This window comes from Bradyrhizobium sp. AUGA SZCCT0158 (assembly GCF_018130065.1).
Classification (GTDB): Bacteria; Pseudomonadota; Alphaproteobacteria; order Rhizobiales; family Xanthobacteraceae; genus Bradyrhizobium.
Map to the genome: position 1 here is coordinate 1 of NZ_JAFCME010000004.1, position 56175 is coordinate 56175.

The following is a 56175-nucleotide window of genomic DNA, read 5'->3' on the forward strand; positions in this document are numbered from 1 at the left end:
CTCCGCCTTGGTTCGGCGAAGCTTGAAGAACAGTTTCTTCTGAGCCGTACCGGTCCCCATCTTCACAAGCGACCAGGCGCGCAGGATGTATTCCTGAATGGAGGCCCTGATCCACCACATCGCATACAACAAGGCGAAAGCCGCGCTCCGGATCGAAGCGCTTCACCGCCTGCATCAGGCCTACGTTTCCTTCCGAAATGATATCCGCTATTGGAAGTCCGTAGCCTCGGTATCGCATGGCGATTTTAGCAACGAGGCGCAAATGGCTGGTGACGAGATGGTAGGCGGCCTCGCGGTCCCCTTGCTGACGCCACCGATTGGCATAGTTGAGTTCCTGCTCCGGCTGCAGGATCGGAAACTTGCGAATCTCCGAAAGATAATGGGAAAGTCCGCGGTCAACGGATGGCAACGAAATTGCTGAAGTCCTTTCCATTTTTACACCTCCGCCTTGGAACAAGTCCTCGATGGCCATGGCGCACATCAAAATGCGAAAACCCGTCTTAGGTTTCAGCTCAATGCAAAAATTTGCCGTCTCGCCAAAAGTTTTCGTGGTAGTGGTCGGTTCGGGCGGAGATCCCGAGGGTCCGGGCGGGTCGACACAGTCCGCCTATCACAAGCATGAGCGCAGTTAGCGCTATGCCAGCATGGCTAGGTCATCATCGGGAGGGTGCAAGTTGGATTCGTGCGAGTCGCACGAAATGTAGCCATCGCCTTTGGCTATCCGCGCGAGCGCTCTTGAAGGAATAACAGCGGGTCCGGAGACCTTTGGCTATCCGCGACAGGCGCCGTTTTGAACGGCGGGCGATGGCTTCGCGCACTCAACCGCACCCAATTCTTTTTGTTCCAGTGGAGTGCCCGATGCGAAGGCGTCCAGGTGGAAATCTCGCCCTCGGTCTGAAAATCTTCCCAAAACGGCGGGAACGAGCGGTTGAAAAAGTGCACTCACCGGAAACGGGTGAGTTGTCAGCGCGTACCGACGCGGGCAGAAACCGGAAAAATGCTCCGCGTCCAACATCCCCGTTTGCGTCCGATTGTCGCTCGGCGGTAGTGGTCTAACGCTGCTCCATGCCGCTGGTTGCAACTCATCGCCTAAAGATGCGGTGCAAGGGCGCATTAGAAAGCGGCCTGAGCTGAAGACCACACTTGGAGGGGCCAGCCTTAAAGACGCGTACAGGAACGTTCGACGTCGTCGAGTATTTAGACACCTTAACGGAGGATTTGCAGATGGGGATTTTGCCTCGCGTAGCGATCGTCGGTCGACCCCCGACAACGCCCCAAAGATTTGGATCGGTGATGTTAAGCAATCCTTCGAACTAACTTCGATGCAACGCATAGGCGACCTGACCGGGCTGATTCCTAAGTTCGATTTTTCGGTCATGGGACGAAGGTCTTCATCCAGGCAAGCGGCAATTCGAGGACAACTTGGACAGATTACTCTTAATCGAATGGGCGGAACTGATAATTCCGACGCATTCCATTGCGGAGATGATATTGCGGGGCACAGTAATGTACCTGTCGCTTTTCATTATCTTACGCTTTGTGATGGTGCGTCAGACCTCAACCATTGGAATTGCCGACATACTTGTTATCGTCGTGATAGCCGACGCCGCACAGAACGGATTTGCCAGAGAATATAAGTCCATTACTGAGGGTATAGTTCTGGTCCTCACTATCGTATTCTGGAACCTGTTTCTCAATTGGATCAGCTACCGCTTTAAAGTGTTTGAGCGGCTTTTATCTCCTCCGCCGCTTCCGCTTATAAAAGGTGGCAAGATGAATCGTCGTAATATGCGCCAGGAGTTTATTACCGAGGAAGAGCTAAGGGGTCAGTTGCGACAACAAGGAGTCTCCCAACTCGCCGAGGTTCGAGAGGCCTGTTTGGAGGCAAACGGAGAATTGAGTGTGATCAAATCGGATTCAAAGGAAAGCTCGAAACCGAAATCACGAGCTAAACCCGGTTGAGATAACGCGAGCGAATATGCGCCGGGAGAGCAGGGCCTATCGATCCTCTCTCCAGCGACGCTCTCTAGGGGGCGATTTGCTTGAGACGTCGCTCTCGGTCCTGCCGCGCCCAGTAATGCAAGTCTAGTGGTACATGCTGGGAATCGGGGCCAAAACAGGCCAGTAGCGTCGCTCAGGCGGGGTTTCACTGAATGCTTCTCACAAGGATCTTTTCGGTTGGCCAATCGGAGGCTGGCGGCGAATAAGCCGTACCGTCTCAACTGCCCGGCAAATGCCGCACCGGTAATGAATGAGGTCGTTGCCTTCGTCGTCCGGGTCGGCCTTCTCGATCTTCATCGTCTGCATGCAAACAATGCACGTGATCAAATCCAGCAGTGGGCTACGATCGTCGTTCAGGGGAGGACGATGATCACTCATTTGCGTGCTGTCACAGCTTGCACTTGTTCGCTTCCTCGAACTCGCGTTCCACGCACGAAAGGCGGCCGGCGCGCTTGCAACGGTGCACCGGCCGGTAGCCCTTATTCGACTTCGATACGCTCGACTGCCGCCGGCATCTGGGCAACCGACATCAGGCTGCGTGCCACCTGATTGAGCAGTTGATCGGAGTTTTCCTCCTCCGCCAGAGATTTTGACAGCAATTCCACCACGGCGCTGTGGCGCAGTTGCTGGGCAAGGTTCTTAGCGGTCGTGTACGCGGAAATCTCGTAGTGCTCGACCCGCTGCGCCGCCCCGATTAGGGCGAGATCGGCAAGCGCGTCCTCCTTGTCCGCGCCTTGCTCCATGACTTCCTGGCCTTCCTCCACCAGACCCATCATGCCCTTGCACGGCTTGGCGCGGGCGGTCTCGCCGAGCAGCGAGAAACATTCGTTGAGCCGCTCGATCTGCTCCTCGGTTTCGATCAGGTGCTGTTCGAAAAGCTCTCGCAGGCGATCGAACCGCGCCGCCTTGGCCATTTTGGGCAGCGCCTTGGTCAGTTGCTTCTCTGCGTGCAGGATGTCCCGCAATTCGTCGACCAGAAGCTCGGCCATGCCCTCTGGCGCGAGGGGAGGCGAACTTTCGGTCTTGATCGGATGCGCGCCGCCATTGATGCCGGCCTCAGACTGCGAGAAGGCGGGCGCTTCCACGAATTCCCAGTCGCCGCCCTGGTTCCAGGGACCACGCGTGTCGATCTCGCCTTCGTCGCCGGCTCCGGTGGAATCGTTGAAGAACTGATTTACCAGCCCCGGCGTCGGGGCGAGCTTGCCGATGCTGAACGCCGGCTTTTTCATGCTTTCCAGGGCTGCGGCAAAAGCCTTCATGTGGGTGATTTCCCGGGTCATGAGGAACTGAAGCGCATCCTTGGTGCCGGCGTCGTCGCAGAAATTGATGAGCCGCTCGTAGACGATCTTTGCCCGAGCTTCCGCCGCGATGTTGCTGCGCAGGTCGACGTCGAGTTCGCCGGTGATCTTAAGGTAGTCCGCGGTCCACGGATTGCCTTGCGAGTTGAACAGATTGACGCCGCCGCCGCCGGCGATCGCAATCAGCGGGTCGGTTTCGGCTGCCTGGCGGTCGAACTTCGAGGGTTTGAGGTGCATGCGCGCCAGACATCCGACGATTTCGAGATGGCTGAGCTCTTCGGTCCCGATATCCATCAGGAGGTCCTTGCGGTCAGGGTCTTCGCAATTCAATCCCTGGATCGAGTACTGCATCGCTGCAGCCAGTTCGCCGTTGGCGCCGCCGAACTGCTCCAGCAGCATGTTGCCAAATCGAACGTCCGGCTCGTCGACGCGCACGGTGAACATCAGTTTCTTGACGTGATGATACATGATTATGCCGCCTTCTGTTCGATCGCGAGATACTGTTGAGTCACCTTTGCAACGTTGGCATCAATCCAGGCTGCCATGCGCTCCTCTTCCTTGAGGTTCTGCTCCAGCAGGGAGCGAGAGCCGCCTTGACCGGCGCTGTCGCATAGCGTCAGGAGCGATTTATATGCGGCGATCTCGAAATGCTCAAAAGCGTTATTGGCAAAGGTGTTCTTGAGAATTTCGTCTCCAGCCATGGCATGGGTCATTGCCATCATGTTGGCCATCACGGATTGCGCAGTGTCCTTGAGGGTGGAGTTGCTTTCTCCGCACGCTTGCAGGCATTGCTCAAGACGACTGAGCTGGTTGTTGGTTTCTGCCAGATGTTCTTTCACCCGCGCCCTTACCTCAGGATAGTCGGTCAGTCGTTCCGATTGACGCTCCATCAGTTCTCTCGCCTGTACTTCCATCGCGTGCGCATTGCGCAGGCCGACGACGTATACGTCCTTTGCTGTGGTGGTCATTGCCGTCTCCATTGTTCGTAGGAGACCGTCCAACGAGACGCGCCGCTCATCGTTCCTATTGTATCCGCGCGCTTCTTTAGGACGAAGATGATCCTTGTATCCGCCCATCCCGCACGCGGTACATGCCGCCGCGGCATTAGATAAGCCGCGTCGCATTAGCTGCCACTTGCTTGCGATAGAAGTCGATGACCTCGCCCGTGGTCTTGCCGCCCATCAAGCATCGCGCTAGCTTCCACTGCGGCATCGATCTTTTCGGAAACCATCAGTTGCGTCTCTTTCGCAGCATGAACGCCGCCGGTAGCGATCTTCCATAGGCGCATGTCGATGACGTTCTGAGCTTCGACCGCTAACATGAGGGCCGGATAGAAGGGGTAAAATAGCATCTCGCTGTCTCCTCACAGCGGGAGCGCTGCAACTGCTCAACAGTCTGGCAACTCAATGGTTGCTAAGTGCGGGTCGGAGGCCGACTAGCGCCGTTGGTGGTCCATTGGCGGGCTATGTACACTTTTGTACTGACTTGCCTTACTCGCGCCAGCAATGCGCGCTGCTCTTTGGGTTCGAAGGTCGCAATCCGACGCGCCTCTTGCCATCAACCAATAGCTCAGTTCGCAGTTGGGCTTCCTCATCATTGTCGCATGGAATCTCGATGCGGTTGCGGATATGGCCGGCGTCGCCCACGACTTAGGCGCAATACCTCCGAGTCATGGCAACTAGGTGGGTCGCTGTAGTCCGGGCGACTTTAGCCAATCACTCATGTGAGAAGCCGCTTCAGCCTGCCGAGCCCGCTTGAGAAGAAGTTCCCGGGCCAAACCCGGCGGGGCGTTCTCCGCGGCCTCCCTGAAGCGCTGAGCTTCCTCGGCTAGTCGTTCTTCAAAAGTCTGAGTGTGCTTAAAACGGCGGCGTTGCTGCGGCATCGCGCTGGTCTTCTTCCGTTGGAGTAAGGCGGGAGCGCAGTTGGCGTCCTCACCACCGAAAGATGCTTAAGCCCTTACGGCGGTGATGAGCTTAGGCTCTATGGTTCGAAACTCTATAACAACGGTTAACTTTCGGGAGATTGTTGCCATAGGAACAACGCGTCCCCGCGTCTGTTCGGATTGGATGACGCGCTATTCCTTTCAGATTACGAACGGCCAGAACTTTCTACACTCGGAAGAACTCGCGAGCGACGCGGCGGCATGGCATGAAGCCATTCTCACTGTCAGGGACATTGAATCGACGCTCTCGTCAGAAGGCGGAGACTGGTCGCTTGAGGTCAAGCGGGAAGAAAAACCGATTTTCAGAATCGACGTTACCGCCCGAAGGATTGAACCTTAGTTCCCCGGATACAGATGCAAATAAGATGGATCGAATTCAGCCAACTTCTCCAGTTCCGGAGGGTCGACCAGGCGGAAATTCGTTCTTTGAACCTCAATCAGACCCTCTCTTCGAAGCTGCTGCAGTACTCTGTTGACATGCACAGTCGAAAGACCCAGGCAGTCGCCTAGATCGGCTTGGGTAACGGGCAACTCGAATTCCAACTCCCGCGCACGACCAATAGCGTTAAGCCTTCGATGGAGTTCGAGCAGCAGGTGCGCCATTCGAGCATCCGCAGATCTACGACCCAGACTCAGGAGCCATTCTCTGAATATCGCAGCATCGATCAGTGTTTCTCTCCAGAGGGCGGCAGCAACGTTAGGGCGCTCCCTGTTCAGCCCCATCACCGCGGCATGGGGTATAAATCCCAGCGTGCAGGGGGTTAGTGTCGTAAGATCGTGATCCATGACCTTCAGATGAAGGCTTTGGAGATCCGGAACCTCGCCGGGAATGTGAATGGAAAGAACCTGGCGCTGGCCTTCGACGGTCGTTTTCGAGCGAAAGGCAAAACCTTCCCCGATCAAACAACACTCGTGGGGACGCTGACCATCGGACACGATGGCTTCCCTCGCCTTGAACTCGCGTTGGTGTATGGGCAGCCGTCGGAGCGCCTCGATGTCTTCCTCATCGAGAAAGTTGGAGACGGTGAGTTTTGTTATCAACGCAGCCGCTAGATGTGCCGTCATCGACCGTCCTTGCTCGGGACCCGAACCGGAGTCCTAGGACGTCCAATGTCGGTAGATGATAACAGCGGCGAGCGAGCTGGGTTCCGGAACCCCCGGCCAGGCAGAGCGGCGACCGTGGTGCTGACGATGTCAGCCGAACAGGCCCGCGTCGGCCGACGCGAACGGCGACAATGCGCGCAACGGCGCGATAAGAAGCGCACCCAGCTAAGACGAAGCTCGGCAGCGCCACCGCCAAGCGCAACAAGGCGCAATCCGCAGTCCTTTAAAGATCGGGTGTCGCACCTTGCGCTCGGCGGACTTCGCCCTGTACTCGATCTCGACGAGTAGGTGGGGCTCGACCCAAATTCCCATATGGGCGATGCGCTTGGCATAGGGCTGGGTCTTGCGGATCAGCGGCGTCAGGCGGCGTCGCAGTTCGGCAGCAGACGTTTTGTCGAATCCGTGGTCGACTTTGCCGGCGTAGATCAGGTCGTTGCCCTTGCGCCGGCCGACATAGATGCCGTCCCAGTCGTTGCCGTCGAGGGCGAAGCCGGCGATCGTCAATGTCTCCCGCTGGGCGCAGGTTTTCTTGGTCCAGTTGTTACCGCGGCCATGAATCCAGGGAAGGGCGCCTTGACGCCGATCGCCGCCGGTTTCCTGCGCTGAAAGGCCATGGGTCACACCAGATGTGTCGGCAGCGGCGGCTGCACGTCGTGGTAGCGTTCGAAGCGGTCGGTGAAGTCTTGCAGGAAAAACGGGATGTCGCGCCCCTGCAGATCGCAGCGCCGGCGCAGCTCATGGGCGACGTCCTCGGAAACGTCTTCCGACCAGCGCTCGGCGGTGTTGAAGGCGATAACGCGGATCGGGTTGCTATATTGCCCCGTGAGCAGGTCCTGGATGACCGTCTCGAGGTCGGTCGTCTCATAGTCGGTCTCGCACCAGGCGCGGCCGAGCTTGCCGAAATTATCGGCCACCAGGTAGACCGTCTGTCGTGGCCGTTGGGCACGATCGACGGCGTCCAACTGGACTTACGCATCAAAGCAACTCCACGCAACAGACCCCGGATTCAAGCGGACCCGCGCCGATTCGTTCCGGCGGCCGTGTCGGTCCCGGGGCTCTTAATTCCCTGAACGCAAACCTCCCCAAAGGCCAAGAAGGAAGTAGGCTAAGAGAACCAAAAAAGGCCATCGCAGCCCCCAGATATTTCGCCTAATGCGAACTGGGATGGCGGGTTCGACACGCAACGGGGCTCGCGGGTGCTCAGATGACGGATGATCCACGGGGCTGCACGCTTTCCGGCGTGGCGGCCCGACCATCGCTTTGACCCTGTCACTGCCGCTGCAGCGAACACCCGAAGGTCGTTCTACACGGCAGTGGGGGGAGGCAACCATATTTAAAAGAATGGGTCCCGCGCAGACCCTTTGACGAACGGGTGGTTTGATAGCCGGCGGCTGACCATCCGGTCAGCTAGGTGCATCACCCCGACCATTGCGGCGAGGGTTACCAGGCCGCAGAGCGTTGCGACAATCGCGAGCATGGCCGCCTCCTTTAGTTCGGCGAATGCAGTTCCTCAGACGCGAGCCATTCGTCAACCTGGGGCAGGATTTCCAGGCCTTCGGCTCGCTTCAACTCAGCAAGCCGGAACAGGCCAAGCACGACGATTGTCGGGATCGATACGGCGGCGGTCGCCAACGCCATTAGTTCTAACATGATGGCCACCCGATCTTGATTGCCCCTACAACGCCCGCACGCGTTCTCTGTTCCTCCATTGGAACCTTTTGCCCGGTTGCGTGCTTTTCCCGCAGCGGTCAAGGAGACGACAGAATGGCAGTCAACAAGCCGAAAGGCGACAATGCCCGCAAGGGTGCAGTGAAGAAGCGATCGCAGTGAAAACCACGCTCGGCGGCGCCGCCGCATGGACCAAGCGCAGCAAGAAGGGCGGCGAGTTCATGGCAGCGAAGAAGCCGGCAAAAAAGGCTAAGGCGGCGCAAAAATTCAAGGGAGTGCGGGTCGAGAAAAAGCGGGCGCGAGCGGCCCGATAGCCCGCGATATTGCGAGGTGTGTGATGACACGCAATCGGACAAGGCCATCGACTTCATTGGAAATGCGCCTTCTGAAGTTTGCGGAAGACGCGCGAGCTGCGGCCGGCCGCATCAAGCCTGGTCGAGAACAGGACGTTTTGATTCAGAAGGCGCGGAAGGCGGAGGCGATGGCCGATGCCGAGAACCGGCTCAAGACGCTGGCATATGAGACGGCCCCAGCGCGGGAGGCAAGCTGAGGCCGTCGGCTTCGAGAGGTCGTGCCGGAGGAGCTGTCCGGCACAGGTTTACAATTTCGAAGGCCGGCGCTCGTTCCAACCACGACGGATTGGCAAGATGCCCGCCTCATGTGACTTCAGGCGCGCTGGGCGGTGGCAAGCCAAAATCCTTAGCCTGCTTAGCTGCTAGCTTCCGGTAGGCCGACGCTTGCTCCAGCAACTGCGTTCTGAAGATCGAATCTTGCTCACCCGCCGCCAGGCGTTCTAATGCCACGGCCCGATCCAGATATTCCGTAAGGAGCTTCATCGGAAAAGATTAGTCTTTAGGTTCGGACCAGCTGCGTTCGACATTCAAACATTCGTACTGTGAGCCACGCGTTGAGTCCATTATCTTGCGGACCACTTTGGGCTGTGCTCCACACCGGCATCTGCGCTCCTCGGGCGTCTCCGGTCCTGATAGTTTTTCGCTGCTAAAGTAGTTCATTGCTCACCCCGCCAAAGGTGAGTCAGTAAGTGCTAAAGTGAAATTTGGTTCCCCACTCACTCGGCGGACAAGGCGTCTCACCCAAATGGGTTAGCGGTATGACGCCAAGGGGAGGCCGCACCGTTGCAACGTTTCCCCGGTCTCCCCCGCGGAGCTTTATGAATCCAACCGATAGTGCGAAGTGTCCCCTCGATGCGGGCTCTCGAGACGTCTTGAGGCGTCCGTTGGGGCTTCAACTCAAATGAAGTCCGAACAGATGTCGGCACTCTCATGCACATCAAATCAAGTTCTCGTTCGAAAGAATGAACTGAATTGGCGGCCGAAATGGGCCGTCCAAGCACAACGCCACCAAGCTGAATGATGCTTGGCGGCGCTGCACCAGATCTGGGAATTGCGATGCCCCAGTCGGAGAATACGTCCGTGAGAGGACAAGGTTGCTTGGAATCGGGAACAAGTGGCAATGACCGAGTTTCGCGTTATTTCGCGGCAAGGCGGCACACGGAACCCCATGCTGGGCCTTCCCATTTTTGGTGGCTGGTAAGGAACGCGCTGGCGATCCCGTCGCGGTGACGGCGATCTGGCGGGCCGAATGGAATTAGATGCGCCCGCGGACGCCATCAAGACAGCAAACGACCTCCGTGACGAGGTTCGAAGCCGCCGGCCATATCCATACGGCAGGAGAATTCCACCATGTCGACCGCAAGAATTAGCGGCCACTGGCAGACGTTACCGCTTAAGATCAGCGAAGAAATGCGCCACAGATGATGACCAGAATGACGAGTGCAAACGCCATCAAAAGCCAGGGCATGTCTTTTCGTTCGCGGGGTGTCATTACTGATCACCGAGATCACATTAGTGGTGTTCATCTCGGGAACAAGTGGCGATGGCAGCGTTTTTGAAGGTTCGGTCTGGGTGGACTGCCGCTTTGAACCTGTTAGGCTCTAGCTGCCCGCTCGCGCGGGTTTTTGGATGCTTATCTCGACTTAGCCCCGCCTAACCGGCGGGGCTTTCTTCCTGACGCTAGGAACGATCCGGCCCGGCAGGAATCGACTCCGCGCTCCCGGAAGACTCCTCAGCCTCCGACCGGGAGAAAACCCCCATTGGGTTGGCGGCCTTGGTGCAGCGTTGCGTATCAGCGCTGGGGCCGTTTGCGCGTGGGTGAAGCTCATCACGGCCCCGCGGCCGGTCAGTATTCGCATTTGGAAATGCCAGTCGTCATCATCGCCGGCGAGGAAGACAGTCGATCGACATCGAAAGTCAGTCGACCCGACTTCACTCCGACCTTGCTCAGAGCAAGTTCCACAGGCTCGCGGGGAACGGCCACATGATCCAACAGACCGCGACGGATCAAGTAATGTCAGCCATACGGGAAGTAGCCGGCGCATCAACGCATCTTGCAGCCGCCGAATAACCATGTAGCCGCGCGTGCAGCTTGTCCGCTAGCGGTGGCCCTTCCGCATCGATCGGCGCCGCCCCCTTGGGGAACAATGATGCGTCACCGGCATTACGTATCGATGGTGCGTCCCCTATTTGAATGTCGAAATAATATAGACCCACGCAAGGCAAGACCCCGACCCAGGAATTCGTTCCGGCGCTTGCCTCCCGTTTGGAACGGAGCCCTGCGCCTTGAATTAACGCCACGTCGTATCGCCCTGACGTCGTGAAACTTGCGATGGTTGGAAGTAGGAACAGGCCTTGGACGGAGGAGGATGATCGCCGGCTGCTTGAATTACGAGACAGCGGCAGATCTTATCTTTCGATAGCGGTGGCCATGAGACGCTCGGCCTCTGCGATTAGAGGTCGTCTGTGTATTGTCCGGGCCCGGGCGAGATCCACCCCAAGCTCGCTGAAGACCGATGCGTAGCGCCTTACCGCTCCGGCCGCTCACCCATTTGGACGAAAAACCCGTGGCTCCCGCGATGCTACAGGCCAAGGGTGCGTTTTCATGAGCCGTCCGTGATCGGGAACAAGTGGCAATGCCCTGCGTTGATGGTTTGTCTGAAAGGACATTAGGACACGGACAACTTAACCGGCCCCAGCGCGCTTCCCCCTTAGCGCTGGGGCCGTTTCTTTTGCATCAAGCTTGAGACCTTCCGCACTGCCCGGCCTTTGGATCCAGAATTGCAATGGCTCATCTGCGTTCGCCGCTTCTTGGACTTCAATCCTGCTCTTCGATCATTCTGACGGTGTTTAATCGGACGGCAATTCATCTCCAACGATAAGGGACGACCGCACGTTTCGCTTCTCAAATCATTGGTCTGTTTTTTCCATTAAATGAGCGCCGGCCCTACACCATGATTTGTCGGGAAGCGAACACATCTGTCCGAACCATTTGATGTCGGCGGAGTTGGTTCCAATGCTACGATTTCCCAGATCATCAACTCGGCCTGTTTAGCTGGATCGCTGTTGCTACCGGCCTAATCGTCCGCGCCCGGTAAAGTTCAGATCGCTTAGGAAAAAACATGGAAGCGCAAGGTGACAGCCTGTTTGAGGCGGCTCCTGTTCCGAAGATTTCCGCAAGGCCCCTGGGGAAGTCGGGCATGCCAGTCTGGGATGCGGAACAGTTACGTTTGGCGATTGCTGCTGCGGGAGTCGCACTGTGGTCGTGGAACGTAGACACCAATCGCTTCACGATGGACGAAAGAGCCTTCCATCTTTGGGGCGTGCCGCTCAGCGGATCCGTGACGTTCGATGACCTTTCTTCGCATATTCATCCCGCGGACCGCGACCGCGTGAAAGCCGCTTTTGCGGCCACACGCGCTATCATCGGCGCCTATGAAATCGACTTCCGAATCATGGTCGGCGAGGAGGTGAGGTGGGTGTCGGCTCGAGGCCAGGGCAACGATGCGGATATCGTCGGTCGTATCATGTACGGGATTTTCCTCGACGTCACTGGACGTAAGCAGGCTGAGGAAGGTCACGAGCTACTGGCGGGTGAAATGAGCCATCGGGTGAAAAATCTGCTAGCCATTGCATCCGGTCTCACGGCCATTACTTCGCGGTCCGCAAAGACAACGGCCGAAATGGCGAAAGAACTAACACATCGGCTCACCGCGTTGGGTCGCGCCCATGATCTTGTCCGTCCGCTTCCAGGTCAGGGAGGAAAAGCTGCCCTTCTCGGCGATCTGTTGACGGTACTGCTTGCACCATATGACGACATGGGGGCGTTTAGCGGTCGCGTCCGAGTGTCAGTCCCTCGCATGGGCGTGGGCGAGCAAGCAGCCACAACGCTCGCGCTCGTTATTCATGAACTAGCCACCAATTCTCTAAAGTATGGCGCGCTATCTTCACCGACTGGCACATTGGATATATCCTGCGCTGCTCATGACACTGAGGTGGTGGTAGTATGGACTGAGCGCGGTGGCCCGCCGGTTGCGTCTCCGATTGGGAAGGCGGTTATGGAAGCAAGCTGCTCAATCGCGGCATGACGGTCCACCTTGGCGGATCAATTTCATGCGATTGGAGCGCGGAGGGTGTTATTGTGACGCTTCATATGACCAAAGATCAGCTCGCCAAGTAGAGACGGGACGATGCTGCCGGTCCCAAACCGAGCCAGTTCTTATTTGCACTTTCGATGCCGGCTATAGGGGTAGCAGCGCAGCTCGGAATAGTCCTTGCATCGCATGTAACGCTCCGGAAAGCCGGTTTCACCGGCCCTGCCGAGGGCGCGAAGGCGAGCTACGAAGTCGTTGCGAACCGGGGCAAGGAATCCGCGGAAAATTTAAAAGTACGATGAGTAGCCGGGAACGCTTCTGCTTGTTCCGCAGTTATTTGCCGGTGACAGAATCCTTGCGAGGAGCGGGACAGTCCCTGCTAAAGGCCATGCGGTGTAACGCCCGTGTGGCCTTAGTCCTGAGATGAGGCGGCCCGACGGTGAGCTAAGGAGATGCCGCCTAGCCTAACCGCGGGGCAGGATACGCGCCCAACAACGAGACTACAAATCCAACGCGCCGGTTCCATCATTGTGCCTTGGCCTCGGTCGGTTCGATGTATTCGCGGTGGAGAGAGGTTAAATTCCGATTACCATCGAAACGAACAATTACGATGCTGCTGTCGGGCCGTCGGTTGATGACCGTACCGACCTTGCCTGCGAGCCCCGGGGCAACGTTCAGCACCAAGCGTGCTTTAACGAAAGCGATCGCCAACCTGGGGTGTCTCTTCGGTGTCGGCCAAAGGATCGCTTTCTGCAATCGATTGATTAGGTTGATTCATTCCGGCCTTATCGGTTCCAATCGTCTGTAGGTTCGAACGACGAGTTCGCATCATTTCTCAGTATGGCTGGAGGTGGATTTTGTCCGGGCTGCCCGGGGCTCGGACGTTTCTAATTGCAGAGATCGAACGTCTCATGGCCACTGCTATCGAAAGATAAGATCTACCGCTGTTTCGTAATTCAAGCAGCCGGTGATCGTCTTCTGCTGTCCAAGGCCTGTTATTATCTCCCACCATCGGCAAAGTCTTTACGCACCAAACAACAATCGGAACAGAGAAAAGCGAGCAGAGAAATCGAAGTCAGTTTGATTTCTCATTCGCCAACCGCCCGCGATCCAGGGCGACTCGTGCTGCGGTATGAGCTTCAAACAAAAATCGTCCGGCCTCTGTTGTGGCCGATGGGTTTCGGTCGATATGAGACCCGTTCAGCGTGACTGTGCCGTTTGATAGAATTGGAAATTTGAAGACGTGGCCGTGCCTCACATGAACAACCACGACCTCTTTTTCGGAAACTGATGTGGTAAATTCAGGATCGGGCATGATCCGCTGGCCCTGCGAGCTCGGCCGAGAACAGCGGCGTCGCGAACCTGGGCTGCCTTCTTGAGAGCGTCAAGTTGCTGAGGACCGGAAGGCAAGCACCGGGCGTCCATTAGGGCCTTGATTGCCTTTGCGCTCAATTCCTTGTCGGGAAACGTCCTCTTGGCCATAGTCCTTCTCCTCAAAGACAATTCACGCTGGACGCGCCGAAAATGGCGCCAAGACTCCCCGATCGAAGATACTGATTCTTGGAGCCACCGGCGGTACCGGCCGTCTCATCGTCGACCAGACGCTGGAGCGCGGGCAGGAGGTCACCGCGCTGGTGCGGTCACCGGAGAGGGCGAGCTGGTTGAAAGGTGCCAGACTTATAGTCGGTGACGTCCGCGATGAAAAAGTGCTGCGGGAAGCCCTCAAAGGTCAGGACGCGGTCGTCAGCGCGCTGGGTACACCGGCGAGCCTCTTCCGTGAAGTAACGCTTCTCTCGACCGCCACGCGAGCGCTTGTCAGAGCGATGAAGGCCGAGCACGTCTCTCGCCTGGTGTGCATCACGGGGATTGGCGCCGGGGATAGTGCCGGACACGGTGGCTTCCTATTCGACAACGTGATCTTTCCGCTTCTGCTGAAGAAGGTCTACGCAGACAAGAATCGGCAGGAAACGATCGTCAGAGACAGCGGACTTGACTGTATCCTCGTTCGTCCCTCCGTCCTGAACGATAAGCCCGGGCACGGGTCGGTCCGGGTCCTGGCGGATCTTTCAGGCTTCCATGGCGGAAGCATATCGCGAGCAGACGTTGCGACGTTCGTCTTGGATCAACTGCATGCCGATGCTTGGCTGCATCGTTCCCCGTTGATCACATGGTGACAACGGTTGTCGCATCTAGGGGTGGTTCGAAATGGATCCTGCGTACCAGTTCGAAAAGCAGTCTCCATCACAGCTTGGTCGATGGTGCCGATTGATCGATCGATTGCCTTGCCGAGGTAGTCCGCGCTCGCTGCGGCAGGGACCGACACCGTCGCCGCTCGGAACGCAGCGTAAATTTAATTGCCACTCCTATATCAGAGCACTCGTGACCGACCGCTGTTGGCGCAAAGCAGCCGCTGAGATGTGTGAAGCTTGATCTAGCTAACTCTCGATGGCTGGCCCCAACTCAAACTCCCCCATGAATGGATTGGATAGATTGTTCAATCTCTTCAATCAGTTGGAAGGCGGCGTGAGCACGACGTGTGCACCGACCGATCAAGGAAAATCTGCCGGCGACGAGGTGCGATGCCGGCGCAGGTTGCGCTCGCTTGGCTGTTGAAGAAGTCCCCGGCAATCGTTCTTATTCCAGGCACATCGTCGCTCCAACATCTAGAGCAAAATATAGCCGCCTGTGATATCGAGCTGTCCGAGCGGAATATGCAAGTGCTCGACGGCCTGGGTGTGACAGCAGGTAGATGAAACAGAGATCTGCATCAGCAAAAGAGTGCTAGACCTGTTTGTCGTGATCGATTTCGATGTGCGTTGGGTTGCTCGAAATCTTCTCGTTGCGCGGCCTGCCGATCTTCTCGACGACGAAGTCGATGAATGCGCGGACCTTCGCGGCTGGATGTGGGCCTCCCGGGTACAATGCGAAAAGTGAAAATGATTGTCCTGGCCAGTCGGGCAGGACGTCGATCAAGCGGCCGCTGGCAAGCAAGTCTTGCAGACCGACGGCCTTAACCCGTGCAATGCCAGCTCCGGCAAGGCAAGCTCCAATTACTGGCCCAAATTCGGTGACGACAATGCGGCCCGTTGTCCGAACAGAAACGACCTTGCGTCCTTGCCGATATTCCCAGTCCTGGAGGGGGTCGCCGCTTAAGGCATTCCTCACCTGAATGCAATTGTGCGTGGTCAGTTCCGAGGGATGCTTGGGCTGTCCAAACCTTTGGATGTAGGATGGGGAAGCAACCGTCACGGTACGAGTTTCGAGGAGTTTGCGGGAAACGAGCGAGGAGGAAGGCGGATTTCCGAAATGAATGGCGATGTCGAACCCTTCAGCGACAAGATCTCCAAGCTGATCACGCGCGATAAGTTCCAGCGAAAGCTCCGGATATCGCTCCAGAAACTCGCCAGCATGCGGAGCGAACATCGTGGTCGCAAAAAAAGCGCTGACGTTAAGCCGAAGGCGGCCCCGAACCGCGGCCGAGCAACTCGCAGTCTGAGTGAAAGCATCTTCGATGCCAGAAAGCAGCGGCCCAATCTCACCGTAAAGGCGCCGGCCCTCATCGGTTAAGGACACCGAGCGCGTTGTTCGATCGAGCAGCCGAACTCCCACGCTTGCTTCGAGGCGCGCAACGGCTCGGCTCACGCCAGACCTCGTCAAGCCCAATGCGTCGGCCGCCCGCGCGAAGCTGCCTCCCTGCACGATCGCTGCCAGGACACCTACGTTCGCTACCAAGCGGCCATCGAACTTCATGCCCGCCTCCCACCGTTCGATTAATGAACTAATGTTTCAGAAATGTTGCGAGCCTGTCAACAATTGGCTTCGACTACGATAACCAACCGCAATTACGCTCTCGACGGCGGGCTGGCAGCTCACGCCGGACATCCGATAGGTGCCGAAGCCAAGTCTTGGGATTGAGACGCCTTGGTGACGAAGCTATGCTTTGAGGATCTCATCACGTCTGTCCGTCGAAAGAAGACCGGCGATGACTGCGTCCGCGTCAATGCGTCCCTTGATCGCCTCCGCGCCCCGTTCTTTGAACTCGATCCAGCCCTCGTTGAAGCCGTCAAGCATGCTGATGCGTGGCTGGGGGTTCTTCATTCCTTGCGAGCGGAAGAGCGTTTCCCAAGTGTCGCGAGGCACGGATTGGACGCGTACGACCTTTGCCAAGGCGCGTCCGAATGACATTGCGAGATCATTCGGCGAAATGCGGCGTGGACCTTCAAGCTCGACGATCCGCTTTCCGCTCCAGCCTTCCTGAATCAGTTCAGCCGCTACACGTCCGACATCCCTGGTGGCAACCATCGGAAACGGCCTGTCCGCCGGTTGCAGAAAGCTCTGAATGATGCCGGCGTCGCGTGCAGACGTGACGTCCAACAGTGCGTTCTCGATGAACCAGCCTGGCCGCAAGATGGTCAGCGGCAAGCCGACTTTCGTAATCGCGTCCTCCATCATGGTCCGTTGCGACAGGAGGTTATCCTTGATCGCGTCGGCGCCAATTGTCGACAGGCAGACGACTCTACCGGGCTCGGCAGACTTGAGCGCGCTTACAACGTTGCTAATCACACGTTGAGCCTCGGGGTATCCAGGTTCGGGATCAAATTCCGAGGGGGGAAGAATAAAAGCAGCTGTTGCTCCGGTGAAGGCGCGGGTCAAAGCGGCCGCGCTTTCCATTTCGGCAATTGCAACCTGACACCCCAGTTCGGCCCAGGCGTCGCCCTTGCTCTCGTCTCGCACGACGGCCCGAACCGGTTGGCCCTGGGCTAGAAGTGTGCGGGCGAGTTCTCCTCCGACTTTCCCCGTGATACCCGTTATGGCGTACATCATAGTTCTCCATTCGCGTGCTTATCTTTGTTGGAGTGATCTGGGGGAGGGGCTTAGGCGCGGCTGAGCTCGCGATACAACGCTCGCTCGAAGTCGCCATAGAGCGCCACGACCCGATCATCGAAAAACGGCAGCATCTGCGTGAACAAGGCACCTGCTACCTTCTTGTGCGAATCGAGCCAGAAATAACAGTTGAGCAGACCTGCCCAGGAAATGCTGCCTGCGCTTCGTCCGCTGACTACCGCCTGCTGATTGATGTCGAACGAAAGGCCCCACTTGTGAGCTTGGCCCGGGAATTGATTGAAGCTGTTCGAGAAGCTTGGTTGAACCGACTTCATCTCGATGACGTCGAGCGGACCAATCTGGTTCTGCATCATAGATGCAACGGTCTCAGGGCGGAGAATCTGTGCGCCGTTCAAGGTGCCGCCATTCAGCAACATGCGAAGAAATGTCATGTAATCCTTGGGCGTACTGAAGGCGCCGCCTCCACCCATGAAGAACTCCGGGCGCTGAGGCATCTCGAATGCAGCCGGAACCAGCGTGCCGTCAGACTGTCGATTGTGAAGTGTGGCCACTCGCCGCTTTTGCGCGCTGCCGATCAGAAAGCCGGAATCCCTCATTCCGAGAGGAGAAAAGATGTTCTCCCGAAAATAGACTTCCAGCGATTGGTCGCTCACGGCCTCAATCAACTTGCCGATCCAGTCCATGCCGATGCCGTATTGCCAACGTTCGCCGGGGTCAAACTCCAGTGGAGCGGCGAAGGCGGCATTCTGGCACGTCGCGATGTCCGGCATGCCCGTGACCTTCTCATACAGGGTCAGTTGCTCGCTCCAGATCGAGTAAGTGTAACCGGACGTATGCGTAAGGAGATGCCTGACGGTGATCGGCCGCTTGGCGGGGCGAAACCGTGGTTGGCCGTTGCCGTCAAAGCCTTCGAGCACTTTGGGTTCTGCGAGCTGAGGCAGTATCGTCGAAGCTTCCTGATCGAGGTGAACACGACCCTGCTGCACGAGTTGCATGCAGGCGGCCGCCGTGAACGCCTTTGTCAACGATAACAGCCAGAATACGGTGTCCATGGACATCGGCGTGCCATCCGCCGTGTTAGCCTTCCCAAAACCACCTTGATAGGCGATCCCGTTCGCCGATGCGCCAACCGCAACCACGCCGGCAACTGTGCCGCTGTCGACGGCTTTTTGCATCAAGGCATCCAACGCCACGGAATTTGATGGCTGTCGCGTCGCCCCTTCGCCGGCGGCGATAGCCCGCCAGGAACCAGCGGAGGCCATCGAGGCCGCGGCGATAAGACTCGCGGACTGCAGAACGTTTCGACGATCGATCAGCATTTCGATCCCTTCAAACAACCTGAGTGCCGGCTCTGCGGCGATCGTCTGGTATTAGCTGCGTGCAAAGCCGGCCGTGAGTGCGATTAACTTGTTGACGTTGAATGCCCAAGCCGATCCGTCGGTGCGGACGCGGCGGTCGGCATCGAGATCGTTGGCCAGGCTGACGAGACCGTAGTGGTGAGGAACGGGGGCCGCGACGAGGCTGTTCACGATCTCGGAGACGATCGTTAGGGGGGACGAAACGCTGGTGTATCTTGCGTCCTCAAGTACGGTTTCCCCCGGAAACAGCCAAGACATCGGGCTGACGTCGGTGCCGCCGATGCGAACGGGAGCCTGCACGATATCGAGATGCCTGCCCATGATGCGGCAGAGGTGATTGAAGACCAGTCGATCCCAGATATAGAATTGTATCGTGACGTCTCGCTTGTTGGGATCGAACAGCCGATAGCCTGCGAGCGTATCGGCCCGTGCGCGGGCGATATCCTGCATCATGAACTCGAGCCACTGACGCAGGATCTCTCCCTCGGCGTCAACTGAGCGCTCCAAGACTAACAAGGCGCGGTCGCGATTGGTAAACGCTCTGCCATAGCCAGCATTTGTGCGTTCGGCACGCCGTAGGAGATATTGTATCCGAACGCGAAGGTCAGGCCCGATCCAACGTCAAAGTCCGCGGAAATGTTGACGCGGATGTCGGAGAAGCTCGGCAAGACGGCCGATGTGCCGGCCCGATCCGGTATGGCTGCGGGGAGGGTGTTCACCAAAGTTAGACCGCGGGCGACGAGCACTGTTCGCTTTGCGCGGAGGGTTTGATGCGATTCGAAGACGATGTTGCCTGCCGACGCTGCTGAAAGGCTTTGAACATTCGTGATCCCGCCTTCGAGAAGCTTGCCGCGCGCACCCTCGATCAGGCCGGCTACGCGGCTGGGATGGTCCAGGTCCTTCGCCATGGTCCAACAGTAGGCCGACTGTGCCTGTTGGGCGCGCGCCGGCGGGGTCGGGATAGCCGCGGCGGCGTCCTCCTCGGTCGACCATTTGTAGCCGAGATAATCGCAACCGGAGCATCTGTGATCGACATGCCAAGGCAGGTCGCGCCAATCCGGTTCGCTCAGGATCTTGCGGAGGTCGTGCCGCAAGAATCTGGCGACGCGCCCCAGAACGACCTCCGGCGGCATCGTTTCCAGATCAGCGGCCAGGGCAGCCAGGTATTTCTCCTGATGCCGGTCCATCACATGATCCTTCACGTCCTGGCGCAACTGGACCTCGATACTGGACGCGTCGTGGCGGCCTGGCCAGATTGCGGCTTCTTGCGGCAAGACCGTCGCAGCTCCTAGAAACCGCCTGCGACGCGTGCGGCGGCCTATTCGTGGCCCGGATAAGGTTGGCGAGATCGGGCGAGATTCGCGGTTGCCGTCATAGAGGTCTGCTCGAGGCAGATCTGGTCGGTCAGCCCAGAAAGCTTCTCCTCGGAATAGCCGCTAACGCGGCAATCCGTGCTCAACGCCGACATCGCAAAGGCTCGGTTCACCGCTTGCGCAACGGTTCGTCCAAATGCGCAGACGTCCGATGTTCTCGGCAAGCTCAGCATCAATGAACTGACCAAAAAGGTTTTGCTGCGCAATTCTCGAGTGACCTCGTCGCCATTTTGATACTCGCGCCGCCGCACATCATGCAGGTGCCATTTCCGCACCAGCCAGGAATTGCCGCACTCGCTGGCTCCGCGGTTTCAGCGCGGCCGAGCCCGTCGCCGTGGCCGAGGAGGCGGTCGGGCCGGAGGAGGGTGATCGCGGTGACGTTGCCAAGTCAGCGGTTCAAATCCCACGAAATGCCCGACGCTCCCGACCGAGTATGCCCGATACGCAGCTCGCCGGTTTTTCGGACTATTCGGACTGTCGAATCGAAGCGGTTTCGCGCCGCTCGGAGCCGGCCGCAATCGGGCGGGCGACCGCCTCATCCGGAGTGACGCCGGACGGCGGATCCGATGGCTTGCAGTGCACCCGCGAAATCGCTGACAGGTTGGATGGCAAACCAAAGCAAGGCAGCCGAGGTTTTACGCTGCAGCCAGGCTCTCGCGAGCGAAGCGGGGGCGCCTTGCAGCTTTGAATAGAGGGTTGTGCAGGAATATCGCGAACCGAATGCAGATTTAGAGCGAACGCTACATCTTGCCAGACTCAACTTCCAAAGCTGGACTCAAGATAGGGTTCACCAGACTCAATTTGGGTCGATCGCTACACAACGGATCATGCACGAGGCGCTCCTGCCATTTCGCATAAGGTTCATTACGCGAATTAAGAGCTAGACATGAACTGCCTGCCGAGCATGCTTAACGCCATCAGGACGCGGCTAACGTCTCCATGAATTCTTCCATAGACGGCTGCTTCGCGTATTGCAGCTTAAGAAGATCTTCAACCTTAAGATTGGTGTAGCGCTGAAGCTGTCGCCAATCCTTGTGTCCGGTGACCAGAGCGACTTTTTCGATTGGAAGTCCTGCCTCGAACAGACGGCTCGTTCCCTCGTGGCGGAGATCGTGGAAGTGCAGGTCGTCGATCTTGAGTTCATCGCAGGCCCGGGTGAATGCCGCACTTACCGATTTGTGATTATGAGGAAAAATCCGTCCATAACCTCGAGTGACAATCCGTTGCTGAAGCACGACTTCCCACGCGTCATAGCCCGTTAGATTGAGCAGAGGTACTTTCTGGTCATTCCCGTCCTTGTTCCTTGGATCCTTTCTGTCCTGAATGACCACTAATCGTTTTTTCATGTCGACCAGTGGCCACTCGGGTTTGCAGATCTCTTCCTGGCGCAAAGTCGTCGCCACGGCGTATCTGACGATCCGTCCCATCGGTATGAATTGCCGACGGTTCGTCTCAAAATATTCGATCAATTCGTCGAGTTCGTCTTGGGTGGGGCGTCGGTCACGCTCGTTGCTCTTTCCGACCAGATTGAGATGACTTAATGCGACCCGCGCGAGGCGAGCTTCCTCGGCGGAAACCTCGATGCCGTGCACAGCGGCGGCATGTGTGATGATTGTTCGGATGAAAGACATATCGATCGCCAACGTTGCGGGGCCGGCGCCTTGCTTGGCGCGCTTCCTTCCGAACTCGATCAGTCGTTCTCGATTCAGTGCGGGAAGCTTCACGCTGCCGAGCTGAGTCTTCAGCGATGCCATTACGGCAGCTTTTGAGCGGCGAGGGGGCTTTCCAACCTCGTGCATGTCCTCATCGTGCAGGTCGATCAGATCGCCGAACGTGCGAACGTTGCGCACCGCGCGGGGCTTAGCCGATCCGTTCCGGTCGATGTTGCGCTCCATTTCGAGCGCCCATTCTTCTCCGTCCTTGCGTCGGCGGAAGGTCTCGGCCACATAGCGGGTCTTCCGGCGGACCTGGACGCGCCAGTTTCCCGAAGTCAATTGGGTGAAGGTCGCCACGCGTGTGCACTCCGACTTTCGTGTGCACTATGTGTGCACTGAGAGGTCAAAACAGGTACAAACGTGTGCAATTTTGGCTAGTTTGGAGTGCACACGTTCGTGTTTCATCCCCTTGAGAGCATAGGGTAAATCGTTGAAATCGCAAGACTATCGCTTTTCTGTGGCGCCCATGATGGATTGGACTGACCGGCATTGCCGCGTGTTCCACCGTTTGATGACGCGGCGTGCGCGGCTTTACACGGAGATGCTGACGACCGGCGCCATCATTCATGGTGACCGAATGCGGCTGCTCGGCTTTGACCAGAGCGAGCATCCGGTGGCGCTGCAGCTTGGCGGCTCCGATCCGCGCGATCTCGCCACGGCTGCGAAGATCGGCGAGGATTTCGGCTATGACGAGATCAACCTCAACGTCGGCTGTCCGTCGGACCGGGTAAAGGACGGCCGCTTCGGCGCCTGCCTGATGGCGGAGCCGGCGCTGGTTGCGGACGGCGTTGCGGCGATGAAGCGTGCGGTGAACATTCCCGTCACGGTGAAATGCCGTATCGGCATCGACGACCAGGATCCGGAAGTGGCGCTGGACGTGCTGGCGCGCGGCGTCGTTGCTGCGGGGGCCGATGCGCTGGTCGTGCACGCCCGCAAGGCCTGGCTCAACGGCTTGTCGCCGAAGGAGAACCGCGACATTCCGCCGCTCGATTACGACAGGGTCTATCGGCTGAAGGCGGCATTGCCGGACGTGCCCGTCATCATCAATGGCGGGATCGGCAGCCTCGCCGAGACGAAGGCGCATCTTGCCCATGTCGATGGCGTGATGCTGGGGCGGGCGGCCTATCAGGAGCCGTGGCGATTGCTCAATGTCGATCCGGAATTGTTCGGCGAGGCGGCGCCGCATGCGACCATGAAGGATGTGTTCGACGCGATGATGCCCTACATCGAAAACCAGCTCGGGCAGGGCACGCGGCTGCATTCGATGACGCGGCACTTCGTCGGCGCCTTTCACGGCGTGCCGGGGGCGCGTGCCTTCCGCCGCCATCTCGCCGAAAACGGCGTCAGGCAAGGCGCCGGCGCCAACGTATTGTGCGATGCGATTGCGCTGGTTGATATCAGCGCGGCGTCCTCGATCGCGGCGTGACGCCACACCATCTTCCACCGGCTCAGTTGCCGGTCCGACAGATATCGCCTTGACAGCGCAATCATCCCGTCCGTAACCTCAGCTCACAAAATCAAAAAAACATCAACCAAGGAGAAATTGCTGCCAAAAGGGAGGAGAGAATGCTCAGGTACACGTCTATCGTCGTGGCTGCTGCCCTCGGACTCGCCGCCACCTTTACGGAGCCAGCCCAGGCTCAGACCCCGGCTCCCAAGCCCCTGGTATTGAAGGGCCAATCGACCCATCCAGCATCTGCGAACTTCCACCTCATCTTCAAATTGTGGGCCGAGACAGTCGAAAAGATGTCGGGCGGTCGCCTCAAGATTGAAACGCTTCCCGCCGGCGCCATCGTTCCCCCGTTCGAAGTCTTCGACGCAACGTCGAAGAACGTTCTCGACGTCGGAATGGCGCCGTTCGGCTACATTCTCGGCCGCAACACCGCAACCATCCCGATGTCGCACGGTCCGCTGTTCGGCATGGACGGAAGCGACTACTGGGCCTGGTACTACGACGGCGGCGGCATGGCCCTGCTGGAAGAATTCTACCGCGACGTCCTCAAGCTCAACGTCGTGGGCTTCCCGATTCCGACCGACTATCCGCAAGGTATGGGTTGGTTCAAGAAAGAGATCAACAGCCTCGCCGACCTCAAGGGGATGAAGTATCGCATCTACGGCATCGGCGCGGAGACCTACGGCCGGCTTGGCGTGTCGGTCGTCACCATACCGGGCGGCGAGATCGTCCCGGCGATGGAGCGCGGCGTGATCGAAGGCGCCGAGTGGATCAACTGCGAGGAAGACAAGAAGCTCGGTCTGCACCAGGTTGCGAAGCACTACTACACCCCTGGCATGCACGAGCCCGTCACCGGCGGCCAGTTGATGATCAACGGCGATGTCTGGAAGAAGCTGACGCCGGATCTGCAGGAGATCATCAAGGTTGCCAGCGTCTACGCCACGACGCAGCGCAATTTCTCCTTCAACCGCGAGACCGCGCAGGCCTGCCAGGACCTCCTCAAGATGGGCGTCCAGTTGCATCGCACGCCGGATGATGTCTTGAAGAACTTCCTCGACGAGTGGGAGAAGATCCAGTCCGAGTACGCCGCCAAGAACCCGTTCTACAAGAAGGCGATGGACAGTCAGAAGGCCTACGCCGAGAAAATCGTCCCGTTCAAGCTTTCCTGGTTCCCGCCTTATAATTTCGCCGGCGAGTACTACTGGAAGGACAAGGTCTATCTGCAGAAGAAGTGATCCGCTTTCGCGCGCGCAACTGGCGTCATTGACAGGCGCCAGTTGCTTTCCAAGGGGATCATGATGTCGACTGACGGCGGAGCCTCGTATCCTGCTGGCGTGGGAAGTGAGTTTCCACACGCCTTCTACACGATCATTCGAGCCATTGACCGGTTCTCGGACGTCACCGGCAAACTCATCTCCCTGACGATGCTGTTCCTCGTGGTGACGATCACCTACGAGGTCGTGATGCGTTACGGGTTCAATGCCCCGACCGCCTGGGTTTACGAGTCGAGCTTCATGGCCAACGGCTCAGCCTTCATGCTCGCCTGCGGATACGCGCTCTACAAAGGCGCGCACGTTCGAACCGATATCTACTGGGAGAACTTTTCGGAACGCACCAAGGGGATCATCGACATGATCTCCTACATCCTGCTGTTCTACCCGGTCATGATCACCTTCATGGTGGTCAGCTACGACGCCGCATTGCATTCCTGGGACACCGGCGAGCGATCGCAGGAAAGCGTGTGGCGCGTGATCATGTGGCCGTTCCGGGCCACCATCCCGCTGGCGGCGGTCCTTCTCATGCTTCAGGGCGTCTCCGAAGTACTGAAGTGCTGGTATCAGATCCAGTTCGGGCGCGAGTTCGAGCACAAGGAAAAGATCGAGATATGACCGGACTCGAGCTGCTTGGCCTATTCATGCTGCTGGTGATGCTGGGGGCGATCTTCATCGGTCTGCCGATCAGCTTCACGCTTTTGTTTCTCGCGGGCGTGTTCGGCTACATCGGCATGGGGCCGCGGGTGCTCAGTCTCGCCTACCTGCAGACCATCGGCATCATGAAGCAGGACGAGCTGGTCGCGGTGCCCATGTTCATCCTGATGGGCTTCATCTGCGATCAGGCCGGGCTGATGGAACGACTGTTCAGGGCGTTCCGCGATCTGTTTGCGCCGTTGAAGGGCGCGCTTTACGTGGTCGTCATCGTTACCGCGACGCTGTTCGGCATCGCTGCCGGAACCGTGGGCGCGACGGTGGCGCTGCTCGGCATCATGGCCGGGCCGATGATGATCCGCTCTGGCTACGACGTGCGCATGTCGGCGGGCGCGATCGCGGCCGGCGGCACGCTGGGCATCCTGATTCCGCCGTCGGTGATGCTGGTCGTGATGGCACCAGTGCTCGACATTTCGATCATCGATTTGTACGCGGCCGCGTTCGGCCCGGGCTTCCTGCTGTCCGGCATGTTCATCGCCTACACGCTGATCCGCTGTCACTTCAATCCGAAGCTCGGTCCGCCGGTGCCGCTCGACGAGCGGCCGGAATCGATCAAGATCGTGCTGTGGGAGTGCCTGGTCGGCCTCGTTCCGGTGACGGTGCTGACCATCGTCACGCTGGGTGCGATCCTGGCCGGCATCACGACGGCCGCGGAGGCCGCGGCACTCGGCGCGCTCGGCGCCATCCTTCTGGTCATCCTCTACGGCAAATTCACGTGGAGCGGTTTGCTGCAGGCCTGCTACAGCACGATGGCGACCACCAGCATGGTGCTGCTGCTCGCCGTCGCTTCCAACGTGTTCGGTGCGGTGTTCGCATGGCTCGGCACCGCCAGCTGGATGACCAATGCCCTGCTGGCCTCGCCGCTGCCGGCTTGGGGCACCATGACGCTGCTGCTGACGCTGATATTCCTGCTCGGCTGGCCGTTCGAATGGCCGGCGATCGTGTTTATTTTTCTCCCCATGCTCGCGCCCGTGGCCAAGGGCCTCGGCTACGACATGGTGTGGTTCGGCTGCATCGTCGCGGTCGTGCTGCAGACGGCGTTCCTGTCTCCACCTGTCGCGATGTCGGCCTATTATCTCAAGCAGGTCGTGAGGGAATGGAATCTGCGGTTGATCTACCGCGGCATGGCGGACTTCATGGTCATCCAGGTTCTCTGCGTGGTCCTGGTGTTGATATTCCCCGCGATCGCGATGTGGTTTCCAGGCTGGCTGCAGGCACGCCGGGATGCCGAACGCAAGAAGGTGCAGATCGAATATGTGGTGCCCGCTAAAGTCGCGGCTTCCGTGCTCGGGCCGAATTGACCCGCGCCGAGTGACTTACTGCGAGCCGCCGCCTTACCACTGATAGCGGACGATGCCCTTGCCGGCGTAGCTGTCGGTGACGTCCGAGAACTCGCCCTCGAAGCTTGCCGCCACCGAGAAGCCGTTCAGCCATTTCGCTTCGGCGGACGCGCCCACGAGTGCACTGTTCCTGGCCTGCGCGGCGCCGTTGACGACGAAGGCAGAGGCGGGCAGCGTCTGGAAGATCGCGCTGACGCTGCGGTCGGTGTTGAAGTTGTGGGCCCAGGCGGCGCGGCCGCGCAGCGTGACCACGGCATCGGTGGCCGCGAAGGAGGTGTCCGCGCGAAGTCCGAGCTCGGTGCGCGGGGCGGTAACGTTCCGCTCGGCGTAGGACAAGGCGAACGTGTTGACGCCGGCGACAACCTGTTCGGTATAGTTGGGCAACCACAGCGTGGTGAACTGGCCCGCGGCGTAGGGCGTCAGCCCGCTGGCGCCGAACGCGTAGCGGTAGCCGCCTTCGAGCCGGCCCGAGAGCGCGTTGGCGTCGAATTTGGCGCGGTAGCTGTTCAGCAGCGCGATGCGATCGGTCGTGACGTCCTGCCAGCCATAGGCGAGGGCGCCGGCGAGGTAGGCCGCGCCGATATCGTGCCGGCCGTAGACGCCGGCCTGGAACATCTCCGACCGGCCGCCGCCGAGGCCGTTCACGAGGTCGTACTTGGTGCCGGCGCCGCCGAGCGAAAAGCCGACCAGCGTGCTTGGCGCAATTCGATAGTCCAGACCGGCCGCGCCGCCATAGATGCGCGAGGTGTAGGAGTTCGAACCGACGGCGGCGTTGCCGTCGGTCGATTGCGTGCCGCCATAGCCTGCGCCCCAGACGCTCCAGCGCCGTTCGAACGCCAGCGGCCGCGCCTTCATCGCCATCTTGGCATAGGCCTCCCGCTCGCCCGCGTTGCGGCCTTTGCGCGCGGCATAAGCCAGCGCCTCGTTCTCGTCGGCATAACCGGTTGCGCCGGCCGGCGGCGCGCCGCCCGAGCGCGTCCCCGTGAAGAGATCGGTCATTACGTTGATGAACTTGTCCATCGCGTCGAACGTGGTCTGCTGCGTGCCGGTAGCGGCTTCGCCCGATACCTGGGTTAGGCCTGCAGGCGTCAGCGCACCGAACACCAGCGGAATGCCGCCGGTGGTATTGAACGAGTTGATGAGCGCGTTGGCGACAGCAGTCTGGTTGCCGTTCAGGCCGCTGGCGAACCCGGGCGAGAACGTCAGATTGAGATCCAGATAGGCATTTTGGGCGTCATAGCTCAGCGAGCTCACGAAGCCGGCCGGCAGGTTGGTGTTGACCACCGAGCCGAAGGTGCCGTTGACGCCGCCGGCCGCGTTCACGATCGTGTAGCGCCGCGCCACATAAGCGCCATTGGCGTAGATAGCGGAAACGGTCGCGCCGCCGAGCGTCGCGCTGCCGGTGACGTTGGTGAGGTCCGAATTCGTCGGTGAGATTTCGATAAGGTACGTCGCCGCTGCGGTGAAAACCAGGCTGCCTTGCACCGAGAGGGTGCCGATCGAATTGCCGGGCGCCAGCGTGCCGCCCGCGATCGTGAGGTTGCCGACCGTGCCGGTGCCGCCGAGCGTGGCGCCGGCATTTACCGTGGTCAGGGCCGACGAGGCGATCGAACCATTCACCAGCAGCGTGCCGGCGTCGACGGTCGTATTGCCGGTGTAAATGTTGTTGCCCGCCAAATTCAGCGTGCCCGTTCCGGTCTTTATCAGTTGCCCGCCTGTTGCGCCGGGGTCGCCGCAGGCCACGCCGCTGGCGCCGCAGTCGCTGATGACGCCGGTCACCGTCGTGCTGAGATTGTTGCCCCCGACCGTGACCCGGCGGGCGCCGAGATAGAAATTGCCGCCGCCGGCCAGCGAGCCGATCGTGAGCGCACCATCATTCGCCGGACCAAGACTGTGGGCGAAATCGACCACCGCCAGGGCACTGTTGGTGACGGCGGCATTTCCGCCGGTGGCCCTGACTACGAACTCGAGCAGGCCATTATTGGTGATGACGGCGTTGCCGGCGCTGCTCTGGGTTTGGAAATTGAGAAGATTATTGTTGATGAAACTGGCGTTGCCGCCGCTGCTGCTGTCGAAGAAACGCATTTCGCCGTTGTTGACGAACGTGGCGGTTCCGGCCGTACTGGAATTGCCAAAGCGAACAAACGCCCCGGCGTTGTTGGTAATCGTGGCCGCGCTGCCGTTGACGATGCCGGCGGCATTGAAGGTCAATGTCTGCGTATTCGTGAACGTGTAGGCGGGCGCACCCGCATTGAATGTCCACCCGCCGATGGTGGTATTGGCCGAGAGGGTCAGGCCTGTAATGTTGGATGCACCAAAGAACGCGACACCCGTCGGGACTGTGCCGGGATTCCAGTTCGTATTGGTGTTGAAGTCGTTCGAGCCGGGCGCGGCGAGCCAGGTAGCGTCCTGGGCTTTCGCCGGCGCCGCGAGGCAGGTCAGAACTGCAATCGCGGCAGAGATTTGAAGGCGGCGGCGTTGTGAACCCGGGGTGACGTTGTTGCCGTTGGCTGACTTGGTTGCCGAGCCCGTGCCCGATCGAAATTCTCTTGCCATTCCCATTGCTCGCAACTCGTACGGCCGGGCGCTCCAGAACGCGCCCTGACAACCGTCACTTTGATCTTTCTACTTAAGCGAGGGGCGAGTGGCTAGGTTGGGCAATGTATTCAGCAGGCAATAACGCGTAAAATGGTGGGCGCCTGTGGCGTTTCCGCAACGGAAAAACCTTCGAATATCCCTCAATGGCTGGATTCCGGCGCCGGCGCGTTGCATTTTGCATGGATTCAACCCCCGCTAGCCCGCGCTCGCAGACTCACACGGCCGAGCCGCCCGGTGCCCTAATCCTTTTCGGTCGGACTTGGCATCGAATGCTGGACTTCAGGAGTTCACCTTACTGTTGCGGCGGCTGGCCGTTGGAGGCGGAAACGCCGCCGTCCACCGTTACGTTCGCGCCGGTCATAAAGCTTGCATCGTCGCTTGCCAGAAACGCGATGACAGCTGCTATCTCATCAGGCTCGCAGACCCGTCCCAGCGGAATTCGCTCCGCAAACTTTGTCAGCAGCTTCTCGTCATCCATCATGTCCGAGGTCATGCCCGTGCGGGTCAGACTGGGGCAAACCGCATTGATGCGGACACCCTTGCGACCGAGATCCAGCGCCAGTGCGCGTGTCAGATTGACGACAGCGCCCTTGGCGGCATTGTATGGACTCATCCCCCAGTCGCCTCCCAGCCCGGACACCGAGACGGTGTTGACGATTGATCCTTTGGTCTTCTCAAGATGCGGTAGCGCCGCACGACACCCGTAAAAGACGCCGTCGAGGTCGGTCGCCATGACCTTGCGCCACTGCGCATCGGTGATTTCGGCGGGATCGCCGCCCTCGAAGATCCCGGCGTTATTGACCATGACATCCAATCGTCCAAAGCGCTTCACGACGGTTTCGACCATGGCCTGCGTCGCCGCGCTTTCCGAAACGTCGGCGACATGCGCAATGGTCAATTCCTTGGGCAAATCGGCTGCGACATTCGCCAGTGGAATCTCGTTGCGATCGACCAGCGCAACACAGGCGCCCTCGTCGGAGAAGCGGCGTGCCGTTGCCTCCCCGATGCCGGACGCTGCGCCGGTCACGATCACTACTTTTCCTTGGAAACGCTGCATGTTGACCTCTCGTCTTAGAGTACCGTCAACGCTGGTAGGTGCAATCGAGGTAACTCGGGAAGGGCCATGCTGCGGTTTTTCGAGCAGGACCCTTCCATGGGCCTAGGCGCAGTCTGTAAACGAGGTGACCGGATCAACCCGCCGCCGTCCGGTTGACGCCTTTGCGAAGCGCGACGGTGTTCAGTTTGGTGTTGGCCGCCTTTTCTTCGTTAAGGTTGGTGGTGAGGAAGCGCACGATGTCGTCGTGCCCGAGTTCTTCCGCCCAGGCGATCAGGGTGCCATAGCGCGAAATCTCGTAGTGCTCGACTGCCTGTGCATTTGCGATGATGGCTGCATCAAGCACGGATTTGTCGTCGATCTCGCCGGCGGTTGCCTCGGCTTCCTTGATCAGGCCGTCGATCGCCGGGCAGTCGGCGCCGGAAGGTGTCTTGCCGAGCTTCTTGAAGACCTGATCCAGCCGTTCGATCTGCTTGTTGGTTTCCTCGAGATGATTCTTCAGTCCCTGCTTCAGGTCGCGGTTGGTGCTTCGCTCGACCATCTTCGGCAACGCCTTGGTAATCTGCTGCTCGGCGTAGTAGATATCCTGCAACCCATGCAGCAGCATATCGTCCATTGTTTTGATCTCTTTTGAAAACAGTCCCACGGTATCCTCCGTCAAAAAAATACACCCAGAACGGGCTCTTCAATCAACGGGCAGAGTGCATGCTGGTTCCTACGATCCTCTGGTTTGGACGAATTGACGCGTTGGCCTAGTCGACTTGCGCGAGGCCTGAGACCGCCGGCGCATTCAGCGGCGTGCCGTCGGCGGCGAAGTGAGAGCCGTGGCAGGGACAGTCCCAGCACCGCTCGAACGAATTCCAGTGCAAATGACAACCGACATGCGTGCAGGCGGCCGAACGCTTGTATAGTTGGCCATGATCGTCGCGATAGGCCGCTATCTTCGAAAGGCCTTGCCGGACGATGGCGCCGTGGCCGGGCTTCAGATCGTCGAGCGACGACAATTCGCCGGGCGCCAGATACTCGGCGATATTCTTCACCACCGTTGTGTTCTCGCGCAGGAAATTTCCGATTGCCGATGGCGTCTTGCGCGACGGCTCATACACATCGACCCACTTCGCCTCCCTGCCCAGGATCAGGGATGAATTGATCAGGCTGCCGACGACGCCATGGGTCATGCCCTGTCCGGAATCGCCGGTGTGAACGTAGATGCGCTGCTGGCCGGGATTGCGGCCAATGAAGGCGGCATAATCGATGGTGTCGAGCACCTGGCCGGACCACCGGTGGCTGACTTCGCCAAGAGCCGGCATCAGATTCCGCGCCCAGGCCTCCAGTGCCTGGAAGCGGGCATCGGCGTCGTCGGCTTCGCCACTCTTGTGGTCGGCGCCGCCCACGATGACGTAGTCAGTCTGGCCATCGCCCGGCTGCAGTCTCACATAGTGATAGGGATCGAGCGTGTCCCAGTACAATGCGTCGGGCAGGGCGCCCCGCTTGATCCGCATGGCCATCGCGTAGGTGCGATACGGCGCCATCTTGGTGTGCAGCGCGACGGTATTGTTGATCGGCGAATTGGTGGCGACAACCGCCGCCGCTGCCGTGATATTGCCTCGGTCAGCCGTGACGACGACGGTGTCACCGCCACTTTCCTCCACCGCGTGAACGATAGTGCCGGCATACAGCAAGCCGCCTCTCGCCTCGATGGCGCTGACCAACCCCTGAAGATACTTCAAGGGATGGAAGGTGGCCTGTCGTGGATAGCGCAACACGTGCTGTTGCTCGCAATGCGCCAGCGCCTCGACACCTACAAGGCGGTGCACCGGCGCACCGACCTTGCGAACGGCATCCATCTCATCATCGATGATGGCTGAGTCCGTGTTCGGGGCCTGAAACAGGAAGCCGTCCAGCCGGCGGAAATCGCACGTGATATTTTCTGTCTTCTGGATCTCTTCGATCCGGTCGACGGCAGCGGCCTGGCTTTCGTAGAAAGCGCGCGAAATTTCTTCGCCGCGCAGCCTGATCATTTCTGACGTCAGGTCGTCGCACAGCGGGGCGAGGTGTGCGGTGGTTCGGGCGGTGATGCCTCCCGCGATCGAGCCGCGGTCGACCACGATGACCTTCTGACCCTGGATGGCAAGTTCGTAAGCGGTCGAAATTCCGGCGATACCCGCGCCGATCACGATCGTATCGCAGGATCGGGCGCCCTCGAACGGGCGGGCGTTTGGCGCGACCTCGACGTCCATCCACAGGGAACGAGACCGCTTGTCGAAGGAGCTCGTCATTGAATGCTCGATATCCCTCAGCAAATAGATTTGGTTACCGGGAATCAAATCCGCGCGAACCGAATTGTTCCTAACCAGGTATGCCCCTCAGCCGCGGTTCATCGATCGAGCAGCAGACGCAACTTGAGGGCGTCTGCGGGGGCCGCGCTCTTCTGGTCGTTATCGAAATAAACGTAGACATCGCAACCCTGCTTTTTCCAGGATCGGATACGCCGCTTCCAATCGGCCAGCATCTTGGGGGAATAGTGCCCCTTGTAGCGTCCGCCTGGCCCATGGCCTCTGATGTAGACGAAGTCGGCCGTTCGTTTCCACGGCGCCGGCGCATCATGATGATCCGAAATGCAGAGTGAGATATTCCGGTCGGACATCAGGCGGAATACCTTCGGAACGTACCAGCTTGGGTGACGGAACTCGAAACTGTAGCGGCGTTTGTCCGACAGCAACCCGAAAAAGGACGCCAGCCTTTCGGCGTCGGCGTGAAATTGCGGAGGCAGTTGGAACAGAACCGGACCAGCCTTCCCGCCAAGCAGCGAGAGGCGGTTCTCCAGCAGTTCAAGGCTGTTGGCGGAGTTGTCGGACAGACGCTTCCAGTGGGTGATGAATTTCGACGCCTTCCACGCAAACACGAAATCCTTGCCGGTTTGGGCGCGCCAGCTTTTGACGGCCTCCGGCGTCGGCGTTCGATAGAACACGCCGTTCAGTTCGGTGGTCGGAAACTGGCTGGCGTAATATTGAAGCTGGTTCTTGAGCGGCAGCCGCTCGGGAAAGAAGCGGCCGCGCCAGGAATCGTAGTGCCAACCAGAGGTGCCGATCCAAACCCGCGCCATTGCGATTTCAATGCGGCTGGGGTGCAGCTGGTTCCTATCGGAGCGGAAATCTCGGCCGGGAACGATCGCACCGGCGCAGCGCCCTGCGCGATGCTATCGCGCTAGTTGCCGGCTGCGCGGTCGCGCCGGGGGCGGCGCGGGGGGCTGACGCTGCCCGTCACGTCGGGATAGCCGTGCAGCATCAGCTGGTCGGCCTTGACGCCCCAGCTTTCCAAGCGATCCAGAAAGCTCATGCCGAGCAGGTTGGTTTTCATCTGCCCGCGCTGCACCACCAGCGCCGGGACCGATTTCTCGACGAGATGACCGACCGCGAGACGATCGAGCGTCAGCCGCGCCGCCTTGGTGTGCCCGCCCACGGTTTCGACGTCGACATTGTATTCGAGCATCTCCAGCGGCAGCCCGATCGCCTTCGCGGTTTCCCAGGTCAGCACCACCGAAGTCGCGCCGGTGTCGATCACCATCGGCGCCTTGACGCCGTTGATCTTGGCATGCAGCGCGAATTCGCCGGCCTGGCCGCGCGCGATCTGCACCGCGGGCGCCGGCTGCAGGCTGTGCCGCCGCAGCATCTGCGAGACGGAATCGCTGGCGCGTGCGATCTGTTCGGGGTCGCCGTAAGCAACGACGGCGCCGGCGGTGGCGGCGAGCATGATCAGGACGAGCAGGATGCGGCTCATCGCGCGCCTCCGTGGGCGGTCCTGCGATCGATCAGCTGGACGTCGGACGCTCCGCGATCTGCGCCAGACCGGCCTCTGCCATGCGCGCCGGCAATCCCGCCATCACGGCGAGCCGCTCCGCGCTGTCCATGCGGTGCCATTGCGCGATTTCCGGCAGCGTTCGTCCGCAGCCGAAGCAGAGTTTGGTTTTGGGGTCCATCATGCAGACAGCGATACACGGCGTTTCTTTGCTCATTCAGGGAGTGTGAAATGCTTTCGGTGGTTTGCGCAAGCGCTCCAGTTACAGTCCAGTTCCGGCGCTCATGATCGGTTTGTGGCGCGCCCGGCGTTTCTCATCCGCGGTCGCAATGATGACGGGCTCCGGCTGCAGGGGCGGGGCCTCTTCGGCCATCGGCGCCAGCGCCGACATCACGCGCTCCGGCGGGAAGGTGACGATGACTTCGGTGCCGATCCGCAGCTTCGATTTCAGCGTGAAGGTGCCGCCATGCATGTCGATCAGGCTTTTGGCGATCGGCAGTCCGAGCCCTGCGCCCTGTTCGGCCGACTTGATCGAGTTGGAGCCCTGGCCGAACGATGCCAACACGATCGGGATTTCGTCCTCGGCAATGCCGGAGCCGGTGTCTTTCACGCTCAGATACTGGCCGCCGGACGCGGTCCAGCCGACCTTCAGCCAGATATCGCCGCCTTGCGGGGTGAACTTGATCGAATTCGACAGCAGATTGAGCACGATCTGGCGAGTGGCGCGCTCATCGCCCCAGATCCGCGGCATGCCCTGTTCGAACACTTCGTGGATGGTGATGCCGCGGCTGGTGGCGCGCAGTTTCAAAAGATGGTGGCAGTCGGCGACGACATGCACCAGCGACACCGCTTCCTCGTTGAGTTCATAGCGGCCGGCCTCGATCCGCGACAGGTCGAGGATCTCGTTGATGAGATTGAGCAGGTGGACGCCGGAATTGTGGATGTCGGCGGAATATTCCTTGTAGACCGGCACGGTGTGCGCGCCGAAAATTTCGCTCTTCATCACCTCGGAGAATCCGAGGATCGCGTTCAGCGGCGTGCGCAGTTCGTGGCTCATCTGCGCGAGAAAGCGCGACTTGGCGACGTTGGCGGATTCGGCGCGATGCCGCGCCTCGTCGGAGATCGCCTTGGCCTGCTCGAGCTCGCCGATCAGCGCATCCTTTTCGGCGCGCGCCTCCAGCGTCGCCAGCGTTGTCGAGTGCAGGCGATGGGCGAGCAGGGCGAAATAGCCTTCGGCGGCCAGCGCCAGCATGGCGAGCGCGTAAGTGTCGAAGGTGCCGCCCAGCACGAAATTCAGCGCGATCGCGGCCGTCACCGGCGCGGTGGCCGCCAGCGCCGCGATCGGCAGGCTGGCCGCCAGCATGCTCGACACCGCGATCACCAGCAGCATCAGGAACATCATCATCGTGTTGGACACGACGTCGAGGCCGGCGGGGTGGATCAGGATCGCGGTCCAGCACAGCCCGTAGAGCAGGTCGAGCAGCACAAATCGCGTGCGCCATTTGCGCGTGGCGGCGAGCGAGGGCTGCACCGCCAGAAACCTGCGGCAATTGCGGATGATGACGGCATGGATGCACAGCATGCCGAAGGTCCAGGCCATGGCCGCTATCACGTGCATCCAGAAGCCGAACAGCACACCGGTCGCAACCACCAGCAGCATGACGACATAGGAGGCCGACATCCGGGTCTGGGCATATTGCCGGAGCAGTTCGGTGTCGAAAGCCGGGCGGGTTCCGCTGGTCGACGTTAACCGGTCGCGCGCCTCGCGCACCCGCTGCGCCGCGGCGCGCCGGGTGTTGACCGGCGGGGCGACAGGCGGGTCCGCCGGAAGCTGGACAACCTCGGGCTTTTCTGCGGGATTACTCATTAAACAACACAAACCCTGCCCGCGAACCGCGCGGGCTTTTTGTATTGTCTATCTGTGAGGCCAAATCCTTAAGCGATGACTTAAAGAGCTAAAGAATCCCGTTAACGCGAGGTTAAATTAACTCTTCCCATCGTCATGGCCGGGCTTGCCCGGGCACAGGCGAGCGGAAGCGACGCCGTTCTTCGAACGGCTAGCCCGGGCATGACGAAGGCTGCAAATGTCTCGCTCAGCGCTGCAGCCTTGCCAGCAGGCTCGACGTGTCCCAGCGCTTGCCGCCCATTTTTTCGACTTCGGAATAGAACTGATCGACCAGCGCTGTGACCGGCAGATTGGCGCCGTTGCGGCGGGATTCGGCGATGCAGATCGACAGGTCCTTGCGCATCCATTCGACTGCAAAGCCGAAATCGAACTTGCCGTCGTTCATGGTCTTGTAGCGGTTCTCCATCTGCCAGGACTGCGCGGCGCCCTTGGAGATGGTCTCGATCACGGCCTGGACGTCGAGGCCGGATTTTTTCGCAAAATGAATGCCTTCGGAGAGGCCCTGAACCAGCCCCGCAATACAGATCTGGTTGACCATCTTTGTTAACTGACCGGAACCGGCGGGTCCCAGCAGCTTGCACATCCGCGCATAGGCCGCGATCACGGGCTCGGCGCCGGCATAGGCGTCCGCGGCGCCGCCGCACATCACGGTCAGGACGCCATCTTCGGCGCCGGCCTGGCCGCCGGACACCGGCGCATCGATGAATTTGAAGCCCGCTTTGGTGGCGGCGGCATCGAGCTCGCGGGCGACTTCGGCTGACGCGGTGGTGTGGTCGACGAAGGTCGCGCCCTTCGCCATGCCGGCAAAGGCGCCGTCAGCGCCGATCGTGACGGCGCGCAAATCATTGTCATTGCCGACGCAGCACATCACGAAGTCCTGGCCTTCGGCTGCGGCCTTTGGCGTCGGCGCGGTGCGGCCGCCGAACTTGTCCGCCCATTCCTTCGCCTTGGCTCCGGTCCGGTTGTAAACGGTGACCTGGTGGCCGCCTTTTTTCACCAGATGGCCCGCCATCGGGAAACCCATCACGCCGAGACCGAGAAAAGCGACTTTAGCCATGTGTGCTACCTTATCGTTTGCCCTTGCGGGCTTGATCTTTGGGGGGCCGGACTTCGACCGAAGCTGGGAAGGGCCGGGCGGAACCCTGAGGCGGGTGGCCGCACCATAACCTCTGCGTCATGGAGGGCAACGCCTTCGTTTGGCTGAAAAGGCCGGTTTCGTGCTAATGTCGGACGGTTCAAACAACTCACAAAAAAGGGAGTGAGATCGCATGGGCGTCAGCGTGGGCGTGCTCGATCATTTCAACATCCGGACCCGGAATCTCGCCGACACGGTCCGTTTTTACGAGGATATCCTGGGCCTGGAAAAGGGCGCCCGGCCGAACTTCGCCTTCCCCGGCGCGTGGATGTACTCGGAGGGCAAGGCGGTGGTGCATCTGGTCGATATTTCCAAGACCGATGAGCCCCAAAAGCCTGACTCCGGCGTGGTCCATCACGTCGCCTTCGCCAGCACGGGCTTTGCCGGCATGCAGCAGCGGCTCAAATCCAAGGGGACGGAGTTCGACTCGCGCCAGGTTCCCGGCGGCGATCTTTGGCAGATCTTCGTCACCGATCCCAACGGCGTCATGGTCGAATTGAACTACGAGGCCGCCAAGGAGGGCGGGGTCGTGGCCCCGGCCGAGCGCCGGGACGACGTCGGAGCAAGGTAGCCTTTTGGGCTGCAACGCTCTAAGAGGGCCCCGGTTCTGATGCAATCGGAACCGACTAGAGCGTTTTCCAGCGAAGTGGACACCGGTTCGCGTCAAGAAAACGCGTCAAATCGAGAATCTAGAGCCCCGTTCCGATTTTATCGGAACGGAAAAGGCTCTAGGCTCCAGGAGACGTGCCGTGAGCGTAACGCAGCAACAGGTTCTCGATGCATTGGCCAAGGTGGCTTCGCCGCGCGGCGTCGCCTTGACCAATGCCAATGTGCTGTCGGCGATCACCGCCACTGACGGCAAAGTGTTCTTCTCCATCAACGTCGACGCCGCGGAGGCGCGCGCGTGGGAAAGCGTGCGGGCGCAGGCGGAAGCCGCGGTTCGCGCCATTCCCGGCGTCAGCGTGGCGATGATCGCGCTGACCGCCGAGCGCAAGCCCGGTGCGGCGCCTTCGCCGTCACCCGGCGCGGCGCCGCCGCCGCCACCTCAGCCGCATCGCCATGCGCACGGCGTGCAGCCGGTGTCGGCGCATAAGCCGCCGCAAAGCCCGGCGTCGCCGATGTCCAGGCAAGCAGAAATTCCTGGCGTCGCCGCCGTGATTGCGGTGGCCTCCGGCAAGGGCGGCGTCGGCAAGTCGACGACGGCGCTCAATCTCGCGCTGGGCTTGCGCGATCTCGGCCTGCGCGTCGGCCTGCTCGACGCTGATATTTACGGCCCCTCGGTGCCGCGGCTGACCGGCATTCACGAGAAGCCGAAACTGAACGACGACCGCAAGATGATTCCGATCGAACGCTTCGGTCTTGCCATCATGTCGATCGGCTTCCTGGTCGAGGAAGAAACCGCGATGATCTGGCGCGGACCGATGGTGATGTCGGCGATCACCCAGATGCTGCGCGACGTGGCATGGGGCACGCTCGACATTCTCGTGGTCGACATGCCGCCCGGCACCGGCGACGCGCAGCTGACGCTGGCGCAGAACGTGCCGCTGAAGGGGGCGGTCATCATCTCGACCCCGCAGGATCTCTCCCTGATCGACGCGCGGCGCGGCCTTGCCATGTTCAAGAAGGTCAACGTGCCCGTGCTCGGCATCGTCGAGAACATGAGCTATTTCCAGTGCCCGCATTGCGGCACCCGGTCGGACATTTTCGGTCATGGCGGGGCGCGGCACGAGGCCGAGCGGCTGGGTGTGCCGTTTCTGGGCGAGGTCCCGCTGCACATGTCGATTCGCACCACCTCGGACTCCGGTAACCCGGTGGTGGCGAGCGAGCCGGATGGTCCGCACGCCGCGATCTACCGCGAGATCGGTACCAAGGTCCGCGACCAGCTTCAGGGCGCAAATGCAGCCGCCTGAGGGCCTTATTCTGCTTCCCTGAGACTTTCGTTTAATCAGTGCAGTCATGCCTTTGTCGCGTTTTCGTTAGCCAACTTCCATGTTAAAGCGCCCCCGCCAGAGCGCCCCGGATGACGTGGAATTCGCCCCGCCGGAGGATCGCTCGCGGAAATTGGGAAACGCCCCCGACTTTAAGGAGATGCCTGAATGAAGCGTCGTGATTTTTTGAAAGTTTCAGCGGCCGGTGCTGCCGCGACCGCCGTTGCCTCGCCGGCGATCGCGCAATCCTCGCCTGAAATCAAATGGCGCTTGACGTCGAGTTTCCCGAAGTCGCTCGACACGATTTACGGCGGTGCCGACCAGCTGTCGAAATACGTCGCCGAAATGACCGACAACAAATTCCAGATCCAGGTCTTCGCCGCGGGCGAGGTCGTTCCCGGTCTGCAGGCGCTCGACGCCACCTCCAACGGCACGGTCGAGATGTGCCACACCGTCTCCTATTATTACGTCGGCAAGGACCCGACCTTTGCGATCTTTGCGTCGGTTCCGTTCGGCCTGAACGCGCGCCAGCAGAACTCCTGGTGGTCGCAGGGCGGTGGCGGCGAACTCGGCAACGAGTTCTTCAAGAAGTTCGGCGTGATCGGCTTCCCCTGCGGCAACACCGGCACGCAGATGGGTGGCTGGTTCCGCAAGGAGATCAAGACGGTCGCCGATATGTCGGGTCTCAAATTCCGCATCGGCGGCATCGCCGGTCAGGTGTTGCAGAAGGTCGGCGTCGTGCCGCAGCAGATCGCCGGCGGCGACATCTACCCGGCGCTGGAAAAGGGCACCATCGACGCCGCCGAGTGGGTCGGTCCGTATGACGACGAAAAGCTCGGCTTCCAGAAGGTCGCAAAGTTCTACTATTACCCCGGCTTCTGGGAAGGCGGCCCGATGGTCCACGCCTTCACCAATCTGGAGAAGTGGAATTCGCTGCCGAAGAACTACCAGGCGATCCTCACCAACGCTTCGGCGCACGCCAACGCCTGGATGAACGAACGCTATGACATGCTCAATCCGGCAGCCCTGAAGCGCCTGGTTGCCGGCGGCACCCAGCTTCGTCCCTTCACCAACGAAGTGTTGGAAGCCTGCCTGAAGGCGACCAACGAGCTGTGGACCGAACTGTCGGCCAAGAATGCCGACTTCAAGAAGACCATCGATTCGATGCAGGCCTACCGCTCCGACCAGTATCTGTGGTGGCAGGTCGCCGAATACACCTTCGACAGCTTCATGATCCGTTCGCGCACGCGCGGCTGATCTAATTCCTAAGTCGCACAAGCGAGCCCGGTCTCCGCGAGGAGGCCGGGCTTTTTGCGTTACGCCTTGCAGTTCGGGATGGAAATCGGGAACCGGATGTTCCATGGTGCGCTCGAAAGCCTCGGCAAGAAGGCTCTCGGACACACAACCACAAGGGTAGGATTCCATGAAAAGAAGAGATTTTCTCAAGGTCACAGGTATTGGCGCCGCGGGTGCCGCAACTCTGGCGGCGCCGGCGATCGCGCAATCGATGCCGGAAATCAAATGGCGGCTGACGGCGAGCTGGCCGAAATCGCTCGACACGCTGTGGGGCGGGGTCGAGGTGATGGCCAAGCAGGTCGCCGAAGCCACCGACAACAAATTCCAGCTCCAGACCTTTGCCGGCGGTGAAATCGTTCCGGGCCTGCAAGTCCTCGATGCCGTGCAAAACGGTACCGTCGAGATGGGACATACCGCGTCCTACTATTACTTCGGCAAGGACCCGACGTTTGCTTTCGGCACGGCGGTGCCGTTCGGACCCAACCAGCGCCTCAACCAGGCCTGGTACATGCAGGGCGGCGGCAGGGAGCTGCTCAACGAATTCTACAAGAGCTATAACGTCACGTCGTTTCTGGCCGGCAATACCGGTTGCCAGATGGGCGGCTGGTTCCGCAAGGAGATCAACACCGTCGACGACCTGAAGGGACTGAAGATGCGCATCGGCGGCTTCGCCGGCCGCGTCATGCAGAAACTGGGCGTCGTGCCGCAGCAGCTGGCCGGCGGCGACATTTATCCTGCGCTCGAAAAAGGTACGATCGACGCGGCGGAATGGGTCGGCCCTTACGACGATGAGAAGCTCGGCTTCAACAAGGTCGCGCCGCATTATTACTATCCCGGTTGGTGGGAAGGCGGTCCGATGCTGCTCGGCATCGTCAATCTCGACAAGTGGAACTCGCTGCCGAAATACTATCAAACCGTTCTCGAGCTGGCAGGGCAGTCCGCCAACAGCTGGATGATGGCGAAGTACGACCAGCTCAATCCGCCGTCGCTGAAAAAATTGCTCGCCGGTGGCACCAAGCTGCATAGCTTCTCGCCGCCGATCATGCAGGCCTGCCTGAAGGCGACCAAGGAAATCTATGCCGAGACGTCGGCGACCAATCCGAACTTCAAGAAGGTTCTGGACTCGCTGAACGGTTTCACGAGCAACGGATACCAATGGTTCCAGGTCGCGGAGCTCGGTTACGACAGCTTCATGGCGCGCAACCCGCAGGGCTGATCGTCAAGCAAGCAGCAACTTCAACAAACAAAAACCCCGGAGCGAAAGCTCCGGGGTTTTTCGTTACAGGAATCTTGGAGGATTCTTGGCGGGAATCGCGCCCGCTATTGTTTCGGTTGCCCGAAATCCAGCGGTGGCAGTTCGATCTGCGGCACCTCGATCCTGACCTTGCTGAGATCGACGTCGAGCGGCTTGTCGAGGAACACGGTCACTATGGTCGGGAAAGCGACCACGAGCGCCACCATGATCGCCTGCAGGCCGATCCAGGGCAGGGCGCCCCAATAGATGTCGGAGCTCTTCACTTCCTTCGGCGCGACGCCACGCAGATAGAACAGCGCAAAGCCGAACGGCGGATGCAGGAACGAGGTCTGCATGTTGACGCAGAGCATGACACCGAACCAGATCAGCGCCGCGTCCGGTCCCACGACCGGCGCCAGCACCTTCTGCGCAATCGGCGCGACCATCGGCAGGATGATGAAGGCGATCTCGAAGAAGTCGAGGAAGAACGCCAGGAAGAAGATGAAGACATTGATGAAGATCAGGAAACCCCAGACGCCGCCGGGGATCGAGGTCAGATGATGCTCGAGCCAGACGCCGCCGGAGACGCCGAGGAACACCACCGAGAAGCAGGTCGAGCCGATCAGGATGAACACCACCATGGTGGAGAGGCGCATCGTCGACTCGTAGCCTTGCTTGATCAGGCCGCGCAGGTCCGGGATGCGGACGGCTTCGAGGCAAAGCCAGACGACGGCGAGATAGACCACCGCGAAGGTGAGCTTCAACATCTTGCCTTCACCGAGCAGGATGCCGACGATCACGGCGACACCGGTGGCGGCGATGCCGAGCAGGAGCATCTTTTGCCCCTTGCTGCTCAGATCCTTGTGGTGGATCGCGGCGAGGACGATGGCGCCGACGGCGCCCATCGCGCCGGCTTCGGTCGGCGTTGCGAGGCCGAGCATCATGGTACCCAGCACCACGAAGATCAGAACGGCTGACGGAATGATGCCCATCAGGCATTTCTTCCAGAGCGGCCAGCCCGTCAGCGTGAGCGCGTCTCTCGGAACCGGAGGGACGTGATCCGGTTTGATGAGGCCGAGCATGAACGTATAGCCGGCGAACAGGGCGATCTGGAGGATGGATGGCCCCCAGGCGCCGAGATACATGTCGCCGACCGACTTGCCGAGCTGGTCGGCCATCACGATCAGCACCAGCGAGGGCGGCACCAATTGGGTGATCGTGCCGGACGCGGCGAGCACGCCGGTGATGTAGCGAATGTTGTAGCCGTAGCGCATCATCACCGGCATCGAGATCAGCGCCATGGCGATGACCTGCGCCGCCACCGTGCCGGTGATCGCGCCGAGGATGAAGCCGACGATGATGACGGAATAGCCGAGGCCGCCGCGGACCGGTCCGAACAGCTGCCCCATCGAGTCCAGCATGTCTTCCGCAAGCCCGCACCGTTCCAGGATCGAGCCCATGAAGGTGAAGAAGGGGATCGCCAGCAGCAATTCGTTGGAGAGCACGCTGCCGAAGATGCGGCCCGGAATGGCCTGCAGGAAGTTCATGTCGAAGAAGCCGAGATAGATCGACAGGAATCCGAACGACAGCCCGAGCGCGGCCAGCGTGAAGGCCACCGGGAAGCCGATCAGCATGGCCAGAATCAAGCCGCCGAACATCAGCGGCGGCATCATTTCCAGCGTAATCATTGCACTGGCCTCTCGTATTTGGCGTCGATCATCACATAGCCCTTCAACGCCGCGATACGCTTGATCACTTCGGAGACACCTTGCAGAGCGAGAAAAACGAAGCCCACGGGAACGACGGCCTTGATCGGCCACCGCACCAGGCCGCCGGCGTTGCTCGAAATCTCGCTGACGGCGTAGGATTGCATGAAGAATGGCCACGACAGGTAGGCCAGCAGCAGGCAGGACGGGATCAGGAAAAACAGCGTTCCGATCATGTCGAGCCAGAGCTGTCCGCGTTCGGACAGCATGAGATAGAGAAGTTCGACGCGAACATGCTCGTTCTTCTTGAAGGTATAGGAGGCGCCGAACATCACGAAGACGGCGAACATGTACCACTGCAATTCGAGCCAGCTGTTGGAGCTGTAGCCGAACGCGTAGCGGATCATCGCGTTGGCGGCGCTGACCAGGCAGGCGGCGAGCACGAGCCAGTTGCAGATGCCGCCCAGTTGCTCGTTGATCCAGTCGATGCCGTTACTGATTGCCAACAATGGACGCATTACGTTCTCCTCGGGCACGTCATCGACATGCGCCGGATTTCTTCATTGATATTGCGTCGCCACCCCGCGTCAGGCGCGCACAGCCGCTGCCGCGCGGCAAACGCGCAGCTTCGTTCCGGCGCGAAAAACGCGCAGGTTCGCAGCTCATTCGCTGGAGCGATTGCAACGATAGTCCTCCCCCGTTCGCACGCTTTCGCCGTCTTGGCTGCTCCATGAGGGAGCAGCGGCCCATCCGGCCGTGCTGGCGTAAAGCAGGCGCACCATTTCAGTGCGTTGTGGCGGCGTCAATCGGAAAATGGACAAATTGACGCGGGCTTTCAGTTGCGTGGGGAGGACGCGCTTGGTTGCGCGGGACGGCGAAAATACACGCTGAAATTTCAACCGCCGGTAACGCTCATGTGGCGGCTGACGCTGGGGCGGTTATAGCGGCGGTCGATGATGAAGTCGTGGCCCTTCGGCTTCAGGCCGATGGCGCGATCGATCGCGGCGGAGAGCAGGTCGTTGTCGGCAGATGCCCGCAAGGGTTTGCGCAAATCGGAGGCATCCTCGTGACCGAGGCAGGTGTGCAGCGTGCCGGTGCAGGTGATCCGTACCCGGTTACAGGACTCGCAGAAATTATGGGTCATCGGCGTGATGAAGCCGAGCTTGCCGCCGGTCTCGCTGACGCGGACATAGCGGGCAGGGCCGCCGGTGTCGTCGTCGAGGTCGGTTAGCGTGTAGTGCTGGGCGAGACGCGCGCGCAACAACGACAGCGGCACGTATTGATCGATCCGGCCTTCTCCGATGTCGCCCATCGGCATCACTTCGATCAGCGTCAGCGCCATGCCCTTGTCGTGCGCCCATTGCATCAGCGAGGGGATCTCCTCCTCGTTCATGTTCTTCAGCGCCACCGCGTTGATCTTCACCGCAAGGCCCGCCGCGCGCGCAGCTTCAATGCCGGCCAGCACCTTGTCGATGTCGCCCCAGCGCGTGATGGCGCGGAACTTGGCGGGATCGAGCGTGTCCAGCGAGACGTTGATCCGGCGCACGCCGGCGTCGCGCAACTCGCCGGCAAAGCGCGCCAGCTGCGAGCCATTGGTGGTCAGCGTCAACTCATCGAGCGCGCCGCTCGAAAGATGCCGCGACAGCGAGCGCACCAGCGACATCACGTTGCGCCGGACCAGCGGCTCACCGCCGGTGAGGCGGATTTTGCGCACGCCCTTGGCGACGAAGGCCGAGCACAGCCGGTCGAGTTCTTCCAGCGTCAGCAGATCGGCTTTCGGCAGGAACGTCATGTCCTCGGACATGCAATAGAAGCAGCGCAGGTCGCAGCGATCGGTGACGGAGACCCGCAGATAACGGATGGTCCGCCCGAACGGATCGGTCATCGGAGAGAACAGCTGATCGGGAGAAGTCGACAATCCGCTCATCCAAACTGCCTTGCAAACCCTGCCTGCGCGCCGCGTGCGGCGGAACCGCCGCAACGCCTGTCACCCATCATCCTATAGCGCTTTTGAGCGAAGTGGATACCGGTTGGCGTGAAGAAAGCGCGTTAAAACGAAAGGCTTATATCACGGTTCTGATTCGATCAGGGCCGGGATATAGGCACGAAGCAGGACGGCTACAATCCACAGCTTTCGGGTGCGGTGCCGATCAGCGGGCCGGCTGCGTCGCCGGCGCGGCGGGGCTCGGGAACGGCGAGGCGGCGGCGGGCGCAGCTGCTGCAGGCTTCGGCTTCTTCTTCGGCCGCATTTTGCGCGGCGGCGGCCCAGCGGGCTTCAGTTCGGCGACCACGGGATTGGGATCGACCGTGACGGAGGCAGGCGTCGTGAAGTCGCCGGGGTCGCGGATCACCTGGACGGGAACCGTGACCGGCTGGAACCTAGGCATCGCGAAGGTGACGGTGAAGCCGGCGTCGGGGGCGGCGACCGCAACCGAGCAGGGGGTCTTGCAGCCCGGTCCGACCGAGGTGGTGGCATCCGCCCCTGGTGGCACCGATTCCAGCTGGACCTGGATCGGCGGCGGCGTCGGCTTGAAGGAATCCATGGAAAAGGTGGAACAGCCGGCCAGAGAAGCTCCGGCGACGGCAATCGCGAACACACGACTTATGATCATCACTCACCTGCGGCGATCAGCCACAATCCCCGAGCCGGACCATAGGAGCGTGAGAACAGGGCCGCAACCACGCCGTGCAGATTCGCTAAAGGATGGTTAATGTCGGGACGGAACGATCAATATACTGTATATAAATCAATACGTTACGTGGATGAAGTGGCGCCAATCAGGCTGTTCACCGCCGCCGGCAGCTCGCGAAAATGGCCGATCAGCCGGTCCGGCTTCAGCTCGGCGATCGGCACGTCGGTGTAGCCGAATTCGACCCCGATCACGGGAATGCCTGCGCGCCGGGCCACGCCGACGTCGGGACCGGCATCGCCGACCATGATGGCGCCGGCGAGCTGCGCGCCGGCCCGGGCCAGCGTCTGCTGCAGGATCACCGGATCGGGCTTTGAGACGCCAAACGTGTCCGCGCCGCAGATCGCGGCAAACCGCTTGCTGAGGTCGAGCTTGTCGAGCAGCAGTTTTGACAGCCATTCCAGCTTGTTGGTGCAGACCGCAAAGCGAAAGCCTTGCCCTTCCAGTTCATCCAGCGCCGCTTCGAGCCCCTCGAAGGGGCGCGATTCATCGGCGATATGTTCGGCATAATAGGCGACGAAATCCTTGGTCAGCCGGTTGAGCTCATCCACGCTCACGGAGCGGTCCTCAAGCTCGAGGCCGCGCTCGATCAGCTTGCGCGCGCCGGCGCCGATCATGTTGCGCGCCTTCGCGAGTGGAACAGGCGCCAGGCCTTCGCGGTCCAGCACGAAGTTGAGCGCGCCAATCAGGTCGGGCGCGGTTTCGACGAGCGTGCCGTCGAGATCGAATACGAGCATGCGGGGAGCTGTCATTTGCCATTCGCTACCGGCCCGGGCGTGATGATGCAAGTGGGTCGATAGGGCCGATTTAGCCCTCGTTTGCGCTATTCCTGCCCGCCAAACGACGCTAGATATGCGCCGCCAGACCGGCGGATCTTAAAGGGCATATCCACGTGGACATGGACGCATTGAAACGGCAGGCGGCGGCGCGCGCGCTGGAGCATGTACAGGACGGCATGAAGCTCGGGCTCGGCACCGGCTCGACCGCCAAACACTTTGTCGAACTGCTCGGCGAGAAAGTCGCGAAGGGCATGCGCGTGATCGGCGTGCCGACCTCCGAGGCGACCCGCGCACAGGCGCAGGCCTGCGGCGTGCCGCTGACCACGCTCGACGAGATCGACCACCTCGATCTCACCGTCGACGGCGCCGACGAGTGCGACGGCGCGCTCAATCTCATCAAGGGCGGCGGCGGTGCGCTGCTGCGGGAGAAGATCGTGGCGGCGGCCTCCGATCGCATGATCGTGATCGCCGACGACAGCAAATGGGTCGATGTTCTCGGCCGCTTCCCCCTGCCGATCGAGGTGATCCCGTTCGGGCTTGCGGCGACGCAGCGGGCGATCGTGCAAGCCTTTCTAGAATGTGGGGCATTTGCGCAAAGCGGCGTTTCCGGGCAAATGGAGGTCCGGAAGACCAAGGACGGCCACGTTTTTGTCACCGATGGCGGCCACTGGATTGTGGATGCCCATCTCGGGGAAATACCGGATGCGCCGCGACTGGCAGGCTTGTTGAGCGTGATCCCGGGCGTCGTCGAACACGGTCTGTTCATTGGCTTGGCGCGCACGGCCGTGCTGGCCGGCGCACAGGGAATTCGCGTAGTTGAGCGGCGATAGCGCCGAATCTTTGAGGAGAATTGGAATGAAGAGTTTTTCGGGAAGTTTGTCGGCTGCGGGTCTCGCGGTGGCGCTGGCGCTGATCGGAGCGCCGGCCATGGCGCAGCAGAAAAACGCTCCTGCGGCCACCGTGGCTGTACCCGGCAAGCCGGCGTCGCCCGCCGCGATCGCCGCGGCCAAGGAAATCCTGACCATGAAGAACGCGAGCGCGATGTACGCCAACGCCGTTCCGGGTCTCGTCGAGAAGACCAAGAACGTGCTGCTCGGGGCCAACCTCAACTACCAGAAAGACCTCAACGAGGTCGCCGTGATCGTCGCCAAGAGTCTGGCCGGCCGCGAAAAGGAAATCGGCGACGGCATGGCGCAGATCTACGCCAACGAATTCACCGAGCAGGAATTGAAGGACCTGGCGACGTTCTACAAATCGCCGCTCGGCCAGAAACTGATCCTGAACGAACCGAGGGCGATCTCGGGCAGCATGGCCTATATGAACGATTGGGCGCAGTCCTTTGCCGAGGTGATCAACGGCCAGTTCCGCACCGAGATGAGGAAGCGCGGCAAGGAAATCTGAGCTGGTAGAGGGCGAATGGCGAAGCTGGCGGAATAGCGAGTAGCGAATGGAGGCGAGCGGCAAGGTCGGCTTACCATTCGCCATTCACTACTCGCCACTGGCGGAAAGTAGACATGGCTGAATACGACGTCGATCTGTTTGTCATCGGTGGCGGTTCGGGCGGCGTCCGCGCCGCGCGCATCGCGGCCGGCTACGGCGCCAAGGTGATGGTCGCCGAAGAATACCGGATGGGCGGCACCTGCGTGATCCGCGGCTGCGTGCCGAAAAAACTGTTCGTGATCGGCTCGCACGTCCGTCACGAGATCGAGGACGCCGCGGGCTTCGGCTGGACCATCCCCGAAATCTCCTTCGACTGGAAGACGCTGGTCGCCAACAAGGACAAGGAGATCGCCCGGCTCGAGGGCATCTACACGACCAATGTCGAGAAATCCGGCGCGCAGGTGGTGAAGGCCCGTGCGGTGCTGGAAGACGCCCACACGCTGCGTCTGTCCGACGGCAAGAAAATCACCGCGCAAACCATTCTGATCGCGACCGGCGGCCGGCCCAACCATGGCGCGGAAATTCCCGGCATCGAGCACGTGATCTCGTCGGACGAAGCGTTCCACCTCACCGAACTGCCTGAGCGTATCGTGATCCAGGGCGGCGGCTATATCGCGCTCGAATTCGCCGGCATCTTCAAAGGCTACGGCGCCGATGTCACCGTGATCTATCGCGGCGACAACATCCTTCGCGGTTTCGACGAGGACGTGCGCAAGCATGTGCGCGCGGAGATGGAGAAGCAGGGCATCAACATCATCACCGGCTGCACCATCAGCAAGGTCGACAAGCACGGCAAGGAATTCACCACGCATCTGTCGAGCGGGTCGAGCATCGCCTCCGACCAGGTGATGTTCGCGATCGGCCGCCATCCCAACGTCGCCAATCTCGGGCTGGAGACCGCTGATGTCGCGATCAATCCGAAGAACGGCGGCATCGCCGTCGACGCCTGGTCGAAAACGTCGACGCCGAACATCTACGCCATCGGCGACGTCACCCACCGCACCAATCTGACGCCGGTGGCGATCCGCGAGGGCCATGCCTTCGCCGACACCGTGTTCGGCAAGCGCCCGGTGCAGGTCGATCACGCCACCATCCCGACCGCGGTGTTCTCGCAGCCCGAAGTCGGCACCGTGGGCCTCACCGAAGCCGAAGCCCGCGCGCAGTTCAGCCACGTCGATATCTACAAGACCGATTTCCGGCCCATCAAGGCGACGATGTCCGGCCGCGACACCCGCGTCCTGATGAAGCTCGTGGTCGACGGCACGAGCGACCGCGTGCTCGGCTGCCACATCGTCGGCGAAGCCGCCGCCGAGATCACGCAGGCCGTCGGCATCGCCGTGAAGATGAAAGCGACCAAGGCCGATTTCGATGCCACCATCGCGCTGCATCCGACCGCGGCGGAAGAACTGGTGACGATGCGGACGCCGACGGCGCGCTATGTGCGGGAAGCGGCGGCGGAGTAGGGCGCGCGTAGCCTGGATGGGCGCAGGAGATGCGCTCAGTATCGCGGTCGATTGTCGCCGCGCCGCTGGAGTGCGAAAGCGTAGTGGGGATTGATCCCGCAAAAGGCGTCGGTACCGTTAGCGGTGGCCATGCACTGGGCGTAGCTCGAGAATTGGCAATTGCCCGGATAGCCCCATACGCGCCCTTGCAGGCAGTAGCTATTCCGAACGTTCTCATAAGCCTGGGGACCGTAAAAACTTGGGCCATATGCCTGAGCCCGGGCTTGCCCGCCTGTGAGGGCGACACTCATCGTCAAGATCGTCAAAGCCAAAGTGCGCATCGGACCTTCCTCGAAGTCGGACCAGCGTCGGCACAACACCGGTGCACCTGGACCGCAGGAGATATTGATCCAAGTCAATGTACTCGGGAAAGGTTCACACGCGCACCAGCGGCAACGACACCCGGACATGCGGCCCCGGCATAGCCGGTGAGTTCGACCACCTTGGGCGGCCATGACGCGGGCCGACCCCCACCGCCTGTCATTGACCGGCCGCGCCCGACTGCAAGTAAGCAATGATCTTCGCCCGCTCCTCCGCCGATGCGAGACCGCCATACGGCTTCATGGTGTTGCCGGGCACGACCGCATCGGCGTTAGCCATGAAACGCTCGAGCTTGTCGGCGTCCCAGGCGAAGCCCGCCTCCTTCATGGCGCTGGAATAGCCGTAGTCCGGCAGCGACCCTGCCTTCCGCCCGATAATTTTGTGCAGATTTGGGCCTTGCCGGTTATCGCCCTCCTTGACGGTGTGGCAGGTCCGGCACGCATTGTTGAACGCCTGTTGGCCGGCGGCAGCATCCGCGCCTTGCGCCGGCGTTTGCGATGCGGCTGACGAAGACAACGTCAGGCACGCCATCCCGCTCAGGGCCAAGGCTCGAACAAGGGTTCGCATCGGCCGTCCTCCGTATTCCCTGCCAAACAAACGCGCGAGGCAGCGAAGGTTTCCCCTGGTTCCCGTAAGCTGTAGGGCGGATTGAGCCGAAGGCGTAATCCGCCGTTCATCGATTACTATGCGGCGGGTTACGCCTTCGGCTAAAACCCGGCCTACGATCTGAGGTCGAAGCCATGACCAAGAAGCTTCCGAAGCGTGGTTTGCCGCCGATGCATCCCGGTGAACTTCTTCGCGAGGAGATTTTGCCCGCTCTCGACCGGACCAAGACAGAGATCGCCAGGCTGCTCGGCGTGTCGCGTCAGACGTTGTATGATCTCCTGAAGGAGAAGCAGCCGGTTACTCCGGTGATGGCGTTGCGGCTTGGTAAGCTGTGCGGCAACGGTCCCGATCTCTGGCTCAATCTGCAAAGGCGGTACGATTTGGATCAGGCGGAGCGGGAGCTTGGCGAAGAGATCAAGAGCATCCCGACGCTGGCCGTTGCCTGACTAGTCTGCGAGCTACTTCGTATCCTGCCGCGACCTCTTCCGGAAAGCCAAGGCCTCCGGGCCCCACATCCTGATCATCACAATCGCGCAGGAGGCAATGCCGACGAAGGCGAGCATGACGGTGAGGGCGATTTCCATGATGTGTGCATAGATGATTTGCGGGTGATTTGTCTTCCGTATCACTACGGTGTCATCGCGTTTCCCTGCACCGAGGTTTCAGCGTTGACGGCCTGCAATCCTTGAGCGCATTCAGGCCTTCGGGACGTTCATGCAGTCTTCCGGCCGAACCTTGGCCCAAGCATCCGGCGCTTGGCTGTTTCGGTCGCGGCACGCGCGTTCGGAATTTCGCGGGGAGCGAAGCTGCTGCTTTTTTGGCAGTGCCTATTTTAGGCGCTACCGGACAGGTGGCTTGGGAGGATGGCGATCCACGACCACGGAGTCGGGATGCGAGACGATGGTCATGAACCAGATCGAGCTTACGACCAGCGACCAGAACGTATTCCAGTAAACCCAATTCATTGGTGCTTCCAATCCATCTAGGGCTTCCGGGTCCGAACGTCGCTCAGGCTCTTTGCAACAAAGTCTTCGAGATGCGCCGGCACCGGAGCTCCCTCAATATCACAGCGACACTGGATTTCCTCTGCGACATTTTTGGAGATGTCGGCGGTCCAGTGTTCGAGCGTGTTGAAGGCGTAGATTCCGACCGGGTTGTTGAAACGCGCCAGCATCAGATCGTTGATCACGGTATCGAGATCGGGGCGCTCGATCGGATTCTGAAGCTGCAAATCCCTCGGACCAAACGTGTCCATCACCAGATAGAGCGTTTGGTCGGCGCCATAGGGCACGGTTAACGGCATTCCAGTCATGGCCTGGGCACTCCGTGGAACGCAGATTCAAGTTTGAATCGAAGCGTTGGTTCCAGCGGCGGCGTGTGCACCTTCGTCTATTTTTCGCTGACATAGTTGATGCAACGACGATGCCCGGCCGGGCGCCGGCTCAGCACCAGAAATGAGAGGCAGCATTAGCCTGGATGAGCAACGCGACATCGGGTCTTGGCCCCCGCATGCCGCGGTGCTCATGCGGGCTAACGTCGGCAGGTGGGCTCAAGATACCAGCGACAACAGGCGCTCGGCTTTGAATCGCTTGTAGGCGTCGATCGCCCGGTTCGCGAGCATCAGCTTTCGCGTTTCGCCACGCCGGATCAGGGTCTCGACGGCATCCGTCAGGAAGCGCGCCGCGACTTCGGCATCGCCAAGTTCGCCGGTCCCCTCGAGATAATCCCAGGCGATCTGGATCGAATTTTCCATCAGCAATGGCAATGGTTCGGTCATGGAAATAAAACTCCCTAAGGCAACATCAGTTCCTCAAGGCGGCGGCAGCGTGGGGGCATCCACGCCGCCCCGCGCCGGGTTACGGCCTCGGACCGTAGCTGCTGACCTTGCCGTTGATGTCGAAGGTGAAGGTCAATCCGAGGAACGACAATTGACCGCCGCGGGCGTCGATCACGTCGGGGTTCTTGGTACCGGGCGTCCACTTCATGCCGCCGCTCACGGCGTCGAGTTCGATTGCGTTGAGTTCGCGATTGTCGGTGGTCATGTCAGTCTCCATTCATTGGTGGCAAAAGCCACTTGCGATGGTGATGGAGTAACCACAGCAGCCGGTCAGCGACTGTGACCGACGTCACAATGCCGGCCGCCCCGATGGCGCGCGCCGCAAATCCGTAAAGTTCGATTCAATGCGCCGTTAACGCGCTAAGGGAACCTTACGGCCTCACCTTCAAGTTGGTGATCTGCTGATCCAACGGATGTCACCCGTGACGATGGATGCTCTTAAGCCAAAGGTGGTGCGCGAACCCCGCCGGCAACTGCACAAGCAGCCGGCCTGGATGACGGTCGACGATGGCCTGACCAACCGCGAATGCTTCGTGCTCGATGTATCGCCGGGCGGCGCCAGGATCGTGACCGATGTCGCGATCGATGTCCGCGACAAGTTTGGATTGGCGCTGGTGCGCGATCGCCCAAAACACCAGTCCTGCGAAGTCGTCTGGCGCCGCGGCAAGACCTACGGCGTCAAGTTTTTGATCGCCGGCAAAGCAGGCGCAGGGCCGATCAACGATCTTTCTGCCGTAGAGCCCCACGCGCAGGCGGAGCTGTTCGATGCAGCTCAGCGCGTGAAGGCGGAAGCCTGACCCGCCTTGCGGACCTTCGTCATTCCCCGATGCGCAATTGCGCATCGGGGAATGACGGAAGCTGATTTCCGGCCCAAGGTGCGAAATCCTGCCACGCGCAAAACGAAGGCCCGACACTTTGGTTGCCGGGCCTCCGCGTCGCGTCGCTCTCGCGAGCGAGCCTATTTTTTCTTGGTGGCGCTGCCCGTGGTCTGCTGACCCGGCGCCTGTTCCGATGCGCCCGGTGCCGTCGATTTCTTGGCAGCCTTCATCTTGTGACCGGGCGCGTATTCCGATGCGCCCGGTGCCGTCGATTTCTTGGCAGCCTTCATCTTGTGACCCGGCGCGTATTCCGACGCACCCGGAGCCGTTGATTTCTTGGCACCCTGCATCTGATGGCCCGGTGAGCTATCCGATGCGCCAGGTGATTTGGTTCCGGATTGCGCAAAGGCGGACGAAGCTAACGCGAGCGACGCCGCGACGATCAGGGATTTCTTGAACATCGTGTTTCTCCTGCTGGCTATCGGCAATAAATGCGCGGTGCGCGCGCACGTTCCACTTTTTCCCGAATGAATGTTTCCGGGATGAAGAAATAATTTTCCGGCAAGGTTGATGAACGGATGTTTATCTCTTGCGCAAACGCTTAGCGTTTGTCGCAATCCATGAGACGGAGAACTCCTGAAAGCGTAGCCCGGATGAGCTGCCGGGTCGCGGCAACGCGCGCCCGATGACAGGCACATCCGTGACGTCAGCCAGCCTCAGCAAATGTTCCTGGTGGAGGTCTTCATCATCCAGGGAAAGTAATTTTCCTTGAGCCATTCGATGGTGGCCCGATCGATACGCGGCTTGCCGCCCGACACGGCGTCCAATTCCGCAGCCGTGAATTCGACGGCGTTGATTTCCTGCGTCTGCTTTCTTCCCAATTTCGGAGCGCTCATGTTTCCCTCCTTGGTGAGCAGGGGACCATCCCCTCGGGGGCTCGGTCGTGGAAATAGGCGGCCAGAGCGGTGTTTGGCTGTGACTGGCATCACATTGCAGCGGCAAATCAGCCTGACGGCCGCACCCGGCGTAGCCGAGAAGTAAGTTACTTCTGATTTACGGAAGTCATGTCAAGCCCCGAAATAAAAAATATTTCTGTTTACCGGAAAGAAAATCAGGTGCATATCTTTGCCCATCCCGTCCTACTCAGAAGGGCGTCGGCCGTCGTCACGGACGTTGGGCGGGGTTGCGGTGGACGCTGGTTTACGCTGAGACGACGGCGTGGATAAGCGTACGGCAAAACCGTGTGGTCCTGGCGCCCGTTGCTGGCGTCAAGCCGTCGGCTAAGCGCAAGCTGAACCGGCGGTGACGGAGTCAACCCAGAACTCGTCTCCGGGGAGATCACGGCATAAGCCGTAAAGCCATTGCGCAGGGAAGGCCGGGTGTTCTCCGCTGCCCTGTATGCTCGTGTGCAGCCTACTTAGTGCAAACCGCACACGGGACCGCGGGTGCAGCGCGCACCCGGTCTTCCCTGCGCCCTCTGTTTTCGAGGGCAAGGAGTTTTTGGCAAAGCTCGGGCGCAATGCGTCGCGAGAAGGCGAAGGTGCGTTTGAATGACGGTGCAACAACAAACACCGCCGTCGTCCCGGGCTTGACCACAGATGCGCAATTGCGCATCGGGGGACCCATAACCACAGGGAGAAGTTTTGCGAAAGGTCTCTGCTACCGAGCCTTCATCGAGAGATCACGCGGTATGGGTCCCCCGACGCGCAATTGCGCATCTGAGCTCAAGGCCGGGACGACGAGTGGCCGGGACGACAGCAACGCGCTACTCCGCCGCCTCGATCCATTCGGCCGCCCCGCGCCACAGCGTGTCACGATGCTCGGGGCGGAAGAAACCAAAATGGCCGATCCGGCTGGCGCCGGTGTCCTTTGGCGTCACCGTGATGATCTCGGGTTTTGCGGCCGTAAATCCCGAGCACAGCAACTCCACCGCCGGCCGCGTCGCCCAGGGATCGTCAGACATGCAGAGCGCGCGCAACGCGCCTTTGTAGTTCGGAAAATTTTGCAAGGCCGCCAGATTCTTGTCGTCGAACATGTAGCGCGGGCTCATCACCCAGGAGACCCATTGCAGGAACACATCCCTCGGCATGTCCATGCCGAGCCCGAGCCAGCCCGGCGTGTAGCCGAACGCGCGGGTGAGCGGGACCGCGGCATTGAGCATCGCATAGACGCGATAGCGCTCGGGCACCGCGATCAGTTTCCAGGTGCCGGCTTGTGCCGCGATGAACAGCGCGCGCGAGATCTCGGTGTTGTTCGGCAGCAGGCCCAGCGCCTGGCCGCCAAAGGAATGCCCGACATAGGCAAACGGCAGCGCCTTGTAGCGCTCACGCATCCAGGCCACCGCGGAGGTCACATCCTGCGCGGCCCAGTCCGACATCGAGGCCTTGAAGCCGACCAGCGATTTCGGCTGGTTGTAGCCGGTCATCGATTTCTGCCTGCTACCGCCGGTGCCGCGGTAGTCATAGGTCAGCACCGCGCAGCCGCGCTTGGCGAGGTAGCCGGCAAAGCCGCGATAGACCTTGCGGTGGACCGCGGTCGCCGAATTGATCAGCACGGCGTGGCGCTTGGTCCCGCGCGGCAAAAACAGCGTCGCCCCCAGCGGATAGCCATCCGCCGCGGGAAGCGTGATATCGTCGATGAATACGTCGTCCAGCCCCAGCTCGGCCACCCGCGATTTCCTTCCTCGCTTTTCGCGATTTGGCCCTAACAAATGCGAATTCGGCTTTTGCTGCAAGGGCTTGACTGGACAGGTGGAAATCTAATGGCGGTTGGCCATCGCCCTGTGTATAACCCGGCCCTTCGTAACCGCGGGTAAGTCGCGGTTTTTGCTCAGGAGTTAACGTCATGTCCGAGCGGTGGACACCCGATAGCTGGCGCGCCAAACCGGTGCTGCAGGTGCCCGATTATCCCGATGCCAAGGTGTTGGCTGATGTCGAGGCGCAGTTGGCTACCTTTCCGCCGCTGGTGTTCGCCGGTGAAGCCCGCAATCTGAAGAAGT

At 60.4% G+C, this 56175-nt stretch carries 57 protein-coding genes and 3 pseudogenes (1 of these 60 only partly in view); 20 read left to right on the plus strand and 40 right to left on the minus strand.

What is annotated here, in order from left to right; translation table 11 throughout:
• Window positions 1–433, minus strand: a pseudogene (locus JQ574_RS06705) (sigma-70 family RNA polymerase sigma factor); the annotation flags it as partial.
• A gap of 1073 nt (window positions 434–1506) precedes the next feature.
• On the opposite strand from JQ574_RS06705, the gene JQ574_RS06710 reads away from it, so the two are divergent.
• Window positions 1507–1962 carry a DUF421 domain-containing protein gene (locus JQ574_RS06710; protein ID WP_249119164.1) on the plus strand — a complete coding sequence of 152 codons (456 nt, stop codon included), beginning with the start codon at window positions 1507–1509 and terminating at the stop codon, window positions 1960–1962.
• Window positions 1963–2480: 518 nt separating this feature from the next.
• Here JQ574_RS06710 and JQ574_RS06715 read toward each other — a convergent pair.
• From JQ574_RS06715 to JQ574_RS06725, 3 genes are all read right to left on the minus strand, one after another.
• A complete protein-coding gene (locus JQ574_RS06715; RefSeq protein WP_212210726.1) occupies window positions 2481–3767 on the minus strand; it encodes a DUF892 family protein in 1287 nt (428 codons plus the stop codon).
• A gap of 2 nt (window positions 3768–3769) precedes the next feature.
• Entirely contained in the window at window positions 3770–4267 is a 498-nt protein-coding gene (locus tag JQ574_RS06720; protein ID WP_212210727.1) for a ferritin-like domain-containing protein, read from the minus strand.
• Window positions 4268–4422: 155 nt separating this feature from the next.
• The gene (locus JQ574_RS06725; RefSeq protein WP_249119165.1) at window positions 4423–4650 is read right to left on the minus strand and encodes a hypothetical protein; all 228 of its coding nucleotides are present in this window, start codon (window positions 4648–4650) and stop codon (window positions 4423–4425) included.
• Between the two features lie 715 nt (window positions 4651–5365).
• On the opposite strand from JQ574_RS06725, the gene JQ574_RS06730 reads away from it, so the two are divergent.
• Entirely contained in the window at window positions 5366–5581 is a 216-nt protein-coding gene (locus JQ574_RS06730) for a DUF6894 family protein (protein WP_212210728.1), read from the plus strand.
• On the opposite strand, the gene JQ574_RS06735 is transcribed toward JQ574_RS06730, so the two are convergent.
• The 4 genes and pseudogenes from JQ574_RS06735 to JQ574_RS06750 all read right to left on the minus strand — a co-directional run bounded on the left by JQ574_RS06735 (window position 5578) and on the right by JQ574_RS06750 (window position 7995).
• Window positions 5578–6306, minus strand: coding sequence for a Crp/Fnr family transcriptional regulator (locus JQ574_RS06735; RefSeq protein WP_212210730.1), 729 nt, complete (start codon window positions 6304–6306; stop codon window positions 5578–5580). The genes JQ574_RS06730 and JQ574_RS06735 overlap by 4 nt on opposite strands.
• 204 nt (window positions 6307–6510) lie before the next feature.
• Window positions 6511–6897, minus strand: a pseudogene (locus JQ574_RS06740) (hypothetical protein); the annotation flags it as partial.
• 65 nt (window positions 6898–6962) lie between these two features.
• On the minus strand, window positions 6963–7307 hold the full coding sequence (locus tag JQ574_RS06745) for a hypothetical protein (protein WP_249119167.1): 345 nt from the start codon (window positions 7305–7307) through the stop codon (window positions 6963–6965).
• A gap of 526 nt (window positions 7308–7833) precedes the next feature.
• Window positions 7834–7995, minus strand: coding sequence for a hypothetical protein (locus tag JQ574_RS06750; RefSeq protein WP_212210732.1), 162 nt, complete (start codon window positions 7993–7995; stop codon window positions 7834–7836).
• 176 nt (window positions 7996–8171) lie between these two features.
• Here JQ574_RS06750 and JQ574_RS06755 point away from each other — a divergent pair, with 176 nt between their 5' ends.
• The gene (locus JQ574_RS06755) at window positions 8172–8327 is read left to right on the plus strand and encodes a hypothetical protein (protein WP_249119168.1); all 156 of its coding nucleotides are present in this window, start codon (window positions 8172–8174) and stop codon (window positions 8325–8327) included.
• A gap of 3239 nt (window positions 8328–11566) precedes the next feature.
• Window positions 11567–12546 (plus strand): annotated as a pseudogene (locus JQ574_RS06760) (sensor histidine kinase).
• Window positions 12547–12985: 439 nt separating this feature from the next.
• On the opposite strand, the gene JQ574_RS06765 reads toward JQ574_RS06760, so the two are convergent.
• Entirely contained in the window at window positions 12986–13171 is a 186-nt protein-coding gene (locus tag JQ574_RS06765; protein WP_212210734.1) for a hypothetical protein, read from the minus strand.
• Window positions 13172–13535: 364 nt separating this feature from the next.
• Window positions 13536–13775: a hypothetical protein gene (locus JQ574_RS06770; protein ID WP_212296619.1), complete on the minus strand. Its 240-nt coding sequence runs from the start codon at window positions 13773–13775 to the stop codon at window positions 13536–13538.
• A gap of 187 nt (window positions 13776–13962) precedes the next feature.
• On the opposite strand from JQ574_RS06770, the gene JQ574_RS06775 reads away from it, so the two are divergent.
• Together JQ574_RS06775 and JQ574_RS06780 are read left to right on the plus strand one after the other, a co-directional pair.
• Window positions 13963–14634, plus strand: a complete 672-nt coding sequence (locus JQ574_RS06775) for an NAD(P)-dependent oxidoreductase (RefSeq protein WP_212210879.1) — start codon at window positions 13963–13965, stop codon at window positions 14632–14634.
• A gap of 360 nt (window positions 14635–14994) precedes the next feature.
• The gene (locus JQ574_RS06780; protein WP_312014763.1) at window positions 14995–15213 is read left to right on the plus strand and encodes an aldo/keto reductase; all 219 of its coding nucleotides are present in this window, start codon (window positions 14995–14997) and stop codon (window positions 15211–15213) included.
• Between the two features lie 28 nt (window positions 15214–15241).
• Here JQ574_RS06780 and JQ574_RS06785 read toward each other — a convergent pair whose 3' ends face one another.
• The 7 genes from JQ574_RS06785 to JQ574_RS06815 form a co-directional block, all read right to left on the minus strand.
• Window positions 15242–16210, minus strand: a complete 969-nt coding sequence (locus tag JQ574_RS06785) for a LysR family transcriptional regulator (protein ID WP_212210738.1) — start codon at window positions 16208–16210, stop codon at window positions 15242–15244.
• Window positions 16211–16393: 183 nt separating this feature from the next.
• Window positions 16394–17284 (minus strand): NAD(P)H-binding protein, encoded by an 891-nt coding sequence (locus tag JQ574_RS06790; protein WP_312017855.1) that lies wholly within the window; start codon window positions 17282–17284, stop codon window positions 16394–16396.
• 50 nt (window positions 17285–17334) lie between these two features.
• The gene (locus JQ574_RS06795) at window positions 17335–18624 is read right to left on the minus strand and encodes a serine hydrolase (protein WP_212210740.1); all 1290 of its coding nucleotides are present in this window, start codon (window positions 18622–18624) and stop codon (window positions 17335–17337) included.
• A 51-nt stretch (window positions 18625–18675) separates the two neighbouring features.
• Window positions 18676–19170, minus strand: coding sequence for a hypothetical protein (locus JQ574_RS06800; RefSeq protein WP_212383414.1), 495 nt, complete (start codon window positions 19168–19170; stop codon window positions 18676–18678).
• A gap of 2 nt (window positions 19171–19172) precedes the next feature.
• A complete protein-coding gene (locus JQ574_RS06805; RefSeq protein WP_212383415.1) occupies window positions 19173–19937 on the minus strand; it encodes a hypothetical protein in 765 nt (254 codons plus the stop codon).
• 44 nt (window positions 19938–19981) lie between these two features.
• Window positions 19982–20311, minus strand: coding sequence for a hypothetical protein (locus JQ574_RS06810; protein WP_212210825.1), 330 nt, complete (start codon window positions 20309–20311; stop codon window positions 19982–19984).
• Window positions 20312–20953: 642 nt separating this feature from the next.
• Window positions 20954–22048: a site-specific integrase gene (locus JQ574_RS06815; RefSeq protein WP_212210826.1), complete on the minus strand. Its 1095-nt coding sequence runs from the start codon at window positions 22046–22048 to the stop codon at window positions 20954–20956.
• A gap of 133 nt (window positions 22049–22181) precedes the next feature.
• Between JQ574_RS06815 and dusA the strand changes: the two genes are divergently transcribed.
• The 4 genes from dusA to JQ574_RS06835 all read left to right on the plus strand — a co-directional run bounded on the left by dusA (window position 22182) and on the right by JQ574_RS06835 (window position 26490).
• Window positions 22182–23177, plus strand: a complete 996-nt coding sequence (gene dusA / locus JQ574_RS06820) for a tRNA dihydrouridine(20/20a) synthase DusA (protein ID WP_212210827.1) — start codon at window positions 22182–22184, stop codon at window positions 23175–23177.
• A gap of 140 nt (window positions 23178–23317) precedes the next feature.
• Window positions 23318–24439 (plus strand): TRAP transporter substrate-binding protein, encoded by a 1122-nt coding sequence (locus tag JQ574_RS06825; RefSeq protein WP_212210828.1) that lies wholly within the window; start codon window positions 23318–23320, stop codon window positions 24437–24439.
• Window positions 24440–24499: 60 nt separating this feature from the next.
• Window positions 24500–25093, plus strand: coding sequence for a TRAP transporter small permease subunit (locus JQ574_RS06830; protein WP_212210829.1), 594 nt, complete (start codon window positions 24500–24502; stop codon window positions 25091–25093).
• Window positions 25090–26490, plus strand: a complete 1401-nt coding sequence (locus tag JQ574_RS06835) for a TRAP transporter large permease subunit (RefSeq protein ID WP_212210830.1) — start codon at window positions 25090–25092, stop codon at window positions 26488–26490. The genes JQ574_RS06830 and JQ574_RS06835 overlap by 4 nt, the downstream gene beginning before the upstream one ends.
• Window positions 26491–26523: 33 nt before the next feature.
• Here JQ574_RS06835 and JQ574_RS06840 read toward each other — a convergent pair whose 3' ends face one another.
• The 9 genes from JQ574_RS06840 to JQ574_RS06880 form a co-directional block, all read right to left on the minus strand.
• Window positions 26524–29085 (minus strand): autotransporter domain-containing protein, encoded by a 2562-nt coding sequence (locus JQ574_RS06840; RefSeq protein WP_249119170.1) that lies wholly within the window; start codon window positions 29083–29085, stop codon window positions 26524–26526.
• A gap of 334 nt (window positions 29086–29419) precedes the next feature.
• A complete protein-coding gene (locus JQ574_RS06845) occupies window positions 29420–30184 on the minus strand; it encodes an SDR family NAD(P)-dependent oxidoreductase (protein WP_212210834.1) in 765 nt (254 codons plus the stop codon).
• A gap of 133 nt (window positions 30185–30317) precedes the next feature.
• Window positions 30318–30827, minus strand: coding sequence for a ferritin-like domain-containing protein (locus JQ574_RS06850; protein ID WP_212210836.1), 510 nt, complete (start codon window positions 30825–30827; stop codon window positions 30318–30320).
• Between the two features lie 106 nt (window positions 30828–30933).
• Complete coding sequence (locus tag JQ574_RS06855; RefSeq protein WP_212383417.1) at window positions 30934–32460, minus strand: FAD-dependent oxidoreductase; 1527 nt, start codon at window positions 32458–32460, stop codon at window positions 30934–30936.
• A gap of 98 nt (window positions 32461–32558) precedes the next feature.
• Window positions 32559–33287, minus strand: a complete 729-nt coding sequence (locus JQ574_RS06860) for a DUF72 domain-containing protein (RefSeq protein WP_212210840.1) — start codon at window positions 33285–33287, stop codon at window positions 32559–32561.
• Between the two features lie 101 nt (window positions 33288–33388).
• Window positions 33389–33961: a TIGR02281 family clan AA aspartic protease gene (locus tag JQ574_RS06865; RefSeq protein WP_212210842.1), complete on the minus strand. Its 573-nt coding sequence runs from the start codon at window positions 33959–33961 to the stop codon at window positions 33389–33391.
• A gap of 31 nt (window positions 33962–33992) precedes the next feature.
• Window positions 33993–34196 carry a DUF1289 domain-containing protein gene (locus tag JQ574_RS06870; protein ID WP_212031756.1) on the minus strand — a complete coding sequence of 68 codons (204 nt, stop codon included), beginning with the start codon at window positions 34194–34196 and terminating at the stop codon, window positions 33993–33995.
• 45 nt (window positions 34197–34241) lie between these two features.
• A complete protein-coding gene (locus tag JQ574_RS06875) occupies window positions 34242–35846 on the minus strand; it encodes a HAMP domain-containing sensor histidine kinase (protein WP_212210844.1) in 1605 nt (534 codons plus the stop codon).
• Between the two features lie 226 nt (window positions 35847–36072).
• The gene (locus JQ574_RS06880; protein WP_212210846.1) at window positions 36073–36942 is read right to left on the minus strand and encodes an NAD(P)-dependent oxidoreductase; all 870 of its coding nucleotides are present in this window, start codon (window positions 36940–36942) and stop codon (window positions 36073–36075) included.
• Window positions 36943–37153: 211 nt separating this feature from the next.
• On the opposite strand from JQ574_RS06880, the gene JQ574_RS06885 reads away from it, so the two are divergent.
• From JQ574_RS06885 to JQ574_RS06900, 4 genes are all read left to right on the plus strand, one after another.
• Complete coding sequence (locus tag JQ574_RS06885) at window positions 37154–37591, plus strand: VOC family protein (RefSeq protein WP_209836065.1); 438 nt, start codon at window positions 37154–37156, stop codon at window positions 37589–37591.
• A gap of 178 nt (window positions 37592–37769) precedes the next feature.
• Window positions 37770–38930, plus strand: coding sequence for an Mrp/NBP35 family ATP-binding protein (locus JQ574_RS06890; protein WP_212210847.1), 1161 nt, complete (start codon window positions 37770–37772; stop codon window positions 38928–38930).
• Window positions 38931–39116: 186 nt separating this feature from the next.
• Entirely contained in the window at window positions 39117–40205 is a 1089-nt protein-coding gene (locus JQ574_RS06895; protein ID WP_212210848.1) for a TRAP transporter substrate-binding protein, read from the plus strand.
• A gap of 166 nt (window positions 40206–40371) precedes the next feature.
• The gene (locus tag JQ574_RS06900; RefSeq protein WP_212210849.1) at window positions 40372–41460 is read left to right on the plus strand and encodes a TRAP transporter substrate-binding protein; all 1089 of its coding nucleotides are present in this window, start codon (window positions 40372–40374) and stop codon (window positions 41458–41460) included.
• Between the two features lie 104 nt (window positions 41461–41564).
• Here JQ574_RS06900 and JQ574_RS06905 read toward each other — a convergent pair whose 3' ends face one another.
• The 5 genes from JQ574_RS06905 to JQ574_RS06925 all read right to left on the minus strand — a co-directional run bounded on the left by JQ574_RS06905 (window position 41565) and on the right by JQ574_RS06925 (window position 46626).
• Complete coding sequence (locus JQ574_RS06905) at window positions 41565–43166, minus strand: TRAP transporter large permease subunit (RefSeq protein WP_212210854.1); 1602 nt, start codon at window positions 43164–43166, stop codon at window positions 41565–41567.
• Window positions 43163–43702 carry a TRAP transporter small permease subunit gene (locus JQ574_RS06910; protein WP_212210856.1) on the minus strand — a complete coding sequence of 180 codons (540 nt, stop codon included), beginning with the start codon at window positions 43700–43702 and terminating at the stop codon, window positions 43163–43165. Before JQ574_RS06910 ends, JQ574_RS06905 begins: the two co-directional genes overlap by 4 nt.
• A 377-nt stretch (window positions 43703–44079) precedes the next feature.
• Window positions 44080–45111, minus strand: a complete 1032-nt coding sequence (gene moaA, locus JQ574_RS06915; RefSeq protein ID WP_212210858.1) for a GTP 3',8-cyclase MoaA — start codon at window positions 45109–45111, stop codon at window positions 44080–44082.
• Window positions 45112–45334: 223 nt separating this feature from the next.
• Window positions 45335–45796 carry a hypothetical protein gene (locus tag JQ574_RS06920; RefSeq protein WP_212210860.1) on the minus strand — a complete coding sequence of 154 codons (462 nt, stop codon included), beginning with the start codon at window positions 45794–45796 and terminating at the stop codon, window positions 45335–45337.
• A 143-nt stretch (window positions 45797–45939) separates the two neighbouring features.
• On the minus strand, window positions 45940–46626 hold the full coding sequence (locus JQ574_RS06925) for an HAD-IA family hydrolase (RefSeq protein ID WP_212210862.1): 687 nt from the start codon (window positions 46624–46626) through the stop codon (window positions 45940–45942).
• Window positions 46627–46772: 146 nt separating this feature from the next.
• Between JQ574_RS06925 and rpiA the strand changes: the two genes are divergently transcribed.
• The 3 genes from rpiA (at window position 46773) to gor (ending at window position 49556) form a co-directional block, all read left to right on the plus strand.
• Window positions 46773–47483, plus strand: a complete 711-nt coding sequence (gene rpiA, locus JQ574_RS06930) for a ribose-5-phosphate isomerase RpiA (RefSeq protein ID WP_212210864.1) — start codon at window positions 46773–46775, stop codon at window positions 47481–47483.
• A 25-nt stretch (window positions 47484–47508) separates the two neighbouring features.
• A complete protein-coding gene (locus JQ574_RS06935) occupies window positions 47509–48054 on the plus strand; it encodes a DUF2059 domain-containing protein (RefSeq protein WP_212210866.1) in 546 nt (181 codons plus the stop codon).
• A gap of 113 nt (window positions 48055–48167) precedes the next feature.
• Window positions 48168–49556 carry a glutathione-disulfide reductase gene (gor, locus tag JQ574_RS06940; protein WP_212210868.1) on the plus strand — a complete coding sequence of 463 codons (1389 nt, stop codon included), beginning with the start codon at window positions 48168–48170 and terminating at the stop codon, window positions 49554–49556.
• A 35-nt stretch (window positions 49557–49591) separates the two neighbouring features.
• On the opposite strand, the gene JQ574_RS06945 is transcribed toward gor, so the two are convergent.
• Both JQ574_RS06945 and JQ574_RS06950 read right to left on the minus strand, forming a co-directional pair.
• Window positions 49592–49876 (minus strand): DUF3551 domain-containing protein, encoded by a 285-nt coding sequence (locus JQ574_RS06945; protein WP_212210870.1) that lies wholly within the window; start codon window positions 49874–49876, stop codon window positions 49592–49594.
• Window positions 49877–50075: 199 nt separating this feature from the next.
• Entirely contained in the window at window positions 50076–50483 is a 408-nt protein-coding gene (locus tag JQ574_RS06950; protein WP_212210871.1) for a cytochrome c family protein, read from the minus strand.
• Window positions 50484–50656: 173 nt separating this feature from the next.
• Between JQ574_RS06950 and JQ574_RS06955 the strand changes: the two genes are divergently transcribed.
• Complete coding sequence (locus JQ574_RS06955) at window positions 50657–50968, plus strand: HigA family addiction module antitoxin (RefSeq protein ID WP_212210872.1); 312 nt, start codon at window positions 50657–50659, stop codon at window positions 50966–50968.
• Between the two features lie 393 nt (window positions 50969–51361).
• On the opposite strand, the gene JQ574_RS35460 is transcribed toward JQ574_RS06955, so the two are convergent.
• The 4 genes from JQ574_RS35460 to JQ574_RS06970 form a co-directional block, all read right to left on the minus strand.
• Window positions 51362–51487 carry a hypothetical protein gene (locus JQ574_RS35460; protein WP_283813696.1) on the minus strand — a complete coding sequence of 42 codons (126 nt, stop codon included), beginning with the start codon at window positions 51485–51487 and terminating at the stop codon, window positions 51362–51364.
• 17 nt (window positions 51488–51504) lie between these two features.
• Window positions 51505–51834 (minus strand): hypothetical protein, encoded by a 330-nt coding sequence (locus JQ574_RS06960; protein ID WP_249119172.1) that lies wholly within the window; start codon window positions 51832–51834, stop codon window positions 51505–51507.
• 237 nt (window positions 51835–52071) lie between these two features.
• Window positions 52072–52299, minus strand: a complete 228-nt coding sequence (locus JQ574_RS06965; RefSeq protein WP_212210873.1) for a hypothetical protein — start codon at window positions 52297–52299, stop codon at window positions 52072–52074.
• Between the two features lie 79 nt (window positions 52300–52378).
• Window positions 52379–52564, minus strand: coding sequence for a hypothetical protein (locus tag JQ574_RS06970; RefSeq protein ID WP_212210874.1), 186 nt, complete (start codon window positions 52562–52564; stop codon window positions 52379–52381).
• Between the two features lie 223 nt (window positions 52565–52787).
• On the opposite strand from JQ574_RS06970, the gene JQ574_RS06975 reads away from it, so the two are divergent.
• Entirely contained in the window at window positions 52788–53156 is a 369-nt protein-coding gene (locus JQ574_RS06975) for a PilZ domain-containing protein (protein WP_249119191.1), read from the plus strand.
• 161 nt (window positions 53157–53317) lie between these two features.
• On the opposite strand, the gene JQ574_RS06980 is transcribed toward JQ574_RS06975, so the two are convergent.
• The 3 genes from JQ574_RS06980 to JQ574_RS06990 form a co-directional block, all read right to left on the minus strand.
• Window positions 53318–53638, minus strand: a complete 321-nt coding sequence (locus JQ574_RS06980; protein ID WP_212210876.1) for a hypothetical protein — start codon at window positions 53636–53638, stop codon at window positions 53318–53320.
• Window positions 53639–53893: 255 nt separating this feature from the next.
• On the minus strand, window positions 53894–54073 hold the full coding sequence (locus JQ574_RS06985) for a hypothetical protein (RefSeq protein WP_212383419.1): 180 nt from the start codon (window positions 54071–54073) through the stop codon (window positions 53894–53896).
• A gap of 869 nt (window positions 54074–54942) precedes the next feature.
• Complete coding sequence (locus JQ574_RS06990; protein WP_212207351.1) at window positions 54943–55845, minus strand: alpha/beta fold hydrolase; 903 nt, start codon at window positions 55843–55845, stop codon at window positions 54943–54945.
• Between the two features lie 176 nt (window positions 55846–56021).
• Here JQ574_RS06990 and JQ574_RS06995 point away from each other — a divergent pair, with 176 nt between their 5' ends.
• Window positions 56022–56175, plus strand: partial view of a class II 3-deoxy-7-phosphoheptulonate synthase gene (locus JQ574_RS06995; RefSeq protein WP_212207352.1) — the beginning only. 1235 nt of this gene lie beyond the right edge of the window; the window shows 154 of its 1389 coding nt (coding positions 1–154); the start codon lies at window positions 56022–56024; the stop codon falls past the right edge of the window.

Coding starts and splice junctions, on each gene's coding strand:
- JQ574_RS06985 (WP_212383419.1), bottom strand. CDS start 54,073: ATGAGCGCTCCGAAATTGGGAAGAAAGCAGACGCAGGAAATCAACGCC.
- JQ574_RS06770 (WP_212296619.1), bottom strand. CDS start 13,775: ATGCCCGATCCTGAATTTACCACATCAGTTTCCGAAAAAGAGGTCGTG.
- JQ574_RS06960 (WP_249119172.1), bottom strand. CDS start 51,834: ATGACTGGAATGCCGTTAACCGTGCCCTATGGCGCCGACCAAACGCTC.
- JQ574_RS06970 (WP_212210874.1), bottom strand. CDS start 52,564: ATGACCACCGACAATCGCGAACTCAACGCAATCGAACTCGACGCCGTG.
- JQ574_RS06855 (WP_212383417.1), bottom strand. CDS start 32,460: ATGACGAGCTCCTTCGACAAGCGGTCTCGTTCCCTGTGGATGGACGTC.
- JQ574_RS06735 (WP_212210730.1), bottom strand. CDS start 6,306: ATGACGGCACATCTAGCGGCTGCGTTGATAACAAAACTCACCGTCTCC.
- JQ574_RS06785 (WP_212210738.1), bottom strand. CDS start 16,210: ATGAAGTTCGATGGCCGCTTGGTAGCGAACGTAGGTGTCCTGGCAGCG.
- JQ574_RS06710 (WP_249119164.1), top strand. CDS start 1,507: ATGTACCTGTCGCTTTTCATTATCTTACGCTTTGTGATGGTGCGTCAG.
- JQ574_RS06935 (WP_212210866.1), top strand. CDS start 47,509: ATGAAGAGTTTTTCGGGAAGTTTGTCGGCTGCGGGTCTCGCGGTGGCG.
- JQ574_RS06715 (WP_212210726.1), bottom strand. CDS start 3,767: ATGTATCATCACGTCAAGAAACTGATGTTCACCGTGCGCGTCGACGAG.
- JQ574_RS06750 (WP_212210732.1), bottom strand. CDS start 7,995: ATGTTAGAACTAATGGCGTTGGCGACCGCCGCCGTATCGATCCCGACA.
- JQ574_RS06790 (WP_312017855.1), bottom strand. CDS start 17,284: ATGATGTACGCCATAACGGGTATCACGGGGAAAGTCGGAGGAGAACTC.
- moaA (WP_212210858.1), bottom strand. CDS start 45,111: ATGAGCGGATTGTCGACTTCTCCCGATCAGCTGTTCTCTCCGATGACC.
- JQ574_RS06895 (WP_212210848.1), top strand. CDS start 39,117: ATGAAGCGTCGTGATTTTTTGAAAGTTTCAGCGGCCGGTGCTGCCGCG.
- JQ574_RS06875 (WP_212210844.1), bottom strand. CDS start 35,846: ATGAGTAATCCCGCAGAAAAGCCCGAGGTTGTCCAGCTTCCGGCGGAC.
- JQ574_RS06950 (WP_212210871.1), bottom strand. CDS start 50,483: ATGCGAACCCTTGTTCGAGCCTTGGCCCTGAGCGGGATGGCGTGCCTG.
- JQ574_RS06840 (WP_249119170.1), bottom strand. CDS start 29,085: ATGGCAAGAGAATTTCGATCGGGCACGGGCTCGGCAACCAAGTCAGCC.
- JQ574_RS06830 (WP_212210829.1), top strand. CDS start 24,500: ATGATGTCGACTGACGGCGGAGCCTCGTATCCTGCTGGCGTGGGAAGT.
- JQ574_RS06725 (WP_249119165.1), bottom strand. CDS start 4,650: ATGCTATTTTACCCCTTCTATCCGGCCCTCATGTTAGCGGTCGAAGCT.
- JQ574_RS06955 (WP_212210872.1), top strand. CDS start 50,657: ATGACCAAGAAGCTTCCGAAGCGTGGTTTGCCGCCGATGCATCCCGGT.
- JQ574_RS06880 (WP_212210846.1), bottom strand. CDS start 36,942: ATGGCTAAAGTCGCTTTTCTCGGTCTCGGCGTGATGGGTTTCCCGATG.
- JQ574_RS06860 (WP_212210840.1), bottom strand. CDS start 33,287: ATGGCGCGGGTTTGGATCGGCACCTCTGGTTGGCACTACGATTCCTGG.
- JQ574_RS06870 (WP_212031756.1), bottom strand. CDS start 34,196: ATGAGCAAAGAAACGCCGTGTATCGCTGTCTGCATGATGGACCCCAAA.
- JQ574_RS06795 (WP_212210740.1), bottom strand. CDS start 18,624: ATGCTGATCGATCGTCGAAACGTTCTGCAGTCCGCGAGTCTTATCGCC.
- JQ574_RS06925 (WP_212210862.1), bottom strand. CDS start 46,626: ATGACAGCTCCCCGCATGCTCGTATTCGATCTCGACGGCACGCTCGTC.
- JQ574_RS06965 (WP_212210873.1), bottom strand. CDS start 52,299: ATGACCGAACCATTGCCATTGCTGATGGAAAATTCGATCCAGATCGCC.
- JQ574_RS06835 (WP_212210830.1), top strand. CDS start 25,090: ATGACCGGACTCGAGCTGCTTGGCCTATTCATGCTGCTGGTGATGCTG.
- JQ574_RS06720 (WP_212210727.1), bottom strand. CDS start 4,267: ATGACCACCACAGCAAAGGACGTATACGTCGTCGGCCTGCGCAATGCG.
- JQ574_RS06730 (WP_212210728.1), top strand. CDS start 5,366: ATGACGCGCTATTCCTTTCAGATTACGAACGGCCAGAACTTTCTACAC.
- JQ574_RS35460 (WP_283813696.1), bottom strand. CDS start 51,487: ATGAATTGGGTTTACTGGAATACGTTCTGGTCGCTGGTCGTAAGCTCG.
- JQ574_RS06885 (WP_209836065.1), top strand. CDS start 37,154: ATGGGCGTCAGCGTGGGCGTGCTCGATCATTTCAACATCCGGACCCGG.
- JQ574_RS06900 (WP_212210849.1), top strand. CDS start 40,372: ATGAAAAGAAGAGATTTTCTCAAGGTCACAGGTATTGGCGCCGCGGGT.
- JQ574_RS06905 (WP_212210854.1), bottom strand. CDS start 43,166: ATGATTACGCTGGAAATGATGCCGCCGCTGATGTTCGGCGGCTTGATT.
- gor (WP_212210868.1), top strand. CDS start 48,168: ATGGCTGAATACGACGTCGATCTGTTTGTCATCGGTGGCGGTTCGGGC.
- JQ574_RS06945 (WP_212210870.1), bottom strand. CDS start 49,876: ATGCGCACTTTGGCTTTGACGATCTTGACGATGAGTGTCGCCCTCACA.
- JQ574_RS06910 (WP_212210856.1), bottom strand. CDS start 43,702: ATGCGTCCATTGTTGGCAATCAGTAACGGCATCGACTGGATCAACGAG.
- JQ574_RS06845 (WP_212210834.1), bottom strand. CDS start 30,184: ATGCAGCGTTTCCAAGGAAAAGTAGTGATCGTGACCGGCGCAGCGTCC.
- JQ574_RS06920 (WP_212210860.1), bottom strand. CDS start 45,796: ATGATCATAAGTCGTGTGTTCGCGATTGCCGTCGCCGGAGCTTCTCTG.
- rpiA (WP_212210864.1), top strand. CDS start 46,773: ATGGACGCATTGAAACGGCAGGCGGCGGCGCGCGCGCTGGAGCATGTA.
- JQ574_RS06980 (WP_212210876.1), bottom strand. CDS start 53,638: ATGTTCAAGAAATCCCTGATCGTCGCGGCGTCGCTCGCGTTAGCTTCG.
- JQ574_RS06865 (WP_212210842.1), bottom strand. CDS start 33,961: ATGAGCCGCATCCTGCTCGTCCTGATCATGCTCGCCGCCACCGCCGGC.
- JQ574_RS06825 (WP_212210828.1), top strand. CDS start 23,318: ATGCTCAGGTACACGTCTATCGTCGTGGCTGCTGCCCTCGGACTCGCC.
- JQ574_RS06975 (WP_249119191.1), top strand. CDS start 52,788: ATGGATGCTCTTAAGCCAAAGGTGGTGCGCGAACCCCGCCGGCAACTG.